The 55415-nt window shown below is 41.7% G+C and carries 47 protein-coding genes and 3 pseudogenes; 15 read left to right on the forward strand and 35 right to left on the reverse strand.

Annotated features, from left to right (window positions below; genetic code table 11):
* From H540_RS29520 to H540_RS29530, 3 genes are all read left to right on the forward strand, one after another.
* A partial coding sequence (locus tag H540_RS29520; protein WP_034670839.1) for a cytochrome P450 occupies positions 1 to 538 on the forward strand: 538 nt, incomplete at its 5' end.
* Positions 539 to 691: 153 nt separating this feature from the next.
* Positions 692 to 976 (forward strand): pyrimidine/purine nucleoside phosphorylase, encoded by a 285-nt coding sequence (locus tag H540_RS31405; RefSeq protein ID WP_051317069.1) that lies wholly within the window; start codon positions 692 to 694, stop codon positions 974 to 976.
* 81 nt (positions 977 to 1057) lie between these two features.
* Entirely contained in the window at positions 1058 to 2218 is a 1161-nt protein-coding gene (locus H540_RS29530) for a sulfite reductase subunit alpha (protein ID WP_051317070.1), read from the forward strand.
* Positions 2219 to 2325: 107 nt separating this feature from the next.
* Here H540_RS29530 and H540_RS0110975 read toward each other — a convergent pair whose 3' ends face one another.
* The 4 genes from H540_RS0110975 to H540_RS0110990 form a co-directional block, all read right to left on the reverse strand.
* Positions 2326 to 2859 (reverse strand): DUF2179 domain-containing protein, encoded by a 534-nt coding sequence (locus H540_RS0110975; protein WP_028400687.1) that lies wholly within the window; start codon positions 2857 to 2859, stop codon positions 2326 to 2328.
* 260 nt (positions 2860 to 3119) lie between these two features.
* Positions 3120 to 6209 carry an AAA family ATPase gene (locus H540_RS0110980; RefSeq protein WP_028400688.1) on the reverse strand — a complete coding sequence of 1030 codons (3090 nt, stop codon included), beginning with the start codon at positions 6207 to 6209 and terminating at the stop codon, positions 3120 to 3122.
* A complete protein-coding gene (locus H540_RS0110985) occupies positions 6206 to 7363 on the reverse strand; it encodes an exonuclease SbcCD subunit D (protein ID WP_028400689.1) in 1158 nt (385 codons plus the stop codon). Before H540_RS0110985 ends, H540_RS0110980 begins: the two co-directional genes overlap by 4 nt.
* Positions 7364 to 7384: 21 nt before the next feature.
* Positions 7385 to 7624, reverse strand: a complete 240-nt coding sequence (locus H540_RS0110990) for a DUF2584 family protein (RefSeq protein WP_028400690.1) — start codon at positions 7622 to 7624, stop codon at positions 7385 to 7387.
* Between the two features lie 306 nt (positions 7625 to 7930).
* Between H540_RS0110990 and H540_RS33135 the strand changes: the two genes are divergently transcribed.
* The 4 genes and pseudogenes from H540_RS33135 to H540_RS0111005 all read left to right on the forward strand — a co-directional run bounded on the left by H540_RS33135 (position 7931) and on the right by H540_RS0111005 (position 11108).
* Positions 7931 to 8098 carry a hypothetical protein gene (locus H540_RS33135; protein ID WP_155891006.1) on the forward strand — a complete coding sequence of 56 codons (168 nt, stop codon included), beginning with the start codon at positions 7931 to 7933 and terminating at the stop codon, positions 8096 to 8098.
* Between the two features lie 24 nt (positions 8099 to 8122).
* Entirely contained in the window at positions 8123 to 8284 is a 162-nt protein-coding gene (locus H540_RS33140) for a hypothetical protein (protein ID WP_155891007.1), read from the forward strand.
* A 165-nt stretch (positions 8285 to 8449) separates the two neighbouring features.
* Positions 8450 to 8584 (forward strand): annotated as a pseudogene (locus tag H540_RS33145) (DUF2278 family protein); the annotation flags it as partial.
* Positions 8585 to 9119: 535 nt separating this feature from the next.
* Positions 9120 to 11108: a C40 family peptidase gene (locus H540_RS0111005; RefSeq protein WP_028400692.1), complete on the forward strand. Its 1989-nt coding sequence runs from the start codon at positions 9120 to 9122 to the stop codon at positions 11106 to 11108.
* Positions 11109 to 11507: 399 nt separating this feature from the next.
* Here H540_RS0111005 and H540_RS0111010 read toward each other — a convergent pair whose 3' ends face one another.
* Complete coding sequence (locus tag H540_RS0111010) at positions 11508 to 11714, reverse strand: alpha/beta-type small acid-soluble spore protein (RefSeq protein ID WP_028400693.1); 207 nt, start codon at positions 11712 to 11714, stop codon at positions 11508 to 11510.
* A gap of 552 nt (positions 11715 to 12266) precedes the next feature.
* On the opposite strand from H540_RS0111010, the gene H540_RS0111015 reads away from it, so the two are divergent.
* Complete coding sequence (locus tag H540_RS0111015; protein WP_028400694.1) at positions 12267 to 13457, forward strand: aminotransferase-like domain-containing protein; 1191 nt, start codon at positions 12267 to 12269, stop codon at positions 13455 to 13457.
* A 4-nt stretch (positions 13458 to 13461) separates the two neighbouring features.
* Here the strand turns inward: H540_RS0111015 and H540_RS35165 are convergent, their stop codons facing one another.
* Positions 13462 to 13584 carry a hypothetical protein gene (locus H540_RS35165; protein ID WP_281172487.1) on the reverse strand — a complete coding sequence of 41 codons (123 nt, stop codon included), beginning with the start codon at positions 13582 to 13584 and terminating at the stop codon, positions 13462 to 13464.
* Between the two features lie 92 nt (positions 13585 to 13676).
* Here H540_RS35165 and H540_RS32055 point away from each other — a divergent pair, with 92 nt between their 5' ends.
* Complete coding sequence (locus tag H540_RS32055; RefSeq protein ID WP_081415102.1) at positions 13677 to 13886, forward strand: KTSC domain-containing protein; 210 nt, start codon at positions 13677 to 13679, stop codon at positions 13884 to 13886.
* 125 nt (positions 13887 to 14011) lie between these two features.
* Here the strand turns inward: H540_RS32055 and H540_RS0111025 are convergent, their stop codons facing one another.
* Complete coding sequence (locus tag H540_RS0111025; protein WP_028400695.1) at positions 14012 to 14212, reverse strand: hypothetical protein; 201 nt, start codon at positions 14210 to 14212, stop codon at positions 14012 to 14014.
* 342 nt (positions 14213 to 14554) lie between these two features.
* The gene (locus tag H540_RS0111030) at positions 14555 to 14761 is read right to left on the reverse strand and encodes an alpha/beta-type small acid-soluble spore protein (RefSeq protein WP_028400696.1); all 207 of its coding nucleotides are present in this window, start codon (positions 14759 to 14761) and stop codon (positions 14555 to 14557) included.
* Positions 14762 to 15015: 254 nt separating this feature from the next.
* Here H540_RS0111030 and H540_RS0111035 point away from each other — a divergent pair, with 254 nt between their 5' ends.
* Positions 15016 to 16203 carry a styrene monooxygenase/indole monooxygenase family protein gene (locus H540_RS0111035; RefSeq protein ID WP_245592224.1) on the forward strand — a complete coding sequence of 396 codons (1188 nt, stop codon included), beginning with the start codon at positions 15016 to 15018 and terminating at the stop codon, positions 16201 to 16203.
* A 377-nt stretch (positions 16204 to 16580) separates the two neighbouring features.
* Here the strand turns inward: H540_RS0111035 and H540_RS0111040 are convergent, their stop codons facing one another.
* From H540_RS0111040 to fbpA, 18 genes and pseudogenes are all read right to left on the reverse strand, one after another.
* On the reverse strand, positions 16581 to 17687 hold the full coding sequence (locus tag H540_RS0111040) for a GerAB/ArcD/ProY family transporter (protein WP_028400698.1): 1107 nt from the start codon (positions 17685 to 17687) through the stop codon (positions 16581 to 16583).
* Positions 17688 to 17714: 27 nt separating this feature from the next.
* A complete protein-coding gene (locus tag H540_RS0111045) occupies positions 17715 to 17984 on the reverse strand; it encodes a GerAB/ArcD/ProY family transporter (RefSeq protein ID WP_028400699.1) in 270 nt (89 codons plus the stop codon).
* A 69-nt stretch (positions 17985 to 18053) separates the two neighbouring features.
* Positions 18054 to 18284: a hypothetical protein gene (locus tag H540_RS0111050; RefSeq protein ID WP_028400700.1), complete on the reverse strand. Its 231-nt coding sequence runs from the start codon at positions 18282 to 18284 to the stop codon at positions 18054 to 18056.
* Positions 18281 to 19495 carry a Ger(x)C family spore germination protein gene (locus H540_RS0111055; protein WP_028400701.1) on the reverse strand — a complete coding sequence of 405 codons (1215 nt, stop codon included), beginning with the start codon at positions 19493 to 19495 and terminating at the stop codon, positions 18281 to 18283. Before H540_RS0111055 ends, H540_RS0111050 begins: the two co-directional genes overlap by 4 nt.
* Positions 19496 to 19528: 33 nt before the next feature.
* Positions 19529 to 21097 carry a spore germination protein gene (locus H540_RS0111060; protein ID WP_028400702.1) on the reverse strand — a complete coding sequence of 523 codons (1569 nt, stop codon included), beginning with the start codon at positions 21095 to 21097 and terminating at the stop codon, positions 19529 to 19531.
* A gap of 537 nt (positions 21098 to 21634) precedes the next feature.
* A complete protein-coding gene (locus tag H540_RS0111065; protein WP_028400703.1) occupies positions 21635 to 22237 on the reverse strand; it encodes a hypothetical protein in 603 nt (200 codons plus the stop codon).
* A 569-nt stretch (positions 22238 to 22806) separates the two neighbouring features.
* Positions 22807 to 23016, reverse strand: a complete 210-nt coding sequence (locus H540_RS0111070; protein WP_425388106.1) for an alpha/beta-type small acid-soluble spore protein — start codon at positions 23014 to 23016, stop codon at positions 22807 to 22809.
* 40 nt (positions 23017 to 23056) lie between these two features.
* Complete coding sequence (locus tag H540_RS0111075) at positions 23057 to 23320, reverse strand: hypothetical protein (protein WP_028400705.1); 264 nt, start codon at positions 23318 to 23320, stop codon at positions 23057 to 23059.
* 301 nt (positions 23321 to 23621) lie between these two features.
* The gene (locus tag H540_RS0111080; protein ID WP_028400706.1) at positions 23622 to 24506 is read right to left on the reverse strand and encodes a LysR family transcriptional regulator; all 885 of its coding nucleotides are present in this window, start codon (positions 24504 to 24506) and stop codon (positions 23622 to 23624) included.
* Between the two features lie 521 nt (positions 24507 to 25027).
* Positions 25028 to 25324, reverse strand: a pseudogene (locus H540_RS35545) (hypothetical protein); the annotation flags it as partial.
* A 52-nt stretch (positions 25325 to 25376) separates the two neighbouring features.
* The gene (locus tag H540_RS0111085) at positions 25377 to 25634 is read right to left on the reverse strand and encodes an HPr family phosphocarrier protein (protein ID WP_028400707.1); all 258 of its coding nucleotides are present in this window, start codon (positions 25632 to 25634) and stop codon (positions 25377 to 25379) included.
* Positions 25635 to 26538: 904 nt separating this feature from the next.
* The gene (locus H540_RS0111090; RefSeq protein ID WP_028400708.1) at positions 26539 to 27855 is read right to left on the reverse strand and encodes a 2-hydroxycarboxylate transporter family protein; all 1317 of its coding nucleotides are present in this window, start codon (positions 27853 to 27855) and stop codon (positions 26539 to 26541) included.
* Positions 27856 to 28231: 376 nt separating this feature from the next.
* Positions 28232 to 29185, reverse strand: a complete 954-nt coding sequence (locus tag H540_RS0111095) for an NAD-dependent epimerase/dehydratase family protein (RefSeq protein WP_028400709.1) — start codon at positions 29183 to 29185, stop codon at positions 28232 to 28234.
* Positions 29186 to 29295: 110 nt separating this feature from the next.
* Positions 29296 to 34113 carry a type I polyketide synthase gene (locus tag H540_RS0111100; protein ID WP_051317073.1) on the reverse strand — a complete coding sequence of 1606 codons (4818 nt, stop codon included), beginning with the start codon at positions 34111 to 34113 and terminating at the stop codon, positions 29296 to 29298.
* Positions 34113 to 35882, reverse strand: a complete 1770-nt coding sequence (locus tag H540_RS0111105) for a fatty acyl-AMP ligase (RefSeq protein WP_028400711.1) — start codon at positions 35880 to 35882, stop codon at positions 34113 to 34115. The genes H540_RS0111100 and H540_RS0111105 overlap by 1 nt, the downstream gene beginning before the upstream one ends.
* Positions 35883 to 35926: 44 nt before the next feature.
* Complete coding sequence (locus H540_RS29535; RefSeq protein ID WP_051317074.1) at positions 35927 to 36709, reverse strand: 4'-phosphopantetheinyl transferase family protein; 783 nt, start codon at positions 36707 to 36709, stop codon at positions 35927 to 35929.
* A gap of 17 nt (positions 36710 to 36726) precedes the next feature.
* The gene (locus H540_RS0111115) at positions 36727 to 37473 is read right to left on the reverse strand and encodes a thioesterase II family protein (RefSeq protein ID WP_028400712.1); all 747 of its coding nucleotides are present in this window, start codon (positions 37471 to 37473) and stop codon (positions 36727 to 36729) included.
* A 650-nt stretch (positions 37474 to 38123) separates the two neighbouring features.
* Positions 38124 to 38255 (reverse strand): Fur-regulated basic protein FbpA, encoded by a 132-nt coding sequence (gene fbpA, locus H540_RS32060; RefSeq protein WP_245592225.1) that lies wholly within the window; start codon positions 38253 to 38255, stop codon positions 38124 to 38126.
* Between the two features lie 569 nt (positions 38256 to 38824).
* Here fbpA and H540_RS0111125 point away from each other — a divergent pair.
* On the forward strand, positions 38825 to 39919 hold the full coding sequence (locus tag H540_RS0111125; protein WP_028400713.1) for a GerAB/ArcD/ProY family transporter: 1095 nt from the start codon (positions 38825 to 38827) through the stop codon (positions 39917 to 39919).
* 158 nt (positions 39920 to 40077) lie between these two features.
* Here H540_RS0111125 and H540_RS0111130 read toward each other — a convergent pair whose 3' ends face one another.
* On the reverse strand, positions 40078 to 48162 hold the full coding sequence (locus tag H540_RS0111130; RefSeq protein WP_028400714.1) for a GH36-type glycosyl hydrolase domain-containing protein: 8085 nt from the start codon (positions 48160 to 48162) through the stop codon (positions 40078 to 40080).
* Positions 48163 to 48387: 225 nt separating this feature from the next.
* Between H540_RS0111130 and H540_RS35380 the strand changes: the two are divergent.
* The 3 genes and pseudogenes from H540_RS35380 (at position 48388) to H540_RS0111140 (ending at position 50176) form a co-directional block, all read left to right on the forward strand.
* Positions 48388 to 48708 (forward strand): annotated as a pseudogene (locus tag H540_RS35380) (tyrosine-type recombinase/integrase).
* Positions 48709 to 48817: 109 nt separating this feature from the next.
* Complete coding sequence (locus H540_RS0111135) at positions 48818 to 49132, forward strand: thioredoxin family protein (protein ID WP_028400715.1); 315 nt, start codon at positions 48818 to 48820, stop codon at positions 49130 to 49132.
* Positions 49133 to 49291: 159 nt separating this feature from the next.
* A complete protein-coding gene (locus tag H540_RS0111140) occupies positions 49292 to 50176 on the forward strand; it encodes a cation diffusion facilitator family transporter (protein WP_028400716.1) in 885 nt (294 codons plus the stop codon).
* A 42-nt stretch (positions 50177 to 50218) separates the two neighbouring features.
* Here H540_RS0111140 and H540_RS0111145 read toward each other — a convergent pair whose 3' ends face one another.
* The 5 genes from H540_RS0111145 to H540_RS0111160 all read right to left on the reverse strand — a co-directional run bounded on the left by H540_RS0111145 (position 50219) and on the right by H540_RS0111160 (position 52953).
* Entirely contained in the window at positions 50219 to 50836 is a 618-nt protein-coding gene (locus H540_RS0111145; RefSeq protein WP_028400717.1) for a phosphatase PAP2 family protein, read from the reverse strand.
* A 67-nt stretch (positions 50837 to 50903) separates the two neighbouring features.
* Complete coding sequence (locus H540_RS0111150; RefSeq protein ID WP_028400718.1) at positions 50904 to 51668, reverse strand: sporulation protein; 765 nt, start codon at positions 51666 to 51668, stop codon at positions 50904 to 50906.
* Positions 51650 to 52462, reverse strand: a complete 813-nt coding sequence (locus H540_RS0111155; RefSeq protein WP_425388104.1) for a serine/threonine protein kinase — start codon at positions 52460 to 52462, stop codon at positions 51650 to 51652. Before H540_RS0111155 ends, H540_RS0111150 begins: the two co-directional genes overlap by 19 nt.
* A 5-nt stretch (positions 52463 to 52467) precedes the next feature.
* Entirely contained in the window at positions 52468 to 52653 is a 186-nt protein-coding gene (locus tag H540_RS32070; RefSeq protein WP_081415104.1) for a hypothetical protein, read from the reverse strand.
* A gap of 120 nt (positions 52654 to 52773) precedes the next feature.
* Entirely contained in the window at positions 52774 to 52953 is a 180-nt protein-coding gene (locus H540_RS0111160; RefSeq protein ID WP_028400720.1) for a YozD family protein, read from the reverse strand.
* Positions 52954 to 53109: 156 nt separating this feature from the next.
* On the opposite strand from H540_RS0111160, the gene H540_RS29540 reads away from it, so the two are divergent.
* Complete coding sequence (locus H540_RS29540; RefSeq protein ID WP_034670835.1) at positions 53110 to 53289, forward strand: DUF3930 family protein; 180 nt, start codon at positions 53110 to 53112, stop codon at positions 53287 to 53289.
* A gap of 6 nt (positions 53290 to 53295) precedes the next feature.
* On the opposite strand, the gene H540_RS0111170 is transcribed toward H540_RS29540, so the two are convergent.
* The 3 genes from H540_RS0111170 to H540_RS32075 form a co-directional block, all read right to left on the reverse strand.
* On the reverse strand, positions 53296 to 53883 hold the full coding sequence (locus H540_RS0111170; RefSeq protein ID WP_028400721.1) for a hypothetical protein: 588 nt from the start codon (positions 53881 to 53883) through the stop codon (positions 53296 to 53298).
* Positions 53884 to 53937: 54 nt separating this feature from the next.
* Complete coding sequence (locus H540_RS31410) at positions 53938 to 54513, reverse strand: DUF6241 domain-containing protein (RefSeq protein WP_051317077.1); 576 nt, start codon at positions 54511 to 54513, stop codon at positions 53938 to 53940.
* A 605-nt stretch (positions 54514 to 55118) separates the two neighbouring features.
* Positions 55119 to 55415: zinc ribbon domain-containing protein (locus H540_RS32075; protein WP_155891008.1), on the reverse strand; the 297-nt coding region annotated here is incomplete at its 5' end.

Genomic DNA, 55415 nt, shown 5'->3' on the forward strand with positions numbered 1-55415 from the left:
ACTCGACGAAGCAGAACTAATCTCGATGATCTCGCTATTGATCTTTGCCGGTCATGAGACAACCTCGAATCTGATCGCTACGGGCACTTTGATGTTGCTGGATCATCCCGAGCAACTGGAGAAGCTAAAAGCCGACCTCAATCTGGTTCCTGCAGCCGTGGAAGAACTGCTGCGTTTCAATGGGCCCGCCACAATCGCGGGACCGCGTTTTGCCACTGAAGATATCGAACTCGCCGGACAGCAGATCAAAAAGGGAGATATGGTTATTCCCGTATTGAAATCAGCGAATCGGGATGAGCTCCAGTTTACGGATTCAGGGGATCTGGATATTACCCGCACAATCAAACGTCATCTCGCCTTTGGACATGGTATCCATATGTGTTTGGGAGCGCCGCTAGCCCGTGTGGAAGGAGACGTTGCGTTTTCCACCCTGCTGAGACGCATGCCCAACCTGCGGCTCAGCATCCCTCGGGAGAGCGTCACCTGGCACTTCACGCTGAGCTCACAGGGGTTAACCTCCCTGCCGGTCGCTTTTTAACGGAGGGAAAGAACTGCCTGTATCGCGCGAAGGGGGCAGACGTGATAGTATCTAAGTATAGATTTTCGAATGGACGAAAAACAGCAGCAAGAAATAGATCTAGGTATCATGATGCTAGGAGAATATGAGTTCGGAACGTCCGAAGAAGAATGAATGGAAATTACATTTGGGGAGCTTGACGTTTTGCTGCCTGGGCAAGTCGATTGGAAGAAGTTTAGTGCTGGTACGGAATTTGTAGTTCCGGCTAATGCGAGTTTTAAATTAAAAGTTTATGTCGTTACGGACTATTGCTGCTCTTATATGCAAATAGGGGCCAGCATGCCGGGGATGTTGGTGGAGCCAGGCGACAGGATAAAAAAAGAAGAGTATCTCTTTGTTACGGAAGCGATGAAGATGGAAGCGACCATTCAAGCTCCTTTTAATGGTATGGTTAAATAGATACATGTAAAGACCGGGTATTACAGAAGCTCTATCATTCTAAGTTATCCTAGATTAATACAACTTTTTGAGGTGAAGATTATGCAACTTACTGCAGTGAATAAGATGCCAACAGCTTTTTCAAGGACAAATCCATTTCAAGCGAAAGTTCACAAAAATGTTAATTTAAATGGAACTGGCTCCAGTAAAGAAACGAGGCATATCGAGTTATCGTTAAATAGCTCTGGCCTTTCCTATGTCCCAGGTGATGCCCTTGGCATTATCCCTCAAAATGATCCGGAACTAGTGGCTTCCCTTCTTGAGGAAATGGAGTGGGATGAAGAAACGCCAGTAACAATTAATAAGGAAGGCGATACTCTTCCACTGAAGGAAGCGCTAACCACCCGCTTTGAAATTACACTTCTGACGAAAAAGATTTTACAGCAGACAGTGGAATTAACAGAAAACGAAGAGTTGCGAAAGCTTTTGTTAGTTGAAAATGCAAACCAACTGAAAGAATATACCTACGGGCGCGATTTGCTTGATATGTTGCGCGATTTCGGTCCATGGAACGCTTCTGCTGAGAAAATTGTGTCTCTTTTAAGGAAGTTGACACCGCGTCTTTATTCTATTGCAAGCAGCATTGCCGCGAATCCTGAGGAAGTGCATCTCACCATCGGTGCTGTGCGCTACACGGCTCACGGACGCGAACGAAAAGGAGTTTGTTCTGTTTTGGTTGCTGAACGTCTTCAAGAAGGCGATACGCTTCCCGTATTTATTCAACCAAATAAACACTTTCATCTGCCAGAGTCCGGGGATAAAGACATTATTATGGTTGGCCCAGGGACAGGTATTGCACCATTCCGTTCCTTTATCCAGGAACGAGCAGTGACTAAAACAACAGGCAGATCGTGGCTATTTTTTGGAGACCAGCATGCAGCGTTGGATTTCCTTTATCAAGACGAGTTAGAGCAATATCAAAAAGATGGGATACTGACACGATTAGAGACTGCGTTCTCCCGTGATACGGAGCAAAAAGTATATGTGCAGCATAGAATGCTTGAGAACAGCAAAGAATTGTTCGGATGGCTAAAAAATGGAGCCTACTTCTACGTTTGTGGAGATAAGCAATACATGGCAAAAGACGTCCACAACGCGCTTATTAGCGTTATTGAAAAAGAAGGTACAATGACCCGTGAAGAAGCCGAAGCGTATCTAAATGAGATGCGGGAGCAAGGACGTTACCAACGTGATGTGTACTAAAATGAATAGGTGTTAGTGGCACCGTCGAATTAGTTTAATAAAGAGTGACTTTATTCTGCAATGAGCGGTTATAAGGAGTCACTCTTTTTTGAAAGCGGCTTTTTCTATTAAGAACGATATTCTTTATGTCTTTTTTTCATTGACTTTGTTAAATATCCGCCACGGAATGAGCGGATTTCATAGGATGCCATAAACGCTTTTGGAGCAATCTGATTTATAATGTCCAAAAATTCTGCTTCTCTTGAACGCTTTGCTACAACGTCCAAACGATAGCGAACAGAGTTAATTCCTTCTCCTTCAAATACTGTAACACCAAATCCCGCTTGTCTTAACGCGCTTACAAGCTCCTCGCACCGCTCCAGCAAACTAACGTTGTATGTAATGTAACCAATTGCCAGTTTCCTCTCAATATAGCCTCCTAAAAGAAGCCCTGCACTAAAACCGATTACATAAGCGAATATATTTAAGAAGTTTGATAAATCCTGAAACACAATTCCTAAGCTGACAATATAGATCGCCCCTTCTAGCAATCCTACTCCTGCAGCTGATCTCGTTTGGTTTTTGACTAATAGAATGGTTCGAATCGTTAAAACAGGCACATACACAATTTGCAGCAGAAAAATAAGCAATGCTTGTAACATTCGCAGCACCCTCTCTATATAGTTTGTTTTCCAGTTCCTAAATCTATCTTTCTATCATTTTTCCCCGGCAAACGGGAGCTATATTTAGTCACTATAGTACTGCATGTATAATTTGTAAAGCCGATTGCTTTAGGAGAAAAATAAGCATATGAAGAAGGCCTATTTGCAAATAGGCCTTCTTGTCATTTCATACAGCGTTACCTCAACTGCTTCTAGTATCTTTCCTTGTGTACAGATACAATCTCAGTCTCTTTTCAGCCTTATTTCAGTATAAACTTCGTCTTGCTGCTGCCATCCTTCTGCTTTGTTACCTCCAATGCAGCCGGCAACGTATTTTTCAGCTCCTGTACGTGTGAAATAACCCCGATCAGCCGTCCTGATTTTTGTAAATCAATTAACGTATCAATTGCTTTTGTTAAGGATTCTTCATCCAAAGAGCCAAAGCCTTCGTCAATAAACATCGTTTCAATAGAAATGCCGCCCTCATACGCTTGAATAATATCTGCCATACCGAGCGCAAGAGAAAGCGATGCATTAAATTTCTCTCCGCCTGACAGCGTTTTAACATCGCGTGTTTGTCCTGTATATGTGTCATATACATCAAGTCCGAGACCACTTTGACGATTTCGTTTTTCGACGCGCTCGCTTCGCTTCAAGAAAAATTGTCCGTTTGACAGTCTGCGCAATCGTTCGTTGGCCGCTTGTACAATTTGCTCCAAATATTCAATTAAAATGTAGCGTTCAAAAGAAACTCTGCTTTCATTGTCTCCTTTTACTACTTCATACAAGTCAACGAGCTCCTGATACACCGCTTCCTCTTCCCGTATTTGCCCATCGATTTTTGCAATGCTGGCTCTTAGTCTTTGAATTGTTTCCAGTATACCTTTCATGGACTGCCGCTGTTCCATCAGCTTTTTCACGAGATGCTGCATATCCTGAATATCAAGCATTAGTTCCTCGAGCTGCGTCCATTTCTTATCATGCAGTGCTTGTTGAAGCTCTTCAATTTGTTTTGAGAGCACTTCCATTGATGCATAATATGCTTGAATCGCTTGCTTTAAGGATAATCTTTGCTCTTCTGAAAGCTTCGCTGATTCATAAGCCTCTTGTTCAGCGAAGCCGGCATTTTGCAAACTGCTTTGGAATGTCTCGTATTTCTCCCGTTTTTGTACTTCAGCTTTTTCCCATTCTCTCTTCAGGGAGCTGCATTCAGCTTCTATACGTATATGTTCATTCGAGAAATACTCATGCTGCTCCCCAGCTTCTTTCCATGATTGCTCCAAGTGGCGAAGCTCGGCTTGCACTTTTGTCATATGCTGCTGCCATGCTACTAATGAAACAATAGCGTCAGGAAGCTTCTTTTGGTCATTTTCATACGAAATCCGCTGCTGCATTTCTTCCATTTGCAGGCTGTGAAGCTTTGCCTCTAGCTGCTGCTTTTGTTGCGTTTGTATTTCAACTTCCTTCTCTAAATCTTTCAATCTCGGCTGCAGTTCATTTCGCTTTACTTCACTTTCCTGTAAAGCTTTTACTTCCGTATCGAGCTGCTTGCCATTTTGAACAAGCTTTGTATACTCTTCTTCAAAGCGTGCTGTATCATATCCGCGCTCTATTGCTTCCTTTTCCGTTTCTTTACATTGCGCTTGATGAAAATGATACTTTTGCTCTGCACGGAAATAAGCTGTTTCTGTTTCCATTTTATGATTGCGCAAGTCGGTTATTTGCTTTTCATTCACATCTATTGTACGGGCTATTGCCTTGTTAGGATGCTCTGCACTTCCGCAAACCGGACATGGCATGCCGTCATGCAAATGCACCGCCAGCTGCCCTGCTTGTTCAGACAGCCACAATTGTTCCATTTTATTGTATTGCTCTTCCGCTTGTTGTTTGGCAGCCTTTGCTTGCAGCCACTCTTCTTCACTCTGCTGCAATTCTTGCAGCGCTTTCTTATACTGTACCAATACCTTTGCATCTTCACGCATATGGTGTAACTCATTTACCTTCGTTACATACTGACGCAAAGATTCCTCCAGCTTCTGGTAAACTTCTAAAAGCGACCTTTTTTCATGAAGAGAAGCTTGCAACTGCTGCTCCAGGGACTGCAGCTTGTTCTTTTCATCTGCAACATAACAGGTTGTTTCTGTTAATTGCTGCTTACGCAGTGCCAAGGTTTCCACAACAGGCTGTAAATCTTGCAATGCCTGTACCTTTCGCTTTGTCTCTTCCCGTACATATTCTCTCTCTTTTTCTTGTGTGAAACGTATTTTTGCTTGTTGATACTGCTCCTTAATTTGCTCTTTTTTTCTAGCAGCAGCAGCCAAGTCCCTCTCTGCCAGGTCTGCTGCTTTTACTGCTTCTTTATACCAATCTTCGAACGGAGTGAGCCGGTTTGCTTCCTCTGCAAGGCGCAAACGGTCTTCCTGCTCCTTCATTTGAGATTTTTGTTCTAAAAGAGCAGCATGCTCCTTTTCTTTTGCACGAAGCTGTTCAAACCGTTCGTTTACCGCTTGTGCCTGATGAAACAGCTCTTGCTTTTGGCTTAGCAATCGATGTTGTTCCGCTTCGTCGCGTTCAACAGACTTCATCTGCATTTCGTAATGATAAATCTCTTCCTCTAGCGCTTCCGTTACCTGATAGCTGTTCACTTGCTCTTGCTGCTTGAGCTTTTCTAACACACTATCTTCACGAATCGGCAATTGAAAAGCATTTCGGAAATAAATTTCCCGTTCCTTTTGCTTTTCCTGCAGTTTGTCTTTTAAACCTTTTCGTTTTTGATCCAATATATCACGAATGAGTTTATAACGGTCCGTTTTAAAAATACGGCGTAAAATTTCTTCCTTATTCTCCGTTTCGGACGTTAATAGCTTTCGAAACTCTCCTTGCGGCAGCATAACAATTTGACTGAACTGATGCTTTGTTAATCCGATAACATCTTCTACTTTTTTATTGATATCCGTAACGTGAAAACGATCAACACATGGAATATGCTGTTCATCTACTACCTCATAAAACTCAACAGAACCGCCCGTCGCAGTTTTATTTCCTTTTTTTCGATGTCCCATTTGCCGCATGATATGATATGTTTTTCCTTTAATTTGAAACGTTAAAGAAACACTAGTGTACACATCATCATCTGCAAAATGACTGCGAAGCATACTGGCGTCGTTTCGTTCTTCTCCGCTCGCTTCGCCGTATAAGGCATAGCAAATCGCGTCAAAAATGGTCGTCTTTCCTGCTCCTGTATTTCCGGAAATGGAAAATAACCTATGCTCCTGCAGTTCAGTAAAGTCAATCAGTTCTTGCTGCTTGTAGGGACCAAACGCAGTCATGGTCAGTTGAATCGGCTTCATTTCCGTTCTCCCTCCCTATCCTGCAGCTCTTTCAATACTTCCAAAAAGAGGCGCTCTTTTTCTTCAGAAAGGTCCTTACCCTTCATTTCTTTAAAAAATGCTTTCATAAGTGCCAGATCGTCCATTTTATGACGGGATACAGCTGTTTCGCCTTCTTCATTGATTGTTTGCCGCTGCATCACCCGCTCTACATGCATGGCATTTGGATATACAGAGCGTATTTTCTCCATCGGCTGCATCACCGGTGTTTCATCCAACAAACGCACAAATACATAATCGTCGCGGCGCGTGTGCCGGAGGATATCCTCTAGTCTTGCTTCAATGGTATACATATCGCGGCGCGGCGCTAATTCCCGTTTTTCAAGCTGCACATCTCCGGCACCGTCTAATTCGACAATATAGAAGCCCTTCTTATGCTTTTCTTCAGAAATGGAATATTTCATAGGCGAGCCGGAATAGCGTATTTTTTTATCCCGCACATAGTGACCTTGATGCAAATGACCAAGTGCCGTATAGTGAAACTGCGCAAAATAGTGACTGTTTACATATTCCGCCCCTCCGATGGAAAGAGGACGCTCTGCGTCGCTTGTATTCTCCTCGGCCTCTCCCATCGCTGTTACAAAGGCATGTCCAACGAAAACATGACGGACATTTGGATCTTTTGAAGCATGAATTTCATTCATGACAATACGCATTGCATCATCGTGACTGTGAATGTCTTCGTTCCCAACCACATGCCGCACAACGCCGGGATCGGCATACGGTATTAAATGAAAATGAACCTCTCCATACTCATCCGAAAGCTTCACTGGTTCATATGGATATTGAAATTGGCCGACGATATGGAGACCTTGCGATTTCATTAAATCGCTGCCGAAATGAACGCGATCCGGGCTGTCATGGTTCCCTGCAATCGCGAGCACCGGCGTTTGCAAATCAACGACAATTGTTTTTAACACGCGATTCAATAAATCAACCGCCTCAGTAGGCGGAATGGCACGATCGTATAAATCTCCTGCAATAATGACAGCATCCGGCTGCTCCTCTTGAATCGCTTCAATGAACCGATCCAATATGTACGCTTGCTCCTCCGTCATATATACGCCGTGAATGAGCTTTCCTAAATGCCAATCGGCAGTATGAAACAGCTTCATCTCTCTTCTCCCTTTCTTCTATTAATTTACGGAATGAAGGGAAATCAGCTGATAAAGCAAAACGGTTTGTTCATTTTCCCATGAAATTTTTTTCGGAACGGCTGTGCCCACTTTTTCTTTTTCTGTTTTATATAAAACAACTGCTTCGTTCAACGGGTATAGATGATACCCTTCTACTGTCAGCTCAAATAAATTGTTCTCTATATCTACGCGTACTTCTTTCTCCTCAGTCACAACGCTTGTATGCATTTCAAATTTCATATCGACCATCTCCCTTTTCAAGTCTCTTTTCTTTTAATAGTAAAGGGTTGGACATGGATTGACAAGAGTGAGGAAAGAGCTTCGTCTTTTTACGACTTCCGAAACAGGTCGAGAACAATAAGCCCTATGTTTTAAAACGTTAAAAATCGGACAACAGAAAGATCCACGGTCAACATCATATGTCATATGACTCAGATTATTGAAAGTAAACCTTATCTCTATCTCCATCAACACACCTTTTACAAACTTTTCGTTCAACAAAATTTTATATATTTAGGGAATACTACCCATATTGGAGGTGATAACATGGGACATAATCAGAATCCTTTTGTAAAAGGAAGAAATAGCGGCGGTTTCTCGAATCCAGGAGCAACCCAAAGTACAGCAAATGAAGCTGGGGCAGGAAGAGCACCAGCTAAACATGGTGACCTTCCTGCTTACGTAAACAGCGGTGCGAAGGAGAACCAACAATAACATACAACTATCGGAGGTCATAACATGGCACAAAATCAAAACCCTTCTGTAAAAGGAAGAAGAAGTGCAGCAGCTCCACAGGAAGATTACGCATTCGGACACACACTTAGAGCTGATAATCCCACTGATACTGGTGACGATAGCAGCAAACAGAAGAAAAGCAGACGCAATTGTGGCGGTCTGTAATTTTCCTACATATGTAGGAGCTGAAAAACATGAGATGAGCATTTTTAAAGGCAGGAGGTATGCTATACCTACTGAAGGTAGAGATGGATTGACATTTAGTAACGAAAGAGACGCTAGTAATGATAAAGGCATAGTCTACCCAGGTAGGTAAAGCGAAATTGAAAGGGGATTTTCATTCAATATAAGGATCACTGGATTGCTGTCTTTTTAGCTTTCCTATCCCAGTCATGGTGTACAGATGACCGTGGCTATCCAACAAAAAAGTGTGACCATACCCAAGTAAAAGCGTCCAATGATTAATCTTATTATCTTTACTCCTTTTAATACAGGTAAAATAGGGGTTGCTGAAATGGCAACTCCTATCTATAACTGATTAGTTTCCTCATTATTTTCTTGCACTAACCACTCCTCTGGCTTAACTCGTGCCGTAATCACCATCTCGTGTTAAATGCATATATCAAAAGGATATTTTAGTTTCTCTTACAGAAATCGATTTGTAGATCTATCCGATCCAGTTTTAATATCGAAAGATTATCACTTTTCAGTTTTCTTCACCATTTGCAGCAGAACCTCCCGAAGGCACCATCTTACATTTTTATAATTATTTTAGGATGAAAGTGTCTCCAATTGAACAGGTTGTTGGTTATCATACTTGATACACATCCTTTTTAGATTGGTAGTATCAGTATATCCAAGTTTGATAGATCTTTTGCACCATAACCTTTCACATATGCGGATTACATAATGTTTATTGACATACTTCGACAGCTATTTTAGTATTTTTCATGTTGGAAAATGTTTCAACTGATATTTTAAAAGAAAGGAATTTAGATTTATGAAAAACATTCTCGCTAGTATTGCAGCAGTGTCTGTCGTAGGAACTGTTGTTCAAACAGCGCAAGCAGCCCCTGATCAATTGCAAGTGGTTCCTGATCAAGCGCAAGCGGCCCCTGCGACAACAGCACAACACAAGATCCAGAAAACCGCAAATAAGTATACGGTAAATGCAGACGCTCTCCGTGTTCGTACAGGCCCTAATACATCTAGTACGATTCTTGGACTCGTAACGCAAGGTCAACCTCTACAAGTAGTAGGGGAAGTAAACGGCTGGTACAAAATTCAATATAATAACAAGGATGCTTACGTTAGCAAAGATTACGTTACACCAGGTCAGGTAGTAGTGGACGCAGTAACTCTGCGTGTCCATACAGGTCCAAGCACATCACACTCCACTTTAGGGCTTGTAGGTCAAGGGCAAATTTTGCAAGTGACAGGAGAAACTGACGGTTGGTATAAAATTCAATATAACGATAAAGATGCCTATGTCAGCAAAGCTTATGTGACAACTAATGGAACAGCTGTGAAAGTAGCAAAAGCAACGGTACAGGCAAACGGAAAGTATATAGTGAATGTACCTTCTCTGCGCGTTCGTACAGGCCCTAGTACGTCCCATCCTATTTTAAGTGCATTGGATAAAGGGCAAGTTGTACATGTAGTAGGGGAAGTACAAGATTGGTATAAAATACAATTCAATGGGCAAGTCGCTTACATAAGTAAAGATTACGTATCCCCAGGAACAGATGAAACTTCTGTGCCTGCGCAATCTAAATTGACAGAATCTGTCCAACAAGATGGAACATACATCGTAGATGCTGCGGTTCTTCGTGTCCGCACGGGTTCGGCCTCCTACTACCCTGTTATCGGAGGCATATTGAAAGGACAAGCGTTGCAGGTAACAGATGTTGAAAACGGCTGGTACAAAATCAAATACAACGGTCGTACAGGATTTGTAAGTGGTAAGCTTGTAAAATTTGTTAAAGGAGCCTCTGTTCAACAGCAATCAGCTCAACAAGAAAAAACTCAACAGCCTGTTCAACAGCAATCAGCTCAACAAGAAAAAACTCAGCATCCTGTTCAACAGCAATCAGCTCAACAAGAAAAAACCCAGCATCCTGTTCAACAGCAATCAGCTCAGCAAGAAAAAACTCAGCAGCCTGTTCAACAGCAATCAACTCAGCAAGAAAAAACTCAACAGCCTGTTCAACAGCAATCAGCTCAGCAAGAAAAAACTCAACAACCGGCTCAACATCAACAAACCCAGCAGCCTGCTCAAGATTATTATGTTAAGCCAAGCTCTCTAAATGTCAGAAGCGGGGCAGGTATGAATTACGGGGTAACTGGAGTTATTCAATCCGGTCAGAAGGTGCAAGTGGTTGGACAACAAGCTGGTTGGTATGAAATTAACTATAACGGACAAACTGGATTTGTGGGTAAGAGCCACTTATCCCAAACACCTGTAACACAAGTTGAATCAGCTCAAACAAGTCAGGCAGCGCAACCTGCGCAACCTGCTAAACCGGCTCAACCTGCTCAAACAGCTCAGCCTGCTAAACCAGCTCAGCCTACTCAAACAGCTCAGCCTGCTAAACCGGCTCAACCTACTAAGCCGGCTCAGCCTGCTTCTAACGCAGCGGCGTTAATTGAGTATGCGAAATCATTAAAAGGTGTTCCATATGTATGGGGCGGGACAACACCAAGCGGCTTTGACTGCAGCGGCTTTATCTATCATGTGTACAGTAAATTCGGCTACTCCTTCGGTCGCGCAAGCGTTGCCGATTATTGGGACAGCTTTACCAAAACATCAAATCCTCAGCCTGGTGATTTGATTTACTTCCAAAACACATATAAGCCGGGGGCTTCTCATATGGGTGTATACCTTGGAAACGGTACATTCGTTGAAGCAGGAGATAGCGGTGTTGCAATTGCCTCTCTTAGCAACTCGTATTGGAACAGCCACTTCTTAGGGTATACAAAGCCTTATTAATATAATAAAAGCTTTATAAAATACTAGAATTTATTTCACTCAACAATTCTATATGTGATACTAATGCGTCTTGCTGTTAAGCAAGGCGCATTTTTCTGGTTCTGGTGCAAATATGTCATTATATAAGTCCACTTTGTTATTCCGACATATCTGTCGTTTGCCACGTAGAACAAATGGGAAACTGTGCTCGCTCCCTCTCTCTCTCCCTGCATGGGCCACGAAAAGGGTTTGACCGCTTCTACGCTTAGTCAGATGATCTCTCCTCACTATAAAAAGTCGGTTTTTTTATTCACTTGTATATAGATGGCAACGGTATGACAAAATGTTTTACTTCAACACCAAAATAATAACAGGACGGTATAACCGTCCCGTTAAAGCTATTGTATTTATTCTCCACCCTCAGTGTCTGAACCCGCCTAATTTCTGCTCAGCCATTGCAACAAGGCGCTTTGTAATTTCTCCACCTACAGAACCATTAGCGCGAGATGTTGTTTCCGGTCCAAGTTGAACACCAAACTCTTGTGCAATTTCCCACTTCATTTGGTCAAGTGCTGTTTCTGCACCTGAGATAAGCGCTTGATTGCGACTTCCTCTGTTCTTTTCCATATTGATCCACCTCCTATTTTCCTATAGATTTTCCTAAAGATGAAAAATTACTACAATTCTAACTAGGTAATTTATGGTACTTTTTTCTCTCACAGCAATCGATTTGTAAACCTATTTGATTCAATCATAATATCAAAACAGTTAGACTTCTCAATTACATAAACAGAAAAGACTTGCTCTTATTTTTCTCTCGATTTTCTTGTTAGCCCACTCCATGTCTGTTACTACATGCTAAGTATTTTATCAATTCCTTATCTGCCTCTTGGCTATTAACCCTTATGTTTCCTGATTTTAGTAAATAGTGTTTAGAAATGTATACGAATTCTTTTGAACGGTAAGTTATCGAAATCGCCAAATAATTATTTGGTGATTCAGAATAATGCGTTATAATACAAAATAATCTATATACGAAAATGTTTTATAACACTATGAAAATTTCCTACCTCTTTTTTAGTTAGAAATCTGGTTACGCAAAATTTTATAAGCCATCATTAATTCTGATGATTAAAATCTAAGAACATAGCTTAAGGAATAAAGGAGTGCTAACTCACAGTGCAATACAAAAACTATTTTCCTGAAAATATAAAATCAGCATTGGCAAATGATCCTCCTGGATCTTGGATGCCCTCTCTCCCTACTGGATGTATACGTTTAAGTGCAGGATACCCAGCACCTAACCTCGTACCAACCAATCAAATTAAATCTGCAGTAGATCAAATGATTCAAGAAGAACAGGATTTGCCTTTCCATTACTTAGGAAGCCCTCGCATCAATATTCTAAAGCACCAAATACAACATCGATTGGTCCAGCGGAGTATTCAGTCTGAGGAACAGGAACTTTTGATTACTTCAGGAGCGAGTCAGGCTATTGATTTAATAGCTCGTACTTTACTTGATCAACAGGCAGTAGTTGCCGTTGAAGCTCCAACCTATATGGAGGCTTTAGAAATTTTCCGAAACTATACAAAGCAAATTATTAGTATACCGATGGATGAGTTTGGGATACAAACAAACGTTTTAGAAGCAGTGTTAACAGAAAGAAAGCGCGCTGGTTTGACTAATCCATGTTTGCTCTACACCATTCCATCGTTTCATAACCCGACAGGAAGTACAATGACGACTGATCGCCGCCAGCACTTGTTAGCTCTTGCTACAAAATTTGATTTTTTACTTATTGAAGATGATGCATACGGAGAATTGTCATTTTCAGAAAGTCCATTCCCCCTTAAAACTTATGATGTAACGGATCGAGTTCTATACGTTGGTTCATTGTCTAAGGTCGTGGCTCCAGGTATGCGCATTGGTTGGATTTTAGGTCCAAAGATGTTACTATCTGCGATTTCATGGTTTAAAAAAGATTTAGATCACCCGTTTGCTCACGCAACCATGTCAGTATACATACAAAACATCGAGTTTGAAGAACGACTTGATATCTTAAGAGATTCTTACAGGGTTAGAAGAGATGCAATGATACAGGCTCTCAAACAGTATATGCCCAAATGGGTCACTTGGCATGTTCCAAATGGTGGTTTTTTTGTGTGGTTACATGTGGAAAATATAGATACAGCTGCATTACTAAAACAGGCCTTAGAAAAAGGTGTTTCATATATTCCAGGAAAACACTTTTTTGTGAATCCAACAGATGGACTTCATTTTCTTCGTCTTTCGTTCAGCTTCGCAGAACTAGAAGAAATAATTGCAGGAGTTCAGAAGCTAGGGAACCTTTTAAGGGCCATTCAATAACATGCTAATTCACTTTGAAAATACTTGGATCTAAATCAACTGTATAAGTACTAATACTTCCCAGATTAGGTTTTTCTTTTATACTTTCCTCATAGACTGCTTTTAAAGCAACGTCAATAGGACTCATTTTCATCTCCCCTTTCACCTTACACTTCGACATCTTGAAAGGGCTTTCATGCTTTGACGTCGAAATATACCAGAGAAAGGGGATGGTTAATTATGACTATGCAATCTGTAATCTCTTCAAAGCTAATTGCAGTTGGGTATAATACTAGTTCCATGATATTACGTATTCAATTCAAAAACGGTACATATGATTATTACGATGTACCAGAGCATATTTACACCGGATTAATGAATGCAGCCTCACACAGTAGATACCATTCAAACTTCATTAAAAATTCCTATCGCTACACTAGAATTCATTAATCTTAATTAAAATAATAGCTGGAATAGTAACAGTACACGTTACTTCTCCGGCTATTATCCTTAATACGGAACCACTATCAGAAATGGATTTTTTCGTGATAATTACTCACCCTAATTGCTAAAGATTAAAATTCTTTTTCTATTGTCCCAGTGCTAATCGTGACAAAACTGAATTCCCCATCATTAGAGACTATTAGATCATTAGCCTGACTTAGGTTAGCACTCATATTTCCTGAGTTTGTATCAACGGATATAAACTCCATATATACTTCAGCATCATGATTCAGAACTTGTTGTAGTTTCGTAATTAACTCGTAAACCTTCATGCCCATTCCTCTTTTCTTCAGTGATAGCTTCTCCTTATAGGATATCCAAACTATACCAAAAGAAAAACTTCCCACAGGGATACAAAGGGGAAAACCATTGTAGCAAGAAAGTATAAAAAAATGGAGGTTTCCGTACCCCTTTCAATTTAGAATGATTTCTGAACTGGAAGAGATGCAGAAGCTTCTCCCTTGAATGAATGCTGCACGTTTTACCATCACAATATCGCGCTATACCGAATCATATATAGATGGCAACGTATGACAAAATTCTTTACTTTAAACGCCTAAATAATAAAAGGACGGCATAACCGTCCTTTTAAAGCTGTTTTTGTTTTTTTATTTTTAGTGTCTGAATCCACCTAATTGTTGCTCAGCCATTGCAACAAGACGCTTTGTTATTTCTCCACCCACAGAACCATTGGCACGAGCTGTTGCTTCTGGTCCAAGTTGCACACCAAACTCTTGTGCGATTTCCCACTTCATTTGGTCAAGTGCTGTTTTTGTACCTGAGATAAGCGCTTGATTACGACTTCCACTTTTATTTGCCATATAGATTCACCTCCTATTTTCCTATAGATTTTCCTAAAGATAAAAAATTACTACAATTCTAAATAGGTAATTTATGGTATTTCAATTTAGGTTATTGAAGTTTCAATATCATCTTTATCATTTTTTAGCTTTCTTCACTATTTGTACCAAAACTGAATAATGATAAACGGCTTGGTTAATGGTAAAATTTACAATGAGGTGTGAAAGAAAGATTCCAAGAGAGAACATGCATTTTTCACAGGAAAAATAAAGGAGTGAGAGGTTTGAAAAGGCGTATTTGTATTGTAGGCAGTGGTACAGCAGGGCTGCACCTGGCTTATGCTCTTAAGGAAGAATTTGATGTAACAGTTATTCATCATCGCTCAGTAGATCAGATCAGAAACGGACGAATCATGTCTACTCAGGTTCACTTTGGAGCAACAAGAAGGCGTGAAAATCGCTTTGCTATGCCAAAATGGGATGAACAAGCTCTTATTGAAAGCATTCATATTAGCATTGGAAATCAAAAGCTATTTACAGGAATGTTGAAAGAACCGGCATTGTCCGTTGATCAACGTTTATATTTCTCACACTGCATAGAGGATCTCGCAGAGAAAGGGGTCTCTTTCCGTTTAAAAAAGGTAGTTAAAGAGAATATAGAAACATTAACAGATGAGTTTGATTTAGTCATTGATTGTACTGGAAAATCAGGACCTCTTATGCCATTTCCTATTGAAGAAGAGCTCTCTCCTTTCCAAACACCGCAGAGAAAATGTATTGTTGGTTACTTTTTAGGTATAAAACCAAATACTCCTCAAGGAATAGGCGTAACGGTTCTTCCTGAATTAGGTGAAATGTTTGAAATACCTGCCATAACAGAACATGGTCCTGTTACTATCTTGTTCATTATGGCGATCCCAAACAGAAACTTAGACGTATTTCAAGGGATAAAAACAGCAGAAGAGTTTACCCTCAAAATGAGAACCGCTACACAAAAATTTTTCCCTGAAATTCACAAACGAATAGCGGAAGAAAAGTTTTCTTTATGTGACGAACATGGCTTTCTTCAAACTGCTATTATACCGGCTATTCGAAAACCATATCTTACCGTTAAAAATAAGTTAGTAGTTGGATGCGGGGATAGCGTGTTTCTAAATGATCCTATTACCGGCCAAGGTTGTAATCTGTCTTCTTATTGTGCAGAAAAATTGTATGAAACTCTTATTGAATTCAAGGATTCAACATGGAATACACAGGTAGGAGAATCTTATTGGAATCGAACGAAGCAGTTTGTAAAAGAGGTAACCGAATGGACAAATGCCATGACCTTGCCATTACCTGAACATGTGATTCAATTGTTACTTCAGGGTGCAAAGGACCAAGCAAAAGCGGATGAAATTGCCGAATGGTTTGCTGATCCAAGAACAGCGTATCAAGATTTCTCGTCTGCAACAACAATCTAGAAAGTATAGCGAGAATTCTATATAGCATAAAAAATCTAGCAAACTTGGCCATGCTGATACTATGACGGATTGTCTTATAAGTACAGGATAATTCTTTAATTACTTATAATCTTCGTTATAAGCATTCAATGTATCTAGAAGCCGATAAGAACCCCCTTCAGTTTTAAATTGAAGGGGGTTCTTATCGGCAGTCAATATATCTATAAATCAAAAAAGCCCCTCCAAATTGTTTGTTAGAAGACTGTTCATTCATATAACCTATTTTTGAATTATCTGTTTCAATTAAAAGATTGACCTTTTCACATCCAATTTCCCTAAATCTATTTTCAAGTTCATTAATGTATATTCTATTCATAGTTAGTTAACGATGGAATTTGTTATTCTTTTATGGTAGATGATTTACTTTTCCACCTCTTCTGTATGATAGCAATCAATAGCAGCAATATCGGAATGAACGTCATAATGCATGTTCCATAAAAAGGGAGAATCGTTCTGATGAATTTGACCAGTTCCTCCATATTAGGAGCTACCCATATACTGAATAAAGCCACAAGAAAACCGAGTGGAAATATAAGGGGGCGGTAATCAGATAGATGTAACCATTGAGCCGTTCCTAGAACAAGTACATAATAGAACACTGAAAGTTTGATGAACACCCCTGTCACCCAAATAACTATCACGACTGACTCAAAATTTTCAAAAAAAGTAGCAACACTAATGTATCGGAAAACAAGAAACACTGGATATGTATAATCGCTTGCTAATTCTCCAAGCAAAAAAATGCTAATAATATCGAGATACACCATGATTAACATACTGAAAACCACCGCTATCATACTCCATTTCATCCCTTTTTCACGATCGGTCAAAAAAGGAAGCAGCATAGAAATCAGAAAAACTTCACCGAACCAAACCATGGCTCCGGTTGCTCCCATGATTGGAGGCATGATCCCATGTTCCATAATCGGAAACATATTTTCTGGTTTGAATTGAGGTATGAGCAGTACAAATAGCAGCAGTGGAAGTATCAAGAGTGGGACAAATATTTGAGCGGATCTTCCCAACACTTCCACACCGCCTCGTATAGCGAAAGCACAAAGAAGAATCATACTTCCCACAACTACAATCATAGGAGTTTTAGGGAGAAAGGTAGCAATAATGAAACCAGCATATTGCTGACTTATTGTTCCTGATAAATACAGAAAATAGAACAATATGACAAATCCAAGTATTTTTCCTAGAATCCGACCCATAATATGCTGACTGTATTGGATGATGGTCTCCTTTGGATACATTTTATGTAATTGATGCACAATAAACGCTGTAAAAAATCCGTTGAGAGACGCTAAAATTGGTGAAATCCACATATCACGATGCGCAAACGTACCCGTGACAATTGGAACATTAAGAATAGCGGTTGATATTATCGGTGGCACGATTAAAAATGCCATCTGGAATGCAGAAATTTTCCCTTTTTCGATCATCCTTGTTTACCTCATTCAACTTTTCTTTTATTCTCCCCACGAAATGTTTAAATCTACAAAATATGGAACAGTCCCGCCTAATACAAAAATTGCAATTAAATTTGTAACCATCATGGTCAGTACAATAGCCACAACAGAAATCATGCTCCATTTCTGTCTCTTTTCTGGATCTTTTAAAAAAGGAAGAAAAAAAGACATATAAAAAAGATCATTAAACCATGCCTGAACAGCAATCGCCCCTTGTATAGACGGTAAAATCCCCTTCCCCATGATAGGAAGTATGTTATGGAATTCCATTGAAGAGATGAGATTTTCCCTTTCTCAATCATTCCCTTTGCTCCTTCCTTTTGTTCATATTCCATGATCCTACTTTTTCTCAAGTATCTTACCAAGCGGTTTAAAAATCTTCTCAATCATCTGCGTAGGACCTGGCATGTCTGGAAAGAACAGAAGGAGGATGGCAAGCAGCCATCCCATTGCTGTTAAGGTCACAAAGGCAGCTTTCTCCTTTTTCTGATTTCGATCCATTTTTGGCCATTCATACAAAACGATAAGAACCACACATACTGTTATTCCTGCTACTGTTATCCATTTCATTTCTTTTCTACCTCTTTTTCCTTCAAACCCGCCGGTGTGGTAGACAAACCAGGTCGGCGTATACGCGTTTTAATATCTATTTTCACATCCACCTGCGGAAGGGCCTCATCCCAATGATCTTTGACTTTCTCCCATTCTTTCGGGTATTTGCGGTGAAACGCATCTGCGAAACCGAACGCGTCCAAATTCATCCCTTTCTTCACTTGTGTAAGAGACAGGTTAATGCGCTGTTTGATGTCTTTTTCTAAGTCTTTTTCTAGCTTCTTCGTAATGTTGGGACTCATAACGTCAAGATGGGTTCCATTTTGCACAATCGTACCTTCCGATGTGATCTTCGCCAGGATCTTCCACTTTCCATTCTCGATGGTAGGGAGGAGCTTTGTCGTTTGCCGAATGGGGTCTAGCGATATGGATTCCCCTTTTTTCGGTTGTACTGTAACCGCAGTCACTTGGACTTCATTTCGTAACCACAACAGTCCTCTGGTTACCTTGGTATCAATTTGACCGACCATTTTATCTTTCTTAAAAATAGCTGTCCCGACTATATAGGCAATCGTTGCTTCTTGTTTGTTTCCCGGCATTGGCGGTAATTTTTTAATCAAAGGCAGGAGAGCCGTCCCTGCATCACCCGTTACCATCTGTTCAAAATCTTTCACTGTAATATTCACACCAATACGCATCTCAGATAACTTTCGGAGCGCTTCTCCCACGTATCGCTCTAAAGGTGGCTTTAATTCTAGAATATTGGCTGCTTTCCCATCACTGACAAACAAATGAGCACGTTCCCGAGGTTCTGGGTGGCGAAGTAAAAAGTCAATTTGCTCATGAATGTCTCCTGCTTTAGCGAGCTTTTTACCGAAAATATACGTTTTACAGTGCCCCCAGAAGATTTTGCGTGGAAATTTTGTCTGGAGCTTTGATGCAGCATCTGCCATATTTTCTCCAATCGCCGATCTCACCAAGACCTGAGGGCCTCCTCCTCCTCCGCCTCCCCCCGCTCCCGTCTGCCCGCCGCTCACAGCCCGAGGAATCAAAATTTGAACGGTAAGCCTGATGTTTTTCCCTTTTTCTTTGTCAATGGCAGCCCCTAACACCAGCGCTGTATCATTCACTTCCCTTCTGTCCCAGCAACCGGTAAGCAGGAAACTAGCTGAAAACAAGAGAAGAATGAGGAACGGTTTTATGATGTTTTGAGATAGAAAGAGATTCATTCTTGTTCACATCCTTCTCATCATGTGTTTGCTCTACTGTTCATCCTCTTTGCTCGGATTCGGTTTTTGTCCAGGGGACTGTCGGTATGGGTTGAATTCGCCAGTTAAATGGGGGCGTGTGTTCATCATCCACCATGGAGCCCGAATCAAGGCATCTTTCAACTCACGCCCCTTCATCGGAGCGATTGGTGTAAGGTATGGAACGCCAAAAGAACGCAACGTACATAAGTGGACGACGATTGCAATCACCCCAAGCATAATCCCAAGCAAACCCAGCGAACCGGCAAGAAACATAATAGGAAAGCGTAGCATCCTTAACGCAATCCCTTGTGTATAGTGCGGCACCATAAAAGATGAAATGCCTGTAATCGCAACAACGATGACCATCGGAGCGGAAACCAGGCCAGCTTGAACGGCAGCCTGACCGATGACCAAAGCGCCGACAATACTAACAGCAGCCCCGACCTGTTTCGGAAGCCGAACCCCTGCTTCACGCAGCGCTTCAAATGTAATTTCCATCATTAATGCTTCTACAAGCGCCGGAAAGGGAACGGTTTCCCGTGAAGATGCCGCACTAATCAGCAAGGTCGTCGGCACCATCTCCTGATGGTAGGTAAGGACCGCTACATAGAGTGAAGGCAAAACGAGAGAAAATACCATAAACACAAAGCGCAACAAGCGGATGACTGAACTAATCAGGTAACGCTGGTAATAGTCTTCCGGCGACTGTAGTAAGGAAAAAAAGCTAATCGGAGCAATTAAGACAAAAGGAGTGCCGTCCACGAGAATCACCACACGCCCCTCCAGGAGATTAGCAGCGGCTACATCAGGCCGTTCCGTATTGATGAGTTGAGGAAAAGGCGAATAGGGATTGTCTTCAATCAGTTCCTCGATATACCCACTTTCTAATACACTGTCTATTTCGATGCGCTGTAAGCGGTTTTTGACTTCCTCAATGAGAGTTTGATCCGCAAGTCCTTCTATGTAAGCAATCACAACACAAGTATCAGTATAGCGCCCGATTTTTATCGATTTCATTTTGAGATCAGGACTTTTGATCTTTCTGCGAAGTAGGGAGGTATTGACTCCCAATGTTTCCACAAAGCCTTCCCGTGGTCCCCGCACGACACTCTCTGCCGTCGGTTCTTCAATTGATCGCTTTTCCCATTTGGCCAACCCTAAGGCGAGTCCGCACGCTTCTTGTTGTACGAAAAGCACGGGGTGCCCGACGGAGATATTCTCTATACAATCTGCAAACGTCCTGACTTCTTTCATTTTTGAAATATGTATCTTTTTCTCTAACATTTCACGTGGACTACGACCCCTTCCTTCTGTTTCCGACATAAGTGGGGTGAGCACATGATCATCGATCTCCTCAATATTAGATAAACCCTCTACATAAACAAGAACAGCTTTCGTTTGTCCGCTAATCAAAAACGTCCGGAAGATCACATCAAAACAATCCTGATATATGGAGCGAAGAACCTGTAGGTTTTCATCCAGGTCGGAAGAAAGCAGAACTTGTTGCCCAATAACTTGCGGTTGTTGCGTATTAAGTTGTTTTTGCTGATGGAACCTTTTTCGGTTTTTTCGAAACAACATGGACAGCGCCTTCCTTTTGTTCAAGGTTATATGGAAAATCGTGATGAAACTTATCCTTATCTTGTGATGTATCTATCAAACCTATCCTAATCTAATTGGGAATTTTTTCAATCCTTTAAAGCATTATAGTGTCTTATTATTGGAAATCCTCTATTCTGTAAAGGTAAACCTTTACAGACACTTTAAGCATGACAAAAAGGCTTCAGGGGAAAATGAAGCCTTTTTGTTTACTGCAATGTCTTTTCCTATTAGCGCAAATGCGTGTGAGACGGTTAGATATCTCACACTATTATAGAATGTCCGTATTTATCTTGATTATTCGTGTTAAACTCTATTTTTCCAATCTTACTTCAGCGCCTCCTAAATCGGCTCCATATTGGTACGATTTTGCCACTGATGAACAGAATAATGTATGATCTGGGTGCCCTTGAATAATTAAGATTTTTTCATCTGTTGCTATCCTCTTTTTTCTTAATATAAAAAATAAAAAAATCCAATAGTTCGTTTGAAAGATGCATCGTGATCGGAAAAAGACATTTACTTCGACAAGTAATTGTTAACATCGATGAGCTTTTCATTCTGGTTCTTTACTATTGGTAATCCTAACCAAATAAATCCTCCACCAGTAAATACAGCTCCAATTACCTCGATGATAGCTTGTGCTTCGCCTGTGAAGCTGCCTGCAACAAAAATTAATGTTCCAATGATCAAAAGATACCCGCCACCACGCGGAAGAACTTTTTCATGAACCACTGAAATTCCAAAAAGGATCATACCTGCTACAAAAAGCAACGGCCCAAAAGAATGAATGATACTTGGCACGTCCGAAGTAAAGACGGAATCTACTTTAGCCCCTGACGCACCTGCAATTTCCACATATACAATTGCGACAACCAGAATTGTGCCAATAACTCCAATTATCATACCGAGTAATCCCAAAATGCCATTTCGTCCACCTTGCACTTCAAATAACCCAAAAAATACAAAGACGAGAAGCAAATGGGCTATTAATACAAGGGTTTCACCTAATACCGTTCCAAAGTCTTTTTCTCCACCGAGATTTAGTGTGTGAGCCAGAATAAGTAAAATACCCGAAATGATTGATGTATAACCGCCAAGAAGTCTGAAATTAGTTGACATTGTTTTCTCACTCCTAAACGTTATTCTTTTTTAAACTGATTAATTATATTATTTTTATAGTCGCATGAAAAAACTATTATTGTGACAGGCTTCATCAAGAATGTAAATTAAACAACAACTGAATCTATTCCATTAAACTAGACCCCTTACAAACACCCACAGCCCTAATAATATCCATCCCTAATTCTGGAACCATATTATCAACCCTACTTGTCCCTCCTCACCCCCAAACTTCGACAGAAAGAAACAACTTCCTTTTCTCCTCTCTCATTCCACGATAATAACGCTTTCTGATGATAGTGAAACCGCCCACAAATATGAACCGCAAATAAAGAGGGTGGAATGAAGTCAAGCAAAGTTCCCCTAGCTTCTCTTAGCCAATCGCTTGGATTAGCCCAGAGAAACGAGAGATTTTCACAAATCTCGTCTCCCGAATACGATACGACAAACTATGTTTCCACAAAACCTGTCTATATATAGGCGGTAACAGTATGACAAAATTCTCTACTTTACATCAAAATAATAAAAGGACGGCATAACCGTCCTTTTAAAGCTGTTTTATTCATTTTCTAGTGTTTGAATCCACCTAATTGTTGCTCAGCCATTGCAACAATCCGCTTCGTAATTTCTCCGCCTACAGAACCATTGGCACGAGCTGTTGCTTCTGGTCCAAGTTGCATACCAAACTCTCGTTCGATTTCCCGCTTCATTTGGTCAAGTGCTGTTTCTGCACCTGAGATAAGCGCTTGATTACGACCAAGTTGAATTGATTTCTTAATTGTAATTCCTAAAAAGCCTGAGACATGGTCTCAGGCTTTTTTATACTGCTACAGACTTTTCAGCGTGCACAAGCGCTACTTGAACAGTAGGGATATGAATAGTTGTTTCTAGACCATCACTAATTCGTTGCAGGTAATACCCCAAAAAGGAGCTATTGTCTTTTTCCTCTTCCCATGGGTCATAAAGCCAAGAATGTGACCGTTCCCCGTAACACATTTTCCATAACTCTCCTTGCCATTCTACGATATCACCTAAATGTACCTCTGCTTCATTAATATCTTGACATACGACCTCTACAGCCATCTCTCATTTCCTCCTCTAATGTTACTCAGTACCTATAGAGATACCATTTTTTTCAGTTCATCTCTTTTTTATAATGCATGGTCCTTATATAAGTAAATTCTTCTTGTTAAAAATCGTATCATGAAATCCCCATTAAAAAAAATACTTATCCCTTATAACTAGTTATTAATTATTTGAATATCTCTCGAGAGTAAAATTGTATTGAAAGCTCTTCTGCCTAAATGAAAAAAGAACGATTTACAGAGATGCATTGCGCGCCGTTCAGAAATCGTTCTTTTATACTATATCTCTATTAAATTTTTTAATTGTCTTTCCAATCCAAGCTCTCTATAAAATGTACGAATGCCTTGACGACATTCCATTCTAGAGATTCCTTATGATAATACATCCACGTTCTTCGCAATATAGGATTCCCTTTTTGATCAGTTAAGTCAATTTTATGTAAGTCTTCTATCCCGGTAAGTACCCTGCTGGACAAAATGCCATAGCCTAACCCATTGATAACCATTTCCTTACAAGTATCAACTTGGTCGACTTCTATACTGATAAAGGGCGCTTGCGTATAGTTTTCGGCCCACCAATTATCAATTAATGATTTTAATAAGTAATCCCCTCTATAATCGATTCTTGGAAGATGAGGGAGATTAGTAATATCAATCTCTTCCTTTGACGTAATGCATATTGTTTCTTCAAATAATAGATGTTTCGATAATCCCCTCCAACCATAGTCTCCCCGAACAAAGCTGACATGAACATCTTTATTGTGTATGAGCTGAGATACGTCTCTGCTCCATCCTGTAATCACTTTAAACTCCACATGAGGGTACTGCATTTTAAATAATTTCAAAATATAAGGAAGTTTATAATTCGCAAAAAAATTGGATACACCCAATTTCAAAGTACCTACAACTTCATTACTTATGTTATTGCTCATATTGAGGACATTCTCTTTTATTTTTTGATAATGAGCAAGGGCTTCCTCAGCACAATGGACAAGATATTCTCCTTGCGGGGTAAAATGAATTCCTCTGCTTTCACGGGTTACTATTTGAACACCTAGCTCTTTCTGTATATGCTTTAAACGATTGGTTAATGCAGGTTGAGTAATAAACAAAAGCTTGGCTGCTTTCGTAAGATTTTTTTGAACATAGAGAACTTTCAATATTTCCCAATCACGGTAATCCATTATTTCCCCCCCTATCTATGCGATATAAATATTTTTTATAGGTAATTATAATTTTCTAGCATTTTATTTATTTCTATTATTACATTATCCTTATCCGTAAGCAATTCAAAATTAATTCTCTAAACTAAAGATCATTCAACAGTAGAAATTAGAAGAATTATGATAGTTAGTACTATATACAAGTGAATAAAAAAACCGTTTATAGTGGGGAGAGATGATCCGGCGACATGCAGAAGCGGTCAAACCTTTGTAGGGGTTCATGCAAGGGTAAACCAGAGAGAAGAAGCATACCATATTCCCTTTTGGTTGCACATAGCACATGAAAATGTCAAATTTATCATTCACTCATATATAGTACGATATAGGATATTACATATCTCAGATTCCCTATCTTGTGTATGATTTCAAGTGGAAAAGATAACCATTTATAGCGTTTAAAATAGGGTTCTAATATTTACTACAAAGATATTTTTTAAATTACATAAAGGTAGGGATATATGACAACTTTACGAGAAATGCATCTAAAGAAGAGTTGTAAGGAGATGATCCATTTTGTGATTCTGGTGCAAAAATAATTCACTAGAAACATAGAACAGCAATATCCTGTAAACTTGGGGATTAAGAAACAACTTATGAATGAATTCAACCTCATTTTGGACAGACTTTGCCCAAAATGAGGTTGATCTTTTTTAACCATATGCATAGCTTCGATACCATTCTTTTAACTCTTGAATGGCTACAGGATAAGCTGAGTTCTTATCAACCGTAATCATACGTGGAGTTGTAGAATAGCAAGTAACCAAGGTTTTCTTGAAAAAGACGTAAAATAATATATCCCATTTCAAACGATAATTACTATATTAATAATCGTTATCTCTTGTTCGACAGAAAACCTTCTAAGGCCCCAATGGCCCCTTGCTCATCGATTCCGTTTGCAATTAGTGTAATTTCTTCTCCCTTTCTAATGGCCATGGCCATAACTCCCATAATACTTTTAGCGACTACCGATCTTCCGTTTTTAATGATGGTTATCTCGCTGTTAAAAGATGATGCTTTTTGTACAAATTCAGTAGCAATTCGAGCCTGAAGACCATGTTGAAGATGAACGATAAGCTTTTTTTCCTTCATTAACAGTCACTCTCCCTTTTACAGATTATTTACAGCATATAGTTGCTTTTATTGGTTCTGATACAAAAATCCTTGGCTGCTTAAAATGTTGCGAATCCTTCTTTTTAACATATTCTATTTGACAAGGGTAAGCTCATACCCTGACACTTCTTATTAGTAGCTAAAGAAAGTAATGAATAGATTGCCTTAAGATATCGGTTCATGTACTTTTATTATATCAGAAATCAGGAAACGTTTACACGTATATTTGAACACTTTGTGAAATTTTGATCAAAATCTGCTTATGGTAATACGAAAGTGCAAAAAAAAACGCATTTCCAGTATAAACAGTTTCATTCTCATATAAAACTAATAGTTTTATCCGTAAACATCAAAAACATACTTTACTAGGTTATAAAGAGTAGGTGTGGCGTTTATTATATAAGTCCACTTTGTTATTTCGACATATCTATCGTTTGTCACGTAGAACAAAAGGGAAACTGCGCTCACTCCCTCTCTCTCCCTGCATGGGCCACGAAAAGGGGTTGACCGCTTCTACGCTTACCCCCTAAAAGAAAAGTTTTTATGTCGATTTTTTTAGTGGCATTCATATAATTAACAAAGACAGTCTAAATCTTTTCAATATAAAACTCCAGTTATATGGCTGGAGTTTTAGAACTACTAATATTTAATAATTTATAGAATAAATAAGCAGGAACTATATATGAGTGAATGATAATTTCGACCTATCCATGTGCGATGTGCAACCAAAAGAGAGTATGGTATGCTTCTGGTTTACCCTTTCATGAACCACTACAAAGGTTTGACCGCTTCTGCACGTCGCCGGATGATCTCTCACCACTATAAAAGGTTTTTTATTCACTTGTATATAGGTCTATTTCCGTCTTGTCTGAATTTAAAAACTCTAACTGAGTAATTTCATTAATAATGCAGCCAATATGATAGTAGATGCGCCGCCGATTCTTGTTGAGATTTGGGCGAACGGCATCAATGACATACGATTGGAAGCGGAAAGAATAGCAACATCTCCCGTTCCCCCGAGACCGCTGTGACAGCCAGTGACAATTGCGGAGTCCACAGGATACATCTTCATCCATTTTCCTACAAAATAGCCGGAAGTAATCATCGTAATCACTACTGCTGCACAGATTACGACATATCCAAGAGTAATGATTTTAACAACATCTTTTAAAGGAATATAAAGCATTCCTAATCCTACCATTAAAGGCCATGTAAGGCTTGTTGAAATAAATCTGTATAAATGGTAAGCACCTTGCTCCATTTTGGTTGGCATAAATTTTGCGTATTTAACGATGGCTGCAGTAAAAATCATGATAATAGCTCCTGGAATGCCGATAAATTTATGAGCGACATTCCCGAAAACAAAAAAGCTGCAAGCAATTAAAAGTCCAGCTCCCATAAGACTGAAGTCAATTGGTTTTTCGATGTTTTTTGCTTCTAGGACTTCTTTGTCATCTCCAGTCTTCACTAAAACACCATTTCCAGTAAGCTCTGGCCGTTTTTCACCTAGACGTTTCAGTAATCCTGCCATAATGATAGCTACTGTATTTCCAATAACAGCAGCTGGAATCAATTGACCAACAAATATTCCCGCAGGTTTGTGCAAAATTTCAGAGTAAGACAGCGAAAGAGGTAAAATCCCTTCTCCAATCCCCCCTCCAATAATAGGAACAACGATGTAAAAGAATGTATGCTTGATGCCGTATCCAAACAGCAAGCCGATTAAAGATCCTACGATACTCGATGCAATTGTTCCAACAACAAGAGGAACAAACATACGAATGAAACCTTGTATTAACACCTTTCTATTCATCCCAAGTATACTGCCTACCACCAGAACAGAGATATACAAATAAAGAAAGTTAGATGTTTTCATCAAGTTCGTAACTGCTTTCAAAACAGCTGGATTCATCAAGTGGAAAAACACCATAATCGATGGAACAAGTAGTGATAAAATAGCTGGGCCTCCAATATCTCTTAATATCGGAACTTTTAGTCCGATATCACCAAGAAGAATTCCCATTACCATAATAACAGCAAAACCGCCAATCATATCGGCAGGAAGCTGATTGTATACAGAAGCCGCATAAACAATTATTGCTAACGCAATGTAAAGCGGCAATGGAATTACCCCTACCTTTATTTTCCCAATCCTAATGAAAAAGTTTCCCTCATGATCCGCCGATGAAATCGGCTTCAATTTACTTGTGTTCGCCACATTACAGCACCACCTAGCTTTATTATCCTTATAATAGATAGTGTTCCACCATATCTATAGTTTATTTAACTTTTGTAAACGTCTTTAAAATTTAAATAAGTAAGTGGCGTTCGAAGGGCAGACCTTTACAGATAGTATAAACACCTTATAAAATTAAGAATTTTTATGTTCGTAAAGAATGCTTGTGCAATTCAAATATCTTCGCTTTTCTTCTCTGCACCTAATACTTTTGTATTTCTCTACTATTAGATGGCAAAGGTATGACAAAATTCTCTACTTTAACACCAAAATAAAAAAGGACGGTATAACCGTCCCGCTAAATCCATTGTATTTTTTTCCATGGCAAAATAATTTACTATCACCTAAAACTCCCCACCGACCTATTTTGAAACCATTGAAGAGTTTTTTGAATTGCCTCCTCGTGAGAAGTGAACGTGAATGACGGAAATAAGCCCCTGAATCTCTCACCGTCGAGGACTAATGGTTCTTCAAATTCGTACATTAGCTCTATTAGTTCACGTGCTTCAGGGCTGCCAATTCCAACTAACCTTAAGAGCCCCTTTCCTATTTTTCCATAGTTAGCTCGCTCCCCTGAAGCTCTGTATACCATCTTCATGAACTGCTCCCCTGTAACCGGATTAGGCCCTGAAACATGCCATGTTTTACCGTAAGCTCGTTCTTCTTCCCCTAATTGAATACAAGCTTGGGCGGCGTCATCAATATATACAAGTGAATGAGGCATATCCAATCTTCCCGGCCATAGTGCTTTCTTTCCAGATAGCGCTGCATGAAAAATCGGACCAAATAACTTATTTGTCACGTTAGGTCCATAATAATCTGGAAAACGGGGTATAACGACTTGAACCGCTCCCTCTCGATGTGCGTTCATCAAACGCGATTCTAACTGATTACGTAGCTCACCTTTACGACTTTTCGCCGCTAACGGGTGGGTTTCTACGGCTGGAATTGTTTGTAGTGGACCATAGCCGTATACATTTCCCGGAAAGACTACACAAGCATTAGTGAGCATTGCACCAGCTAGGATATTTTCAGTAACAACGGGCATTACTTCTGCCCATCTGTGATAGGGAACATTGATACAATGGTATATGATTGAAGCCTCCCGACAAGCTTCTATGACATCACGTTGATTCAATGCGTCTAGTTCGCATATTTCAACTGAATCCGGAAAGTTCTGCTTGATATTCTTTGCATTTCTAACTATAGCTCGAACTGTCTTGTTATCGGTAACTAATGCGCGAACAATAGCGGAGCCTAGCGCACCTGCAGCTCCAAAAACAATATGCGTCATGTTATAATTCAACCTCCTTGTCAAATAATCAACAAATCAATGTGTGGAGGCGGTGTGCTTTGATAACAGGAAGTACATCGCCCCCACAAGTTTAAGTAATAATTTCAATATTAAACCAGTTGACCTGTAAGGATATTGAGTTCTTTTGCTGTAACGTTTACGGCGAATTTGATCTGTTCTTCGGTGTGGTTAGACGTTACAAAGAAACGTAGTCTTGCAGCATGTTCTGGTACTGCAGGATATACAATCGGATAAACATTTATTCCCTGCTTAAGCAACGCTTCTGTAACCCTCAAACATTTTTCGGAATCTCCTAAAATGACAGGAATTACTGGTGTATTATCATGCAAACCTATGTCAAGACCATGTTCGCGAGCGAGTTTTGCAAATAAATTGGACATCTGGTTCAATTTGCTAATCCTTTCTGGTTCAGAGCAGATTACCCTTAAAGCGGCAAGAGCTGCAGCTGTATTGGCTGGTGTAATTCCAGCACTAAATATAAAACCAGGAGCGGTGTATTTTAGATACTGAATTAATTGTTTACTACCCGCAATATAGCCACCACAACTCGCAAACGACTTACTGATTGAACCCATTAGGATATCGACGTGGCTCGGGTCAATATCGAAATGTTCACAAATGCCTTTTCCAGTAGCGCCTAAAACGCCAATTGAGTGAGCCTCGTCAATAAATAATAGTGCTTTGTGTTTCGTTTTAACTTCAAGGAAGGCTAGTAATTCGGGAATATCACCGTCCATACTATAAATTCCCTCAATAATGATTAAGACCCTTTTATATTGACTTCGCAATTTATTCAGTAACTTATCCACACTCATCCAATCATTATGAGGAAATGGTCGTCTTTGAGCTCCAGACAAGATACAGCCCTGAATGATGCTATTGTGGCACAATTCGTCGTGTAGAATTAAGTCCCCAGGACCCACAATATGTCCGATAGTTGTGACATTCGTCGCATGCCCGGCGGAATAAACGATCGACGATTCTACGCCGATAAAATCCGCCAGTTCCTGCTCCAATTCATGATGTAAAGGTATTTCCCCTGACAGCAATCGACTGGCAGATACAGACGTTCCGTATCTCTCAATCGCATTTATTGCTGCGCGAGAAACTATTGAGTCACCGGACAATCCCAAATAGTTGTAACTCGAAAAATTAATAACTTGTCGTTCATTCATAGTTATTACATCTTTATTAACTCCATCACGTATAGCGAAATACGGATTTATTGACTCTGACATCTTTAGACGCTGTTCTAAATGAAGATACTCTGGGAAAAGTTCAATACGGTAGTTCTCTTCTGGGATTTTGTTGGCCGGTATTGGTGTCGATTCTTTTGATATATTGTCTGTTGCAGGCTCATCAATATGATTAGTGGCCTTTTGCACAGCGGCAACCGTAGAATCATCGTCTAAAAGATCAATGATTCCCTTAATTGTAATTTCACCGATAAAATGCTCAAAATCATAGGTTACATGGGGGAACTTGGAAGCAAGATCATTTCGCAATTGTACAAGCATTAACGAATCGAAACCAAGTTCGTTAACAAGGGATTGATCAAGATGTAGTTCTGATACAGGATATCCACTGATTTTAGAAATAATGTTTAACACCGATGTTATATTTTCATTTCCTTTACTACTTGGTTCTTGTGGAACTTTTAGCCTTATATAATTTGAAGTTGAAGGAAAGTTTTGTCTTTCTTCTAGCCTTGTTTCCTCGTGCACATTGTATGGGGTGGTTGAATTGATTGAGTTATTACGTTCCATCAACGCCTTACTCTGTTCAACTAAAACCTGGCTTTGATTTTTTAAAATAGCAATTAGATCACTCTGTATTGTATTCATGTTATCTGAAATAACCTCACTCTCTTCCTTATTGGAAACATTTGTTGATGTCCATAAGAATTCATTCGAGGATGAATGATTGATCTTGCCCATTAATGCCTTAGATGTGAACCAGTGACGAGTTTTATCGAATGGGTAAGTGGGTAATGGTATGCGAAACCGGCGTATGTCATTTGAATAAAAAGATTCCCAATTAATTTTCATCCCGAGTGTATATAACTTACCAAGTGTACTCAACACTACTTTCCAGTCATCAGCATTATGGTTTAGCGATGATAGCCATGCGCAGGAATCGTCATTTCTAATCTGCCTAGCCATATTGATCAACACTGGATTAGGGCCTAGTTCAACAAAACATGTAATCCCCTGATTCATTAAGGTATGAACACCTGCCATAAAGTTTACTGGTTCGACAATATGCCGGGTCCAATACTCACTTCCCATAGAATCGTTGGAGCTTAGTATACGTCCATCTTGGTTAGATACTAGCGGAATCTTGGGGTTTCCAAACTGTATACTTTCAGCTGCTGCTTGAAACTTATCAAGGATTGGGTTCATTAGGTGCGAGTGAAATGCGTGTGATACATTTAATGGTTTACACGTGATACCCTCATTCTCCAACTCTCTGATGGCTTGTTCAATCAAATTAGCATTTCCCGAAATAACCACATTTGTTGGACCATTAATGGCTGCAATGGAAATTGAGTTTTGATACTGTCCGATCACACCGCTTACTTTCGTAATGTCAGCTCGCACGACCGCCATCATCCCGTTCCTTGGTAATGCTTGCATAAGGCGTCCGCGTTCTGCAATGAGCTTCAACCCATCCTCTAGACTATATACCCCGGATATACAAGCAGCTACATACTCCCCTACACTATGTCCCAAAACAGCGTCCGGCATTATCCCCCATGTCTTCCACATTTCAAACAAGGAATATTCGAGTGAAAATAATGCTGGCTGTGAATACATTGTTTGATTTAACAAATCTTCATAATTGGAATCGAACAATAGGGACAGTAAGGATACTGGAAGTATATCTCTAAGGATTTCATTGCATTTATCTAGTGCATGTCGGAAAGTCAATTGAGTATGATAAAGTTGACGTCCCATTGCATGATACTGAGATCCTTGCCCGGTAAAAAGAAAAGCTATCTTAGCTGGATGTTTAGAATCGACTTTACCGCACCTTAATCCGTCGACTGGTTTTCCAGATAGAAATTGACCAATCTGTTCCCTGAGATTCACCGTTGAATCAGCAACCACTGCCATTCGGTGGCTAAAATCTTCCCGCCCTACATTTGCGGTATAGCTGATATCAGACAAACAATACTTTGAGTTATCTAGTAAATATTTGTTGTATCGACTGGCTAACTTCTGTAAGGCAACTTCATTACGTGCTGAAAGTGTAACAATATCAAAACTTGCCTTATCTTTTGTGTCACGTTCCTCTGTTTGGGTTGGTGCCTCTTCTAGAACAACGTGAGCATTCGTTCCACCGAAACCAAAGGAACTTACCCCCGCAAATCGGCGAATTTTTCCGGAAGGCCATCGTTGGAGTGACGTAGGAATAAATAGTTTGCTGTCCGCCAATGAAATGTGTGGATTCAATTTTTCAAAATGTAAATGTGGCGGGATTTCTTCGTTTGTTAACGATAATACAACTTTGATTAGCCCGGCAATTCCTGCAGCGGCTTCCAAATGACCAATATTAGTCTTTACTGATCCAATAGCACATGGTTGATTTGTTGATCGTCCTTGTATTAGTACATTTTTGAGTGCTTCCATTTCAATTGGATCACCTAAAGGAGTTCCCGTTCCATGAGCCTCTACGTAACTTATTTTGGATGGCTCCACACCGGCATTCTTTAATGCTTGCTGAATTACAATTTCTTGAGATTTTCCATTGGGAGCAGTGATCCCATTACTCTTACCGTCTTGATTAACCGCAGATCCTCTAATAACAGAGAGTATAGTATCTCCATCTTTCAATGCATCAGATAAGCGTTTAAGGACCAGCACTCCGGCCCCTTCACCACGTACATATCCATCAGCTTTATCATCAAACGTCTTACACCTGCCAACAGGAGACATCATACGAGCTTTAGAAAAGGAAACGGAGACTTCTGGGGATAGTATTACATTTGCCCCGCCAACGAGAGCTATATTGCACTCGCCATTTCGTAAGCTTTGGCATGATAAATGAACAGCAACTAATGACGACGAACAAGCAGTATCTACGGCAACACTCGGCCCTTTGAAATCAAAGAAATAAGATAGACGATTGGCAGCCATATTTGTAGCGTTGCCAATAGCCGTGTAAGCATCTACATCTGAAGAATTCGCTATTTGTAAACGCGAGTAATCATTTGTGCTGATTCCTATAAAAACACCAGTCAGGCTTTTGGCAAGTTCACTAGGAGAATACCCGGAATTTTCTATCGCCTCCCAAGCAACTTCTAATAAGATTCTCTGTTGAGGATCCATACAATCTGCTTCCCTGGGGGTTATATTAAAGAAACTGGCATCGAAACAATCAATGTCTTTAATGAAACCGCCCCATTTCGTAGTCATTTTTCCAGGGGCATCCAAATCTTTATCATAGAAAACTTCGTTGTCCCAACGATCCCGAGGAATTTCTGAAATCGCATCAATTCCTTTTTTGAGGAGATTCCAAAACTCCGTTTCATTACTAGCACCCGGAAAACGGGACGCTAATCCGACAATAGCTATCGGTTCCTCTGATGAGGCAGCACTGAAAGCATTTGTAAACTGCTTATGCGAATTTTCCACAAGATACCGAGACAAGGATTCAATAGTTGGATAATCCCACACGATTGTAGGAGAGAGTTTTTGATCAAGCCATTCACTTAAATCACCGGACAGAACGACAGCTTCAGCGGAATCCAACCCGAAGTTTACAAAAGGTTCCTCTAGATCAATTTCTTCTTTTAAAATCTCTAACCTAGTGGAGATCTCCGATATCAACCAATCACGAATAGCGTCTTCCGTAACTACTTTATCGTTTCTAACTTTCTCATCTGCGATTGTATGAAAGTTCATTAACTTTCCCCCCAGATTTCTAGAGTCTCTGATAAATAGTCTATTCGACAAGCACTGCGTTGAATTTTCCCACTAGAGGTTTTAGGTATAGAACCGGTTTTAATAAAAAGAACCTTATATACTTGGAGGGAATGTTCATCAGCTATCGCTCGACGGATTACGCTAACAATTTCCCGAAGCATTTTTTGTTCCTCATCACTTTTTTGTGTATCTGAAGAATTTTGATTTCGCGGGCGGTATCGACGCTCTAACTCAGCAACGATAATAAGACGTTCTTGTTCATTTGTGTCTATTGTAAATGCGGCGCTACACCCCGGTCGGATGGCAGGATGACTATTTTCCACAGTTAATTCAATATCTTGAGGATAATAATTTCTCCCACGAATGATAATGAGATCCTTGATTCTGCCCGTTACGAACAATTCGTTAGATTCTGTCATATAACCTAAGTCTCCCGTACGAAGATAAAACTCCTCACCAGCATCACTCAAACGTGCCTGGAATACTGAATCAGTTGCCTCAGGATTATTCCAATATCCACTCGCTACACTGGCACCATTAATCCAAATCTCGCCGATCATATTCGATGAACATACTACACCTGTTTCTGGGTTTACAATTTTCACAGTATGATCCACACCACTTGTGCCGCAATTAACGATCTTAACAGCGCTATCATCTTCATTACTTATCGGTAATGCATTTCCTTGTTCCAGTGCTCTTCGATCCAACAAATCGACCGATACATCCTTAGACTTTAGTCCCCCGGTGACGAACAGCGCTGACTCAGCCAGACCATAGCAGGGATAAAAACTTTCTCTTCGAAAACCACAACATTCAAAACTCTTGCTAAAACGGTCCATAGTTTCAAATCGGATAGGCTCCGCTCCGTTAAAGGCTAAACCCCACGTACGCAAATCTAAGGACTGTTTCAATTCCGGACCAATTTTTCTAACACATAAATCGTATGCAAAATTTGGCCCTCCACTTATTGTAGCTTTGTACTCATGGATCGTTTGTAACCAGCGAATTGGACGCTGAAGAAAATCTAGCGGTGACATAAGAACACAATGGGCACCTGAGTAAATAGTTGCCAGTACGTTCCCTATAAGACCCATGTCATGGTAAAGCGGCAGCCATCCAACAATTACAGAATCAGAAGTGATTTCAAACGCATTTTGGATAAGTTGCTCATTACTAAGAATATTTTTATGTGTTACCATCACGCCTTTGGGGTTACCCGTTGAACCAGAGGTGTACTGCAGAAAGGCGACATAATCTTCTCTAACATTAGGGTTCATCCAACTATTTGAAAGATTAGGGTCAATAGCATCTGTATAAATCCAATTATGTTCCCTAATCGGAAAATCATTTATAAAATTTTTAATATTAAAATAAATATCGGAAGTCGTTAAGGCAATGGATGGACTTGAATTCTCAAAAATAGATCGCAAACGTAGCGCATGACGACTTTGCCCCGGAGGATACACAGGAACAGCGATCACCCCAGCATATAAGCACCCGAAAAACGCCTTTATATAATCCAATCCCGAATGAAACATTAGAATTGCCCGTTCCCCTTTAATGGCCGTTCCTTGGATAGCCGATGCGATTGCTTTTGCACTACGATCTAACTCCGCAAAAGTGAGAAATGATTGTGTATTTTTATCAAAATCCAAAAACGTAAAAACCGTTCTTTCCCCAAGTTCCTCCGCTTTATGACGCAACAATGAAACTAGTGAAGATGAATTTGTATACGTATCAATCACTTGACCACCCTCTGCCCCAGAATTATAAATTTATTTTTGAATAGTTATTTTCCAAAATGAAAACAGCGCTGTTCTTTAATAGAGTCTCTGCATAAGCAATTTGCTTCAAACCACTGAAACTTAAGTGGATAGCAGTCGCTGTTATGAACGCAAATTGAGGTCATATAATTCATGTCTATACTTGTAGAAAAGGTGAAGCATTCCTCATAGTTGTAAATATTCCTGCCATTGTTTAATGGATGCATGGTTAAAACATCTTGATTATCTAGGAATTCAGCTAATCCACTGCCAACGGCTTTGACGTACGATTCAATTTGCGTCCAAATCCGAAAAAAAGCCTTTATTCTTTCCATTCCCTTTTCGGAAAAATACTCTTGCTGCTGCTTGAGTGTAAAAACTTGTTTAGCAATTCTTGTGGCATTAGTAATTTCGCGAATCGATTCCAGATCAACGCCAATATCCCGTTTCACACAAACAGCGTATAAGGCTAACCCTTTCGAATGCGACAAATTAAATTTAATATCTTGATTGGGACATGCTAACGTAGGCTTACCGTATTGTCCGTTATCAAATTTTAATTGATCCGGCTGTGCCCTTAAGTATAGGGCTAAAATCCTTCGCAGTATTCCACGGCAAACAATGAAACGTGATCGATCCTTTTCTAAATAAAAGTTACTTGCTCTACACCACTCATCTCTTGATAATTCACCCGATAACAACCGAACCACCGATGGATGACAGTCAAGTTTAGCTCGCCATACATGGATTTCCCCACTTGGCAAAATCAGGATGCCAGTAGGTTCCTTCCAGTGGATCAATTCACCCATAGTCTTCCCCTTCCCAACTAATACGGGTTCTCAGCTAGTAGATTTGAAATATAGTTTAAGACTTGACCTTGATATGTGTTGATAAAAAAGTGGTTGCCTGGGAAAATACGCAAAGTAAAAATTGAATCTGTCTGTTTAGCCCAAGAAACCAGGGATTCATAGGTCGTACTATCATCATCTCGCCCCCCTATAACAGAAATGGGACATGATAAAATCGGACCGGGTTCGTACTGATATTCCTCGATGACTTTAAGATCTGAACGTAAAATTGGCAAATAGGCTCGTAAAAAACTTTCATTGCCAAGAATATCTTCAGAAGTACCTCCGAGTTCATGAAGCTTATTAACGAGTATCCGATCAGGCATCATATGGAGATTAGGGCGTTTTTGAATTTCATGCGGTGCTTGTCGAGCTGAAACAATTAAATGTAAGGGCGCAATCCCATAGTGCTCCATCATCGTACGGGTTATTTCAAAACCTATTAAAGCACCCATACTGTGACCGAAAATTGCAAATGGTAAATCTAAATAGTCATCTATCCTCCTAAGTAAGCAATTAACAAGAGAATCAAATTGAACATCGTTGTCTTTCCCTCTTCTACCTGGGATCTCTACTGGAAAAACATCAATACTATCTGGCAAAAGTGCTGCCCAATTACGGAACACGGCAGAACTCCCCCCGGCATACGGGAAGCAAAATAAACGTAACCGCTTCGAATATGGTGATTTTGGTCGAGAAAAATGGGTGTTCACATTAGGCCTCATTTTACTAAAAATCCCCTCTTACTTGATCATGAAACCGAAAATCCGTAATCAGCCAAGCCCCCTTTCTTAGTTAGATTCCTCCTTAGAATAATGGTTTTCCGGGAGAGCCAGTAGACGGTTGCTGCTTGTCCTCTTTTTCATTTTCTGGTCTGTCTGCAGCTGACCCTGTATTCATCGTATCAATGTTATGTAAAACAGCGGTAAAATAATTGTGAATATTTATTATATTCTGTCAAAAATACGTTAATCTATATTGTTGACATGAATGTTCGTAAATGATAAATTGAATTATTTTTCTCTCTTGCATTTTGAATAGCAGTTATTTTTCTTCATAAACAGAACTTAAGGCCGAAATAATCGGCCTTAAGTTTCACTGCTCAACATCCAATACTGTTCTAAAAAACATAGACTCTTTTCAACATATACCGCAAAAAGCTTCACCCGCAGTTACAGAAGAGACCTTCCTTAACCCGTCTTTCAATTTTCTGTTCAGCTCGCTCAATCATGGTTTGCACCGTGCTTTTGCTAATCACTAAATATCGAGCAATTTCACCACTTTCAGCTTTTTACTGTTATAATAAAATTAACAGATTTACCTAGGAGTGTTTCTAATTTTCCCCTGTCACTCCTAGCTCATCCCCTTCTTCTAATCATCGTTTTTCTGCCCTTCGTAACAGTTCTTGTAATTCCTCAAGTGAGAGTTCATACAGCTGCTTATTATTTCCTAGTTTATAAATCCCCTTCTCTAATAACTTCTCAATTAAAATATCCTGTTTCGTCATTGTACCTCCTAGTTCAGCTTGTCTCATCCTCTCCAATTGTCCAATTCAATTAAGATGATTTCAGCTTTTATCCTTAGTGAAATAAACTCACAAAAGTAATTGTATGTAACTTAACTTGTTCATATGCCGGTTTTAACACTACCTTTTCATTTCAGAAGTTTGACACAGCTCTTCAAAAAGCTTATAAAGAAACATCGCTCCTTCGTTCTAAAAATACAATGTTAGGATATGTGACTATCTTTTTATTGAAAAATTTTATTAAAATATTACGACCTTGGATTACTCGCCCCTCACCCGAACGGTAAGCGGACCGTAGGGAGTATTAAGGAGTTGACAGGGCGGGCTATCTAAGCAATTGTAAAAGGTTGTCCTAGTTTAAAAAAATTTTAAAAAACACGTCTTAAAAGCTAGATATGAGCATCTGAGCGTGTTTATGTAATTACATTTTATTCTCATTAACGCACGTTATAAAAACAACATTCAGCCCTACCCCTATAAGAGATCGTTAGAATCGGCTAAATATTTACATGATATGGATATACTAATAAAAAAGTAATAAGGAGTAAAAGATGTTGGAAAAAGGAAAAATTTCATCCTTTCAGATGGGAATAATGATGTATCCGGTAGTAGTGGGAACAGCTGATCTCTTACTCCCAGGGATTACCGCAAAATTTGCCAAGAACGATTTGTGGATCTCACCGATAATTGCTTCCCTCACCGGATTATTTACCGTGTATATTGCTTATCAATTACACAGACTGTATCCGAAACAGACCATTATCCAATATAGCGAACACATTATTGGCCGGATTCCAGGTAAAATTCTCGGGATTATTTACTTATTCTTTTTTCTGCACGTGAATGGCCTGATAATTAGGCAGTATGGAGAGTTCATTATAGGTACTTCTCTTCCCCGAACCCCGCTTAGTGTAATTATCTCAACCATAATTCTCGTCTGTGCCTTTGCCGTACGCGGTGGTTTAGAAGTATTAGGGAGGGCCTCCCAGCTCTTTGTGCCGATTGTGATTTTACTTTGGGGAGTAATATTAATTCTACTTATTCCGGACATGGACCCGAAGAACATTCTTCCTATTTTGGAGAAAGGAATCGTCCCTCCCATTATGGGAGCGATCACCCCAATGGGGTGGTTCACCCATTTCATTCTAATCTCTTTTTTACTTCCCTTCGTAACTGACCAAGAAAAAGGGATGAAATGGGGAATCATCTCGATATTTGGCATCATGCTCACTTTAGTTTTGCTCAATATGACCTCATTTTTCGTCTTCGGAAGAGATACTGCTAAATATCTCTATCCTGCGATGAACGCTGTCCGTTATATCAGCATCGCTAATTTTTTTGAACATATGGAGTCAGTTATGATGGCAATTTGGGTGTCAGGTACGTTTATCAAAATCTCGGTATATTATTATGCACTTGTTCTAGGTACAGCCCAATGGTTGAATCTTTCTGATTGCCGACCGGTCGTATTCCCCCTCGGTTTTCTATTGATACTGTTTAGTTTTTGGTCCATCCCTAGCTTGGTGGAATTGGTCCATTTTTTGAGAATCGTACCTTTTTATAATATGACAATCGAAATGGTCATCCCAACATTCTTACTACTTATCGCTGTCTTACGAAAAAAAAATCGAAAGAAAGTCAGTTAAAAACTAATATCAAGAACGGTTTCAAGAAAAACTAAACAGCCTTTCCCCGATAGAATATCGGGAAAAGGCCGTAGCTTAAAGACTCTTTTTTAGTGTCCACTTGACGGGGCTATGCGCACATGGCCCCCCTTATTTTTCTCCTGTGACACACAGTTCCATTACTCCATAGTACCAGAACACCGCAAACTTGCTTGAACTACTACCTGATGCACTTTACCGTCATCCACAAGTTGCAAGTACGAATGATTTCCAACTGCCTTACCGTCAACCATCCATGTTAATGGAACTCCATGATCTTGTCCACAGTGAAACTCAATCGAATACGTTGTCTCGCCATATCTGTAGTCGATACTGAACGATTTCCATTCAGGCGGCACACAGGGTTGAATATATAGTTGATCTCCGCGGCGCTTGACGCCCAATACATACTCCAACCCTGCTTGGTACATCCAACCAGCAGCTCCTGTATACCATGACCAGCCAGCTTGACCTTGATGTGGATTTGCCGTATACACATCAGCCGACATCACATACGGTTCATTTGCATACGTCTGGACTTCACGGGAAGTTCGCGTGTGTGAGATTGGATTGAGCATGGAAAACAGCTCAAATGCCTTATCACGCCGCTCTAACATCGCCCAGGCGACAATCCCCCAAATGACACCGTGGGTATACTGTGCCCCGTTCTCTCGAATTCCGGGTGGATAGCCCTGGATATATCCTGGGCTCGGGCGAGTCTCATCAAACGCTTTTGTCAACAACCGCGCAAGGTTCAAATCTCGATCGACGAGCTCACGGTCAAACGAACGCATCGCCCGCGACTGCCGGTCGGCAGACGTCCCCTTCGAGATGACCGCCCACGACTGTGCGATGGCATCAATTCGACACTCCTTGTGCTCAATCGACCCAATCCATGTTCCAGCGTCGGTGTACGCGCGGCGAAACCAACCGCCGTCCCAAGCATAATCGTTCAGGTGCTGCTCCAATTCGCGCGCGACCTGTTCAAACTGTTCGACCACATCGGGAGGAATGATACCATCCTCAAGTCTCGTAAACCGCTTCAGAATGTCTAACAAGAACCAGCCTAACCAGACGCTCTCACCATGTCCCTTTGCGCCGATACGACTCATCCCGTCATTCCAGTCGCCAATGCCCATAAGCGGAATGCCGTGTTCGCCGAACTTCAGAGCATGGCGAATGGCTCGCAGGCAATGCTCCAACAGCGACCCCGTCTCGTCAGACACGACTGTATCTTCATACCGCTCCAATTCTCCCTCTTTCAGCACATCACTGTACAAGAATGGCACGTCCTCTTTAAGAATATCGAGATTGCCTGTCTGTTCTAGATAGCGTGATACGGCATACGGAAGCCACAGTAGATCATCTGAAAAACGTGTGCGTATTCCTTTGTGTGTTTCTTCGTGCCACCAATGTTGGACATCGCCCTCCTGATACTGATGGGCAGCGTTAATTAGTATTTGCTTTCTGATAATAGACGGGTCCACATGTAAGAACGCAAGCGAGTCCTGCAATTGATCACGAAATCCAAATGCACCGCCAGCCTGATAAAACGCGGTTCGGGCCCACAATCGACAAGCCAGCGCTTGATACAAGAGCCAGCCGTTCAGCATCAAATCCATCGCACGGTCCGGTGTCTTCACCTGCACCTGTCCAAGGACGCGCTGCCAATACTGTGTCACGCTTGCAAGTGCATCTTCGTAGGCAGAAGGTTGACCATACTGTCGAACAAGCGAGTGTACCTCCTGCTTCGACGCAGCACAGCCAAGCAAAATGGTGACCGTTATCTCACTTTTTGCAGGAAGTTCGACAACAGTTTGAACCGCCCCGCATGAATTAGAAAATGTGCCTGTTTGCATAGACAGTTTTTCTTCTAAAAGTGCTGCCGGACACTCTAGTGTACCACCACGACCGATAAACTCTGTACGATCTCCGGTCCAAGAATACGGTTGAAACGGTGTTTTCGTCATATGCGGCAGTGCGATGTGCATAAAGCCGACCGCATCACGAAATGTCTCTTGGTACGTGTTGCGGGCAAGCAACGTGCTATGCTCCTTATCCCATTCGGTAATGATGAAGGGTGCCTGCGCTTCTCGCATAACTCCAAGAACCCACTCAGCATAATACGTAATGGAAATCCTCTTTATAGCTTCGCTAGTATTGCATAGTTGAAGCCGGATGAGTTTCAGCGGATCTTTTAATGGAACTGTTGTCTCCATCGTGTGCACCACGTCTCCATCCAGTTGTTCAATCCGACTATATCCCCATCCATGTGTGACCTTGTACGTTCGCTCGCCACCTGCGGGTTTGGGGGCAGCCGACCAGACTTGATTAGTGTCGAGGTCGCGCAAGTAGAGGCACTCCCCAGGTTGGTCAAGAACTGGATCGTTCGTCCAGGGCGTGAGCTTACACTCCCGTGAGTTGCGCCACCAACTATAACCTGTTCCCAATTCTGTAAGTATGCAACCGAATCTTGGATTAGCGAGTACATTGCTCCACGGCTTCGGTAAGTACGATCCGCTTTGTACGTGAACTTGATACGCCCGACCGCCCTCGATGAAACTGCCCCAACCATTGAAAAATTCACCTTCTGCGGGAATACTGGACGGTTTTTGATTCCGATGCATTTCTCGGGTTGGCACTGGCCGCCGCTGCAATGGCTGTAATTTGCCTTCGACGGCTCGCAATTGTGCACGCAAGCTTGGCCCTCCTGCCCGCAGTAAGACACGCGCAACCGCTATGAGGAGGGTTCGTTCATTCTCTGGCAATTGAGACGCCTTCAATCCCACAATTCGCTTCATCTGTCCAATCCCGCGCGCAGCGAGGTTCTCGCGCAAACGATTCATGAACTGGTCCTGGTAGCCGCCGACGGTCTCATCGAGTACCACAAGGTCGACTGCCAACCCAAGCGTACATAAGTACTGGTGCTGGCACGCTAACAGAATGACGAACGGTAAATCGGCCAGGTTGTTAACGGAAACCACAACAATCGGCGCGTCACCGCTAATTCCATGCGACCATAAGGCAGACTGACCTAAAGCATTGTGTGAGATCGCTTCCCGTCGCACGTGCGTGAGCGGCGGAGTAAAAAGGAGGCGTCCCGCCAAAAGATTTGCTTCCGAGGCTTGCATCGGCGTAAGGTGCAGATGTCGAAGATCGATTTGCGTGCGTACCCATGCTAAATGGAAGGTTCGATCCGCTTGCTTTGGCTCACGCAGGCGATGTACAATGTCAAGCGCCTGCTCGCGGCTTTCTGCGACCCCTGTCACGATATACACCGTGGCGGACTCCTGCGGTGCCAATTGAATACAACGACGCATAATAAACGCCGGATCCACAACGGAACCAACCGACCCACGTAGGCGTGCGTATATTGCCTTTGGCGTTTGGAGTGAATAACCACGGCCAATAAATTCAGCCCGATCTGTCTCGAATTCGTAATCACCTGTCTCACGCCCATCGACATAGACGGTGTGAACTGCCCATGTCTCCTGCTCATCATCCTCGCGCGGACGCCGCTTCGCCAACAAACATTGTGCCTTTGCGTCATGGCTCGTTTCTATGAATAACTTGCTGAAAGCTGGATGTGCACTGTCTGCGGATTGGCTTGCCAATGCCAACTCCAGGAACGACGTCACTTCCAGCGTACGATCTTCGCTGCTGTTGTTAACCACTTGAAGGCGCCGCACCTCGGCGTCAACATCCGAAGAAATGGTCAATTCAAGCTTGGATGAAATGTCATCATAAGTCCCCTCATAGGCTGTTTTATCGAGACGAAACAGAGCTCTCGTGTCCCAAGCCGTCTCACAAGGGAACCTGGTCGTGCTCCATGTCTTTTCCGAAGTGACGTCGTGAATGTAAACAATTGCGCCCGACGTATCTGCGACCGGGTCTTCTCGCCACCTTGTGACTGCAAGTCCGTTCCATGTGAGCATACCAGTTCCATCGTTCGTGTTCACACTGGTCATGCGACCGTTTGACAACACGTTAACTTCCGGAACGGCTGTCGGTTCAGCAAACGTCCGTTCCGTATCGTCCGACTGGCTATCAAATTCCGGCACCTTCGCATGAAGCCCAATCGGTTCTTCAATCAGCGCCGCTTTTACTGGTACCCGTTCCTGTAGAAGTAAATCTGTTGCGCATACGCGTGGATCGGTATGGAATCGCTTCACCATGATTTCATCCGCCAACAAATTAACAAGAGTTAGCATACTCATGCCTTGATGGTGAGCCATAAAACTCTGCACGACCTGGTAATGTTTACCTTGCGGCAGGCGTACTGTTGTAAAATCAACAGCTTCATAAAAACCGTACTCGCCTTTCGCGCCATAGTCTTCAAATTTGCGCAGCGCTACGAGTCCAGCATCACCCGCATACGGCAGAGCCATGATGGTGGCATACGGTGCAACGACCAAATTCCGTTCCAGACCACGTTCAAGTCCAAGTCCGGGGACACCAAAAGCCCGATATTGATAGTTCAATTGATAGTCGAATGCATAATAACCGCTTTCTGAAATTCCAAATGGCAGTTGGTGTTTATCCGCATACATCCGCTGCCGGTGAACGGCGCCTCGATAAGTGGATTCCCAGATCGTGTTTCGATACGTCCGCATAATAAGACTCGGCATCAAATACTCAAACATCGTGCCAGACCAAGATAACAGCGTCTTGCATTTATCAAAAATTGTCATTGTACGTCCCAGTGTAAACCAGTGAGAAGCCGGAATTTGGCCTAGAGCAATTGCAACAAAGCTTGCTTGTCTAGCTTCCGAAGCCAGCAAATCATAAAGAATGGTATCTTTTTGGTTTGTGTCGACGTGGTAGCCCAGACAGAACAGGCGCTCATCCGAGTTGTACAGCGACTTGAAATTGGTCTGTTCAATGAGCTGGTCGATTTCTTCTATGATGTTCTCAATACGAGATCGGAAATCTACATCTCGCTGACTCCATTCAAGTAGTCCCTGCCGCACGACCATCAGGTACGCAACAAAGTTTCCAGAATCAACCGTGGAAACGTATCGAGGAAAAAGAGGCTTAGCTGAACATGTATCGTACCAGTTCAGCAGATGCCCATTCCATTTTTCCATGCTTGCGAGTGTTTTCATCGATGCTTCGATGCGTTTGGTCATCGTAAGCGTGTCGATGAAATCAAGGTCGCGTGCAGCAACGACACAAGATAAGTATAGCCCAATATTGGTCGGCGACGTGCGATGTGCAACGATCTCCTTTGGATGATACTGTACATTATCGGGCGGCAGCCACGATTCGGTCTCTGTGACGTATCGCTCATAAAACGACCAGATTTGTAGCGCTAATTCCCTGAGTTCCGGACGAGCAGCATTCAACCACGTACGAGTATCTGTTCTTCGCGGACGGTTCAATTGCTGCATGACAGGTCGGGCCAGAAGCCAAATCACCAGAGCTGCAACACCAATACCGCGATCCAAAATCCCACCGGAAAGCCAAGCTAGTACGACAAATAGGGCAATCACGATGTAGCCGGCTGGCTCGTACATAAACACGCGTCCTTTTACGGAACTGCGATCCGTCATTGCAGATGTGACCCACTCAAGTAACTTGCGCCGGCTTACAAACAGGCGGTAGAGCGTGCGCAGAATGGCGTCTAACGCAAGAACAGCCGCAAACGGCAGCATCATCAGTTGAACAGCACTCTGCATGAAACTCACAGCAATGGTACGATTGCTCCCACGGCCAACCACTCCTTGTGCGATAGCACGCAGAAACGGAAGAAAAATCGTTAGCAGTACAATTGTTTCCCACACCCATCCTCGACCAGGCAGCACGTGCAATCCGAGTATCGCAACCAATAAGAGGGCTGGCGCAAGTAGGCTCCGGCGCAAATTATCAATTATTTGCCAACGGGTCAGCCCGCACAAATCAACTCGTTGGCTCTCGCCATGACGGTCTTTGCAGCTCGTGCCCAACCATTTGATAAGCTGCCAGTCCCCGCGAATCCATCGGTGAGCACGTCGCTCGTACGCATAAAATGTGCTTGGGTACGACTCGACTACTTCGATGTCGGATGTCAACCCAGTGCGCAGAAATCCCCCTTCGAGTAAATCATGACTCAGTACATGATGATCCGGAATACGGCTCACCAAGGTCTTCCGAAATGCCTCAACGTCAAAAATGCCTTTGCCAACAAAGACGGCGTGCCCAAACAGATCTTGATAAGCATTCGAGACAGCAAAAGCGTATGGGTCGATACCAGGCTCCCCTGCCCACAGGGCAGCGAAACGGGATTTTTGCGTCGACTCAAAATTCACGCCAATACGTGGCTGCAGTACACCAAACCCTTCTATCACGCGTGTCCCTGCGTCATTGAGCCGCGGTCGGTTGTACGGAAAATGAATGGTACCCGCCAAGCGGCTCACGATGCCAATCGGGAGTTGTGTATCATGATCAGCCGTAAATACATAACGAATGTTCTGCAGGATATCTGCTTGCCCATGTATCGTTGTAAAACCGGTATAGTCACTGCCCGACAAAAGCTCGACAAACTCGACTAGTTTGCCGCGCTTGCGTTCCCAGCCCATATAAATGTTGTCAACTGAATTGTAAAGACGAGATCTGTGAAATAGAAAAAATTTATCAGCCCCGTACTGCTTGCGCAAAGCATCAATTCGTTCGACTGCATGCGTGACAATCTTCCTATCGTCTGACTGCGTCTCGGTCGATGCATCTGAAAAGTCTGCCAATACGCCGAAATAGATGTTCTGCTGACGATTTGCCAGGTAGTGAACTAAGAGTCGATTGATTACGTCATCCACTTCTTCAACGCTCGACCAAATGATCGGCATGACGACCATCGTACTAGCATCTTCAGGCAGCTTGTCGGAAAAATCGTAACGCAGAAGTGTAGTAGGGCGGCAGCATCGACAAATGACTTTATGCACGATAGTTACAACCCATTCACTGACAGGCAAAACAAGGGCTGCTAGGATTGCAAGCCAAGATATAGGCCGAACTGCTGTCCCATATGATATCCATCCCCCAGCGAGCAGCATCAAACCAACTAATAGTAGAATTGAGCTCGACAAATACATGGATAAAGGTTGCCGTCGAATGGCAAGGTGCGGTAGGCGACGTGGGCGCGCCACCGTGCAGAGTGCTGTGCGCATGGCCGTGATTCCGTGCGGATCGAGCAAATAATACGCGAGGCACGCATCTCGAGGCAGCAAATCTGCTTGGTTTGAGTCTTCTTGTCGAGATTTGGCGAGCTGTATGATGGTTTTGGCAACTAACGTTTCCGGAACATTCAGTTGATGCGCAATTTCGGCAACGCGGCCGCGAAGTAAGTCGCGGCTTGCTAAATCCAGATCCTCATATTCACTATTTGTGTCAGACAGGAGAATTTGTTCTACATGAGAAATTTTTGTGAACGTCAATCGCCATGGCAGACGCTCTAAAATGTGTAAGCTTTGCACTAAGTTCCCGCAAGTCACCTGCAGTTCCGCCTGAAGCTGATGCTCAAGCGAGACTATCTGCTCAAGGCTGGATTCACTGTTCTCCACATAGGCCGCAAGCCAGTCGCGGACGATTCGAATATCTGGTTCCCATTCACTCAAGTGTCGGACGAAATGTACGATCTCGATTGGGCCCAACGGCTTTTTACGTGCCTCGCGCTCCAATACCGCACGTATTTTAGCGTCTGACATATTCTTTGCGCCTATGCGCTCAAGCAAGGACGCAATGGAATTGCACATCTCGTGTCGATGTCGTACCTCGCGCATCGCTGCCGCTAGCCGACGGATAATGATGACGCGCATGGCGCTCGGCAGCGCCCAACATTCTAAAACCTTGAGGACAGAGACTTCTTGATAGGATTGTATGTAGTTTTCAAATGAGTGTACGTCGTAGCGTCCATCCACATGCTCCAGATAATCGTTGCAAAGAGCATATATTCGCGGCATCCCAGTAGACTGCAATCTCGGCAACTGTTGCAGCGTTGCTCGGGGCAGTTTCCGAATGACAACTTGTGCTTGTGTCTCCAGGAAGTTTATGTGATCAAGCAGCCAATCTTCCGCAGGCTGCTTACAGTATACTCTGCTGTTGCTTAACCGCTCGGCAAACTCATGCAGACTGGCCATATCTGACCGAAATGCCGGCCAAAATCGAGCAGTCAGGCGGTTGGTTGCACATAATTCATGGGTCAGGGCAAACTCGTGCCCCCTAGCTCTTAGTTGGTCATTGTTGAGAATCATAAAGGCCTCCTAGGTATCATTAAAGGAAAATATCCCAAAGGAAAATATTCCCTAAATAACGCCGTTTTATGCAAAAGGGCAACTATTTAATTTGCTGTTATTTAGGTACTCATTGTGCCTCTGCAAGTTTATTGCACCAAATATGCTATTTGGCGAACGGTTACGTGAAGCTACTAAATTAATTACAGGATTATAGGAAGGCTCATATATCATCTCCTCTTCTTTATTAGAACATCGAAACGAATAGAACCTGAAAAAGAACAGTACAGAGGCGCTTATCATGATTACGATTTAGTCTGCCCTACCGAAAACGGAAAGCCGTGTCATTTCAGAAGTTTGACACAGCTCTTTAAAAAGCTTATAAAGAAAAGTGAGGTTCCTGATATACGATTTCATGATTTGCGCCACACTCACGCTACTTTTATGTTGGAATAAGGGATTCATCCAAGGATTGTGAGTGAGCGTTTAAGGCATGCAAGAGTAGGTATTACATTAGATACATATCCGTATGTCACGCCAGGACTTCAACAAGAAGCGGTAGATTGATTTGCGAACGAATTATTCAAAGAAACATAAGTTATACGAATGTTTGCAATTACCTATTTTCCGCTAAAATATTTGCAAAAGTATCATATATAAAAAAGGAGAGAGAAACATGATTCCAATCAGTACTGACGAGCAATTTCGCGAAATTATCGCCGGTGAAAAACCGGTCGTAGTTAAGTTCTACACAACATGGTGCCCAGACTGTGTACGCATGGATAACTTCATTAGCGATGTGATGGAGGAATACAATAAGTTCGAATGGTACGATATCAACAAGGATGAGTTCCCTGAACTCGCGGAAGAGTATCAAGTGATGGGGATCCCGAGCTTATTAATCTTCCAAAACGGCGAAAAGCTCGGCCATTTACATAGTGCGAACGCAAAAACAGAAGAACAAGTTACAGAATTTCTGCAAGCATATTAATTCCCAAAAGCCTCTTTTTGTAAGAGGCTTTTTTGTATGCGCTCAACAATCTTAGCCCATGTTTAAAAAGCTATATATAGACAAAAATGTTTGTATAGACCCACTCGAGGTTCGTTTGGTACGCTAATACAGGAAAGCTTTGGAGAGTGGAGTGATACAATGGAAACATTTTCTCATAAACAGGCGGACCGCGGCGCGCTAATCAGCATTGTAGCGTACATATTTTTATCTGCGGTGAAAATCGGTGTCAGCTTTGCTGCGGCTTCAAGCGCGCTTCGCGCAGACGGTTTGAACAACCTCACAGATATAGGAGCCTCGCTTGCCGTTTATATCGGTTTAAAGATTTCCCAAAAGCCGCGTGATTCAGATCATCCGTACGGTCATTCCCGTGCAGAGCAAATCGCTTCTCTTGTGGCATCCTTTATTATGATGAGCGTGGGAATTGAAGTTATTTTGCAGGCAGGCCAGTCATTCTTTCAAGAACGAGCAGGAGCACCCGGAATGCTTGCGGCATGGGTCGCATTGTTTTGTGCAGTCATCATGTACGGCGTGTATTTCTACACTAGAAACTTGGCGAAACAAACAAGAAGCAAAGCGCTTGAGGCTGCTGCAAAGGATAACTTATCGGACGCACTTGTAGGCGTTGGAACATTCACCGGCGTTGTTGCTTCTCAATTTGGCATGCCGATTATTGATCCTATCGCTGCCATTATTGTAGGAGGCGTGATTTGTAAAACAGCATGGGATATTTTTTCAGAAGCTTCCCATATGCTGACGGACGGAATCAACCCTGAAAAAATGGATCAGTTTATAAAAACAGTTCAATCTGTCGACGGTGTGAATGAAGTCGTGGATATGAGGGCCCGCATGTACGGAAATGAAGCATACGTAGACATTACCATTACAGTGGATGGACAGCTGGATGTACTGGAAAGCCATCGCATCGCTGATGAGGTAGAAGATAAAATGCTGGAGGAGCATGGCGTGACGAACTCTCACATTCACATAGAACCGAGTGAATCGCCCTTTTTCGTTCTGAAATGAAGCAAACAGCAAACACAAAACCCCGGCATTTCGCCGGGGTTTTCAAATGGAACGGAAGCGCTGGTGGAACAATACGCACAGCAGCATCCACCCTCCTCCTGCCGCACAGCCTGCTAATATATCAGACGGGTAATGAACGCCTAAATAGACACGGCTGATAGCAATAGAGAAGATTAAAAGGGTGGCGAATACAATGAGACCGATTTTTTGCCACAGCAGCAGGCGGTGCTCTGTAATTGCTAAATAGGCGACGAAGCCCAAAAATGCCGCAGCGCTCATCGCATGACCGCTTGGGAAGCTATAGCCAGTCGCTGTGACAAGCGTATTAATATCAGGACGCGGTCGTTCATACCACAGCTTTAAAGCATCATTAAGATAACGAGAACCGTACAGACTTACAACAACTAATAAACTGGCTAAAAATCTCTTTCGAATCAGAAAATACGATGCCAATATACAAACGAACGGGAAATATACATCGATTGATCCTACATATGATATAAAGCTAAACCATTTCGTCAGCGTTTCATTACGGAAACTTTGGACGAATTCACTTACTGCGGTGTCAAATGCATTGATGAAATCGGATGTATAGGAAACTGATAACACGAAAAACAAAAGGAAACAAACACATATATAATACACGATATTTTGTTTCATATGCACCTCTAAACATAGAATGGAGGGGGTTATAGTTTCCCTCTCCATTCTGTATTTTATGCATGATTCAGCAATATTTTGAAATGACCTGCTCCAGCTGTCTTGGCAGCGCCGTTAGATCTGCAGGCGTAACAGTAAAGTGCACACGCGTTTCATCCATATCGAGAGCTTCGGAGAACAAACCCGCCAAGCCTTTCGCTTTTCTGTCGATTTCCATCATGATGGAGAGCTCTCTTGCAGACTGCGGAAATACAAGCAGCTCCAGTTCATCGAGTTTGCGGTAAAACGGACCGGATACCGGGATGAATTCGAATTCTTGGGCAAACGGCACACGCTTACGCAAGCGGTACGGCAGCTCTTCGCATTCAGCTTGGCGAAGGCGGAAGCCTAGGCTTTGCACTGCCTCCAAAACATCGCTCAGCAATGGGCTCGGCAATACTTCGATATAATCTGTATCTCCTGGGTCCACGCTGTTTTTAATATCAAGACCTGTATGAATCCATACTTTTTTCAATCCGAACGTCACAGGTGTTTCGATAGGAAGCACGAAAGAAAACGGAACTTCTGTTGTCGCCCCCGGTCCGATCGTAATCGGATCCGTCAGGCGAAATTTATCCAAAGCGTATGTTGCGGACACTTTCTTATCATCCACTTCGCGAACATAAGAAGCGGAAAGGGTCAAGTAAATGCTGTCAATGTTCTGCTGGGTGTTGCCGCCTGTAATACGCACGGTTCCTTTTACTTCCTCACCTGCATAATATTGCTCTTGTTGCAAAACAGTATCTACCTTGGCCGAACCGATGCCTACACTTGCTAAAAACTTTTTGAACATAACTTTCCCCACTCCTTTAAGAGAAATTGAATATCCTCGCAAAGCTCCTTTGCATTTTGATAAGGATTATCAATTTGCAGCATGCGTTTTAGAATATGGCAGCCTTGAGGAGTTAATGTTAATTCCTCATACCAAGGGCGTTCTTCCTTTGTTGTTGGGGCATAGGCAGAGTACAGCAAGAATAAGAGGAAATGTCCCAGCGCATAAAAATCACTGCGATAATGAATCTCTCTCATATATTTCTTCTCGCCCAGAAACGTGTCCTCGCGCTCATCACGTTCTCCTATATAGCGTGCCAGTCCAAAATCAATAACATAAATCGTTTGATTCTCTATCAAAATATTAGGGATGCGCAAATCTCTATGAACGATTCCTTGCTCATGAAGATACGAAACGACTTGCAAGATTTCAAGAACAATTGTAAACGCTTCTTGTTCTGTATACGTTTTTTGGTCTTCAAAGATAAGCTCTTCAAATGTCTTTCCTCGTATGTATTCCATCACATAGAACGGCTGTCTCTTCCATTCAAACACATCCAAAAGCTTAGGAATGGAAGAATGACGAAGCTTTTGCATAATTTGCTTTTCGTACGCAAAAGATTTACGCCCTGCCTGCAGCCGCTGCTTGCTTTTTCGAAGCTGCTTCACAACCTTTTGATGCGTTGAGGACAGGTCAGTTACCAAATATGTAAATCCGTAACTCCCCATCCCCAATATGCTTTCAATCCGATAATTGTGCAATATAGTTCCGGCTCGAAGCGGTCTGTCGAACAGGGCAATGACGTGCTCCAGCACGTTCATCAGCTGCTAAAAAAGCTGTGGCTTTTGTGCTTCTTCTTATAATGGCCGTGACCATAGTGATGAGAATGATGATGTCCATGACGGTCGCTGCTGGAGTATCGCTTGTAGCTGTGCCTGCGATAATCGCTGCTTGAATAACGTTTGTGGTTATGTCCAAATAAAGATTTTAATAGTTTCTTAAACATTCTTTCACCTCTTTTGAAGGATTTCCTACTATTATACCAATGAATGGTATTATGAAATTATTACAATTTTGTGACAGGAAATGAAAAACGACGAGTCGGCTCCCGTCGTTACTTCCTCTGTTATTCCTCTTCTTCTTCAAAAATTTCGTCGATCATGCATTTTTCCACTAGATAGTCGAATGCGATATCTGCGAGTTCTTCCATTTCTTCGGGCTCCGGCACATACCCTCTTTGGATTAATTGATTGTAAAAGAATTCTGCAATCTCTTCCGTGTCAATGACCACTTCGATTTCTTTCACACTCATCACCCCTTTATTTCTGTTTTATGAGGAAAAATGAAAATTATGAGTCCTTATCAAAAACAAAATTTTCTCGTGCCGCCATATGTAACTGGTCTACAAACAAATCTTGCTGCATACCCATGTAGTACAAGCTATCACAAGGAGGAATAGAGAATGAAAGAAAGAGAAAAGGCAGTATGGGAAACAGAAGAAAAGTCGCTTTTCACATTTTGCGCAAGCGAGCAATTTGACAGAATAACAGCTGCAGTAATAAAGGGATTGCTTATCTTTTTAACAATTGTGGGCATACCTTATACAATGTACATGCTGTATCAGCTTTTGATTTCGCTGTAGGCACGTTCATTTTTTCTCTGATAGCTTCGTTAAGTAATTCAGCACAAGATTCATCACAATCTGATACTCTTCATCTTGAAACGTATGATATAGCTCTTTATAGTCGTTATAAATATCCAGCAAACCATCAATAATTTCCTGACGATTCGTTTTTACACCGACACGCTTGGAGTTGTTGACTGATTTCAATTTTTCTAAATCGAGCTTATTAATTCCTGTTTTGTCGTTCTTCAGCTTCTTTAAAATCGTATTCGCCGTTTGCGCGTTGGCAAGCAGCGACAAATCTGCCTCATCCGCTTCTAACCACTCTCCGTCTGTAATGCGGGATAATTCATAAATGGTATCTTCCCATGCGTCATTTTTATAGCGCCACACTTCCGTACGATACCCGACTACCCGAAACACATCCTTCTCGTACCCTGTCACTTGCACAAGGTCGCCAAACGTAAATTTGTAGTTTAGTTCAATCCATTCTTTTTCCAAGTGTCGTCCCTCATAATCTGTTATTAGCTGCAATGTGTTTTCCACATAGAGCCCGTCGTGATTATTTACTTCATATACATAAACACCGTCCAAGATTTTTACATTTGTAATCTTTCTATTTTTATTCTTTCATAATTCTAGAAAAAGACATGTTCATCCATTTATCTATCTATTAGTTTGTTGATTTATATAAGCCTGTTCTTCTTGAGCTGTTGCAAGTCTAGTCGCTTTACCCAGTTCTCCACCTTGCCATTTCCATAACTGATTATGGACAGTAACACAGTTAGAAAAATCTCCAGCTTTCCATTTGTTTAAAGCTACCATATAAAAATCATAGTGCTCAAGAGAATCTTTACTATACTCAACTAATTTGATTGTAGTATCAATGTTTTCTGGAGTCATCGGAATGTATCCCCAGCGTTGATCCGCTATAACTTTTTGATGAGTCATTTCATGCATACGACTTTGTATATCTGCATCTGTTGCCTTCTGAGGTTGCGGTTCTGGTGCAGGAGCTTGTACTGGCTGAGGTTGAAGTTCAGGTTGAGGAGTTGGGGTTGGAGCTGACTTTACTTCCATCTTCTTCTCTTCTGTTTGATCTGCTGCAACTTCTTTAACTTGCTTGATCCCTTGTCCCTTCTCCCAATTACTAATATATGAATTAACACCGTATCCACCCGCTGCCAAAACTCCTATAGAAAGCGAAGTCCAAATTGCGAATTTTTTTGTTGCTCTAAACATTATTAGCTCCCCTTATCAATGAAATAATTAATTTCTAGTTTTGTCATTTTAATGATCTCTAACTTAGTATTGCATTTATATCTTTTTACCAATATAGTAACATATCCAGGAACCTATGCACACAAGAGTATTTGAAAAATTCAATTTATCCCGATTTCCCCCTGATAACCGGCCGAATGGCGTATCCATAAATAGTGGGATTTCCAACACTTTGTCTGTACCGTCTGCTACGAAAAAAGGCCTTGCTCCTCAGCAAGGCGCCTTCATTACTATTCAGCATGTATATTCCAATTTGTCTACCGAGACATTACTGAACCTGCCGTAGCATTAATTTTACTTATGGTATGGTTCACCGTGATTATTCAAAATGAGGTTTTATTATGAAAATGGTGCTTCTTCAAAAACCAAACAGACTATGAACCTCTCCCACTTACTCGCTTCCGCTCCTAGAAGTGGGGGTTTCTTAGCACCAACAAAGACAAGGTCCCATGAGAAGCGGATTTGCCATCTCCTCTCTGCACCTATGCAGGGGCTCCTTCCTCTGTCTGACTAAGCAACTTCTGCACATGCAGAAGGGTGGGAACACACCGTCTACTACTTTTTGCTTACGCAATCCGTAGATACTTTCTCTTTGTTTCTTCCGGGATATGACACATCTTTCCGTACAGTTCTTTTGCCAAAATGTTGCGGGCACCGTGAATGTCCCGGTGTTCTTCGTAGCCGCACGCACAAACGTAGTTGCGTGTCCGCACTTTCTTTCGTCTTTGGCAACATGGACATGTTTGAGAAGTGTATGCTTCGTCTACGAGAAACAAGAGAATGCCTTTTGCGTGCAGTTTATACGCCAAATACGCGCGGAGTGTGCCAAATGACCAATTTGACAGCTTTTGGTTGACGTGTTT

This window comes from Ectobacillus panaciterrae DSM 19096, from assembly GCF_000430785.1.
Lineage (GTDB): Bacteria > Bacillota > Bacilli > Bacillales > Bacillaceae_G > Ectobacillus > Ectobacillus panaciterrae.

Excerpts from the sequence above, each read along its gene's own strand:
- H540_RS31405 (WP_051317069.1), top strand. The coding sequence starts at position 692 with ATGGAAATTACATTTGGGGAGCTTGACGTTTTGCTGCCTGGGCAAGTC.
- H540_RS29530 (WP_051317070.1), top strand. The coding sequence starts at position 1,058 with ATGCAACTTACTGCAGTGAATAAGATGCCAACAGCTTTTTCAAGGACA.
- H540_RS0110975 (WP_028400687.1), bottom strand. The coding sequence starts at position 2,859 with ATGTTACAAGCATTGCTTATTTTTCTGCTGCAAATTGTGTATGTGCCT.
- H540_RS0110980 (WP_028400688.1), bottom strand. The coding sequence starts at position 6,209 with ATGAAGCCGATTCAACTGACCATGACTGCGTTTGGTCCCTACAAGCAG.
- H540_RS0110985 (WP_028400689.1), bottom strand. The coding sequence starts at position 7,363 with ATGAAGCTGTTTCATACTGCCGATTGGCATTTAGGAAAGCTCATTCAC.
- H540_RS0110990 (WP_028400690.1), bottom strand. The coding sequence starts at position 7,624 with ATGAAATTTGAAATGCATACAAGCGTTGTGACTGAGGAGAAAGAAGTA.
- H540_RS33135 (WP_155891006.1), top strand. The coding sequence starts at position 7,931 with ATGGGACATAATCAGAATCCTTTTGTAAAAGGAAGAAATAGCGGCGGT.
- H540_RS33140 (WP_155891007.1), top strand. The coding sequence starts at position 8,123 with ATGGCACAAAATCAAAACCCTTCTGTAAAAGGAAGAAGAAGTGCAGCA.
- H540_RS0111005 (WP_028400692.1), top strand. The coding sequence starts at position 9,120 with ATGAAAAACATTCTCGCTAGTATTGCAGCAGTGTCTGTCGTAGGAACT.
- H540_RS0111010 (WP_028400693.1), bottom strand. The coding sequence starts at position 11,714 with ATGGAAAAGAACAGAGGAAGTCGCAATCAAGCGCTTATCTCAGGTGCA.
- H540_RS35165 (WP_281172487.1), bottom strand. The coding sequence starts at position 13,584 with ATGAGTCCTATTGACGTTGCTTTAAAAGCAGTCTATGAGGAAAGTATA.
- H540_RS32055 (WP_081415102.1), top strand. The coding sequence starts at position 13,677 with ATGACTATGCAATCTGTAATCTCTTCAAAGCTAATTGCAGTTGGGTAT.
- H540_RS0111025 (WP_028400695.1), bottom strand. The coding sequence starts at position 14,212 with ATGAAGGTTTACGAGTTAATTACGAAACTACAACAAGTTCTGAATCAT.
- H540_RS0111030 (WP_028400696.1), bottom strand. The coding sequence starts at position 14,761 with ATGGCAAATAAAAGTGGAAGTCGTAATCAAGCGCTTATCTCAGGTACA.
- H540_RS0111040 (WP_028400698.1), bottom strand. The coding sequence starts at position 17,687 with ATGATCGAAAAAGGGAAAATTTCTGCATTCCAGATGGCATTTTTAATC.
- H540_RS0111045 (WP_028400699.1), bottom strand. The coding sequence starts at position 17,984 with ATGGAATTCCATAACATACTTCCTATCATGGGGAAGGGGATTTTACCG.
- H540_RS0111050 (WP_028400700.1), bottom strand. The coding sequence starts at position 18,284 with ATGAAATGGATAACAGTAGCAGGAATAACAGTATGTGTGGTTCTTATC.
- H540_RS0111055 (WP_028400701.1), bottom strand. The coding sequence starts at position 19,495 with ATGAATCTCTTTCTATCTCAAAACATCATAAAACCGTTCCTCATTCTT.
- H540_RS0111060 (WP_028400702.1), bottom strand. The coding sequence starts at position 21,097 with ATGTTGTTTCGAAAAAACCGAAAAAGGTTCCATCAGCAAAAACAACTT.
- H540_RS0111065 (WP_028400703.1), bottom strand. The coding sequence starts at position 22,237 with ATGTCAACTAATTTCAGACTTCTTGGCGGTTATACATCAATCATTTCG.
- H540_RS0111075 (WP_028400705.1), bottom strand. The coding sequence starts at position 23,320 with ATGGCTGTAGAGGTCGTATGTCAAGATATTAATGAAGCAGAGGTACAT.
- H540_RS0111080 (WP_028400706.1), bottom strand. The coding sequence starts at position 24,506 with ATGGATTACCGTGATTGGGAAATATTGAAAGTTCTCTATGTTCAAAAA.
- H540_RS0111085 (WP_028400707.1), bottom strand. The coding sequence starts at position 25,634 with ATGAAGGAAAAAAAGCTTATCGTTCATCTTCAACATGGTCTTCAGGCT.
- H540_RS0111095 (WP_028400709.1), bottom strand. The coding sequence starts at position 29,185 with ATGACGCATATTGTTTTTGGAGCTGCAGGTGCGCTAGGCTCCGCTATT.
- H540_RS0111100 (WP_051317073.1), bottom strand. The coding sequence starts at position 34,113 with ATGAACTTTCATACAATCGCAGATGAGAAAGTTAGAAACGATAAAGTA.
- H540_RS29535 (WP_051317074.1), bottom strand. The coding sequence starts at position 36,709 with ATGGGTGAATTGATCCACTGGAAGGAACCTACTGGCATCCTGATTTTG.
- H540_RS0111115 (WP_028400712.1), bottom strand. The coding sequence starts at position 37,473 with ATGAGGCCTAATGTGAACACCCATTTTTCTCGACCAAAATCACCATAT.
- fbpA (WP_245592225.1), bottom strand. The coding sequence starts at position 38,255 with ATGACGAAACAGGATATTTTAATTGAGAAGTTATTAGAGAAGGGGATT.
- H540_RS0111125 (WP_028400713.1), top strand. The coding sequence starts at position 38,825 with ATGTTGGAAAAAGGAAAAATTTCATCCTTTCAGATGGGAATAATGATG.
- H540_RS0111130 (WP_028400714.1), bottom strand. The coding sequence starts at position 48,162 with ATGATTCTCAACAATGACCAACTAAGAGCTAGGGGGCACGAGTTTGCC.
- H540_RS0111135 (WP_028400715.1), top strand. The coding sequence starts at position 48,818 with ATGATTCCAATCAGTACTGACGAGCAATTTCGCGAAATTATCGCCGGT.
- H540_RS0111140 (WP_028400716.1), top strand. The coding sequence starts at position 49,292 with ATGGAAACATTTTCTCATAAACAGGCGGACCGCGGCGCGCTAATCAGC.
- H540_RS0111145 (WP_028400717.1), bottom strand. The coding sequence starts at position 50,836 with ATGAAACAAAATATCGTGTATTATATATGTGTTTGTTTCCTTTTGTTT.
- H540_RS0111150 (WP_028400718.1), bottom strand. The coding sequence starts at position 51,668 with ATGTTCAAAAAGTTTTTAGCAAGTGTAGGCATCGGTTCGGCCAAGGTA.
- H540_RS32070 (WP_081415104.1), bottom strand. The coding sequence starts at position 52,653 with ATGTTTAAGAAACTATTAAAATCTTTATTTGGACATAACCACAAACGT.
- H540_RS29540 (WP_034670835.1), top strand. The coding sequence starts at position 53,110 with ATGAAAGAAAGAGAAAAGGCAGTATGGGAAACAGAAGAAAAGTCGCTT.
- H540_RS31410 (WP_051317077.1), bottom strand. The coding sequence starts at position 54,513 with ATGTTTAGAGCAACAAAAAAATTCGCAATTTGGACTTCGCTTTCTATA.